Here is a 52,943-nt window from a genome sequence, read left to right on the forward strand (position 1 = left end):
CGTTGGGCCCGGCCCCCCCGCCCCCCCGCCCCCCCCCCGCCCCCCCCCCGCGCCCCCCCCCCCCCGGGCGGGGGGGGGGGGCCCCCCCGGGCCCCCCCCCCGCCCCCCCGCCTCTCCTCTTCTGTTGCTTCTTCTCGGCTCTTCTCAGCGGGTGAACAGCGCCTCGCCCGGCGGGAGCGGCGCGTCCGCCGGCAGCAGCGCCAGGTCCAGCCCGCGCACCAGCCGGGCCCGCAGGGTGGTGTCCGCCGCCAGGGCCTCGGCGACGCGGCGGGCCGCGGCGGGCGCCTGCGCCCCGCCGGCCAGCACGATCGCGAGGGTGCCGTCGGCGTCCGCGCCGCCCGGGCCGAGGTGGGCGCGGAGCACGGCCGGCTCCGCGGCCACCGCCTCCCGTACGGCTTCCCGTACGGCGGGGTCGGCCAGCGGGTCCGTGTCCGTACGGCCTTCGGCGAGGGCCAGCAGCGCGGGGCCGGTCAGCTGGTAGGCGACGGGCCCGGCCAGGTCCAGGACCACGGTGTCGGCCTTCTCGTGCGCGGCGGCGGCCAGGGCCTGGTGCAGCGGGACCGCCACCGGGCGGGCGGCCGGGTCCCAGAGCGCGAGCGAGGCGGTCGAGGTGAAGGCGGGCAGGGCCCGCCGGTCGCCGGCCCGGAGCGTCGGGACGGCCATGTCGCTGGTCTTCTCGCGCTTCAGGCCCGTCTCCGGGTCGGTCTCCACCTCGCCGAGGACGGCGACGACGGGGACCAGCAGCCGGGCCCCCTTGAGGGCGGCCAGCACTTCGGGCTCCTTGGCCCGGTCCTCGGACCAGGCGGCCAGGGCCGCGGTCAGCCGGGGATCGGCCGAACCGTCGTCGTCGGAGAAGCCCGGGTCGGGAATGTTCTTGTTCGCCATGTTCGCCACAGTTACCCGACCCTACTGTGCCGGGTGCGAGGGCGCCGTGAGGGGCCCACGGTCGCGGCCCCGGGTGCCCCGCCGCGGGCGCCGGCCCAGTACGGCGGCCAGTACGAGCAGCACCACCCCCGCGACCGCGGCCGCCGGGGCTCCGAACCGGGCGCTCCGCTCGGGCGGGCGGACCGGCTCGGGGCCGGGGCCGAAGTACGTGGACCCGGCCGCGGCGGGGGCGGGCACCGCGGCCTCGGCCTGCATCGACTCGGCGGCCTGGAGGGCGGCGACGGGATCCACCGTGCCGTGGCCGCGGGCGTCGTCGCGGCCGCCGGGCGGGGAGTCGGAGGCCGTGTCCTCCAGCAGCTTCTTGATCTGGGCCGGGGCGAGGTCCGGGTGCTCGGCCTTGATCAGGGCCGCGGCGCCGGAGACGAAGGCCGCGGCGGCGCTGGTGCCCCAGCCCTCGTAGTAGGAGCGGTCGGGGTCGGCGATGACCACGTCGACGCCGGGGGCGCTGACGGTGGCGTACCAGTTGCGGGTGGAGAACTTGGCCTTCTTGCCGCGGCGGTCCACGGCGGTGACGGCGATCACTCCCGGGTAGGCGGCCGGGTAGGACACGCGGTCGCCCGTTTCGCCGCCGTTGCCCGCGGAGGCGACGACGACCACGCCCTTGGCGAGCGCGTACTGGACGGCCTCGTCCTCGCCCGCCTCGTGGTGGGCGGATTCGCTGTCGTCGCCGAGGGACAGGTTGATCACGTCGGCGCCGTGGTCGGCGGCCCAGCGGATGCCCTCCGCGAGGGCCCCGCCCTTGCTGTCGCGGGCCTTGCCGCGGCCCGGGTCACCTTCTTCGAGGATCACCCGGACCGGCAGGATCCGTGCCTGCGGGGCGATTCCGAGGACGCCCTGGCCGCGGCTGGGTCCGTGGCCGTGCCCGGCGATGATGCTCGCCATGGCGGTGCCGTGGCGGGCCCAGGCGCGGTCGCCGGGGCCCGCGCCCATGCCGATGAGGTCGGTGCCCGCGAGGACCTGCCCGGTGAGGTCGGGGTGGGACTCGTCGACGCCGGTGTCGAGGACGGCGACGGTCACCCCGTCGCCCCGGGTGGTGCCCCAGGCCTCCTCGGCGCGGAGCGCGAGCAGGCCCCACTGGCGGTCGCGGATGGTGTCGGCGGCAGCCGGGAACGCGGTGGCGGCCGTGAGGAGGGCGGCGGCGGTCAGGGCTGCGGCGGCCCGCCCGAGCGCCCGTCGCGGGGTCATCGGACGGCCTTCGGCTCAGCCGAGGCGGACGGCGCGGCGGGCGGCGCGGCGGGCGGCGATGCGAGCAGCGCCACGCCGTCCCCGATGCGGGCGGCGACCGCCTTGGCCTCGTGTCCGAGGCCCGCATGGGCGGCGGCTCCGGCGGCGTCCTTCTTCATCAGGTCCTCGGCGGGGCGGGGCGCGTCCAGCGGGCGGCCGTCGGCGAAGGCGGAGACGGCGTAGACCACGACGGGGGCCTCGTCGCGTACGGACGCGGTCCAGGCGGCGCGCTGTCCGTCGGGGAAGCCGTACGCGGGCGGGGCGGTGAGCCGGCCGGTGAGGGCGGTCATCTCGGGGGCGCCGGCGGGGGTGAAGACCAGGCCGACGGTGATCAGGGAGCTGTGGGTGGCGTCCGTGTAGGTGGCGCGGAGCACGCGGGTGCAGCCGGTGGTGGCCAACAGGCCCTGCCAGTCGGCGGCCAGGGCGGCCGCGCAGTCGGCGTCGGGTGCGAGCGCGACGCGGGTCCAGGTCCGGTCGGAGCCGCCGGGGCCGGCGGCGGGGCCGGCCAGGACGGGCGGGAGCAGGGTGTCCACGGGCGCGGCCCGCCACAGCGACTCGGCCTTGCGGTAGGCGGCGTCGGCGGGCAACGGACGGTTCGCGGCGCGGTGTTCGGCCCAGGTGGTGACGGCGGCGCCGCCGACGAGGCCGCCCCCGAGGAGGAGGCAGAGCGCGGCGGCGAGGACGCGTCCGGGGTGGCGGCGCGGCGGGGCGTGCGCGGGCTGGGGCGGCGGGGACCACGGATCGGGCTCGCCCGGAATCGTGGTCCGCGGTGTCGTCGTGGTCATCCGGCGGCTCCGCCCCCCGTTCCGTACGGCTGCCTGCCCGTACTCTACGGGGTCCCCGGCGGGGCTCCGCGGGGCCGGTGTCCCCGCCTCCGGCGGCCGCCGACCCCTACCCACCGGTAGAGACCTCTGGCAAGCTGCCGCCCATGAACTCCCCCGCCGCCGACCGCGCCCGGTACGACCGGGCGACCGCGCACCTGGACGCGCCGCTGGCCATCGTGGACCTCGACGCCTTCGACGCCAATGCCGACGACCTCGTGCGCCGGGCCGGCGGGAAGCCGGTCCGGGTCGCCAGCAAGTCGGTCCGGTGCCGTGCGCTGCTCGAACGCGTGCTGGCCCGGCCCGGGTTCGCCGGGATCATGTCGTACACCCTGGCCGAGTCGCTGTGGCTGGCCCGGTCCGGGTTCGAGGACGTGCTCCTCGCGTACCCCTCCGCCGACCGGGCCGGCTTCGCCGAGCTGGCGAACGACGCCAAGCTGGCCGGCGCCGTCACGGTGATGGTCGACGATCCCGCGCAGCTGGAGCTGATCGACGGGGCGCGCGACGGGGGCGCCGAGGAGATCCGCGTCTGTCTGGAACTGGACACCGCCCTGCAGCTGTTCGGCGGCCGGGTCCGGGTCGGGGCCCGCCGGTCCCCGCTGCGCGAGCCGGCGCAGCTCGCCGCGCTGGCCCGTGCGGTCTCGGCCCGGCCGGGGTTCCGGGTGGTGGGCCTGATGGCGTACGAGGGCCACGTCGCCGGGGTCGGGGACGCGCTGGCCGGCCGGCCGCTGCGCTCCCGGGTCATCCGGGTGATGCAGGGCGCGGCCCGCAGGGAGCTCGCGGCGCGGCGGGCCGAGGTGGTGCGGGCCGTGCGGGCCGTCGTACCGGACCTGGAGTTCGTCAACGGCGGCGGGACCGGCAGTGTGCAGCAGACGGCCGCCGAGGACGCGGTGACGGAGGTGGCCGCCGGGTCGGGGCTGTACGTGCCGCGGCTGTTCGACAACTACACCTCCTTCAGCGGGCGTCCGGCGGCGCTGTTCGCGCAGCCGGTGGTGCGCAGGCCCGGTGTGGGCGTGGTGACGGTGCTCGGGGGCGGCTACCCGGCCTCGGGCGCGGCCGGCGCCGACCGGCTGCCGGTTCCGTACCTGCCGCAGGGGCTGCGCTACGACCCCCAGGAGGGGGCCGGCGAGGTGCAGACCCCGCTGCTGGGCGGCCCGGCCGACGATCTGCTGATCGGCGACCGGGTGTGGTTCCGGCACGCGAAGGCGGGCGAGCTGTGCGAGCGCTTCGACACGCTGCACCTGGTGGAGGGGGACCGGGTGACGGCCACCGCCCCGACCTACCGGGGCGAGGGCCGTACCTTCCTCTAGCTCTGTACCAGCGGGGCCGGGTCCTGGAACACGGAGTCCGTCTGGTCGGGGATGACGCTGGTGTCGCCGCGCAGGACCGGTCCCTTGGTGCCGTCGTGGTCGACGTAGCCCGTCGTCGCGCACGGGTAGGGGCCGGTCTTCTGCTTCTTGGGCTCGATGAACATGGGGTTGACGATCCAGCGGCCGTCGCTGTTGTCGTACGCCCGGCACATCAGCTCGTTCTTGTTGCGGTTCACGACGAGCCGCAGGGCGGTGGCGTCGCGCAGGAAGGAGATGTCGGTGTCGGAGTCGCCGGCGGCGAACACCTGGCGGCGGGCGGCGGGCTGGACCTTCTCGGCGGCCGCGCCGCGCACCCCGAAGATCTCCTTGTTGATCCAGCAGCGCTTGCCGTCGATGTAGGTGATCATCGTGTCGGCGCCGTCCCGGACGGATCCGCAGCCCTGCAGGTGGGAGGTGAGCCTCCCGCCGTGGGTGGTGGTGTTGCGGATGCCTATGACGTGGTCCGCGTCGATACCGACGCCCTTGGCCCACACCTCGACGACCGGCTGGGGCGAGGCCGAGCTGATCCAGACGTCGAAGCCGGCCTTCCGCAGCGTGCCGATGAGGTCCTTCTGCTGCTCGTAGTAGCGCACCCAGCCGGTGGCGGTGCCGCTGCCGACCTGCTGCACGGCGCCGACGGGCGCGGCGAGGTTCTCGGCGCGGGCGGCGGCGGCGAAGCCGCGGATCTCGCGGGCGGTCCAGCCCTGCATGAGCTGGGGCAGCCAGGAGTACGCGGGCTCGGTGGTGCGGCGGTCCCAGCCGGCGAAGGCGGCGGCGCCGGAGCGGGTCGCGGCGGTCCCGTAGACGGCGTTGATCTCGTCCGCGCAGCCGGCTCCGCCGGGGGTTGCGGTGGGCAGCGGGGCGCCGGGGCGGGCGAGGGCGTCACAGGCGCCGGCGAGGGCGGTGGCGGCGGCCGGGGTGAGGAAGCGGCTGGTGGCGGCCCAGTCGGCGGGGCGGCGGATCTTTCCGTTGCGCAGCAGCCAGAACATGGTGGCATCGCCGACGTCGTTCTTGACGACGGTGTTGTCCCAGTCGAAGACGGCGACGGGTTTGGCGCGGCCCGGCCGGTACGGGTTGCAGCTTCCGTACTGGTCGATGAGCTCCTGGAGCCGGGCCTGGTTGTCGCCGTACCAGCCGGAGCCGACCGTCGCCCGGCGGCAGTGGCTCTGGTCCGCCTCGGCGGGCGGGGCCAGCAGGAGCCCGGAGCCGGCGGCCGCGATGAGGGCGAGGGTGGCGGTTCTGTTGCTGCGCATGCTGCTCCTCGGGGTTCGGGCACGGAACAGCCGGGCGCCCGAGGGCGCCCGGCCGGTCCGGAACGGGGTGTGGTCCACCGCGGGGTGGGCTGTGGCGGGGTGGTCTACAGCGGGGTGACGTACGCGCCGGAGATCCCGCCGTCGACGAGGAAGTCGGTGGCGTTGATGAAGGAGGAGTCGTCGCTGGCGAGGAAGGCCACGGCGGCGGCGATCTCGGTGGGCTCGGCGAAGCGGCCCAGCGGGATGTGCACGAGGCGGCGGGCGGCGCGCTCGGGGTCCTTGGCGAACAGCTCCTGGAGCAGCGGGGTGTTGACCGGCCCCGGGCACAGGGCGTTGACGCGGATGCCCTCGCGGGCGAACTGCACGCCGAGCTCGCGGGACATGGCCAGGACGCCGCCCTTGGACGCGGTGTAGGAGATCTGGGAGGTCGCGGCGCCCATGATCGCCACGAAGGAGGCGGTGTTGATGATCGAGCCACGGCCCTGGCGCTGCATGTAGGGCAGGGCCGCCTTGCAGCACAGGTAGACGGAGGTGAGGTTGACGTCCTGGACCCGCCGCCAGGCGTCGAGCTCGGTGGTGAGGATGGAGTCGTCGTCCGGGGGCGAGATGCCCGCGTTGTTGAAGGCGATGTCGACGGAGCCGTAGGTGTCGAAGGCCGTCTTGAACAGGGCGTCGACCTGCTCCTTGTCGGTGACGTCCACCTTCACGTAGGTCCCGCCGACCTCCTCGGCGGCGGCCTTGCCGGCCGTCTCGTCGATGTCGCCGCAGACGATGCTGGCGCCCTCGGACGCGAGGCGCCGGGCGGTGGCGAGGCCGATGCCGCTGCCGGCTCCGGTGATGACGGCGGTACGGCCGACCAGGCGGCGGCAGACGATCTCTTCAGGGGTCTGGCTGGTCATGTTCTTCAGGCCTCCGTGCTGATGAAGACGTTCTTGGTCTCGGTGAAAGCGGTGAGGGCGTCGGGGCCGAGCTCGCGGCCGAGGCCGGACTGCTTGTAGCCGCCGAAGGGGGTCCAGTAGCGGACGCTGCTGTGGGAGTTGACGGACAGGTTCCCGGCGGCGACGGCGCGCGAGACGCGCAGGGCGCGGCCGATGTCGCGGGTCCAGAGGGAGCCGGAGAGCCCGTACTCGGTCGCGTTGGCCAGGCGTACGGCGTCCTCCTCGTCCTCGAAGGGCAGGACGACGGCGACCGGTCCGAAGACCTCCTCGGCGGCCACGGGCGCGCTGGGGGCGACGTCCGTGACGAGGGTCGGCGGATACCAGAAGCCGGGGCCCTCGGGGGCGGTGCCGCGGATCGCGGTGAGGTCGTCGGTGACGAAGGACCCTACGCGCTCCAGCTGGGTCCGCGAGATCAGCGGGCCCATCTGCGTCTTCTCGTCGAGCGGGTCGCCGACGGCGACGGCGGCGATGCCGGGAGCGACGAGCTCCAGGAAGCGGTCGTAGACGGAGCGCTGTACGAGGATGCGGGTGCGGGCGCAGCAGTCCTGGCCGGTGTTGTCGAGGAAGGCCATCGGCGCTGCCGCGGCGGCCGCCTCGATGTCGGCGTCGGCGAAGACGATGTTGGGGCTCTTGCCGCCGAGTTCGAGGGTGACGCGCTTCACCCGGTCGGCGCACTTGGCCATGATCTGCTTGCCGACGCGGGTGGAACCGGTGAAGACGATCTTGGCCACGCCGGGGTGTTCGACGAGCGCGTCGCCCGCGACCGCCCCGTGGCCGGGGAGCACCTGGAAGAGGTGCTCGGGGATCCCGGCCTCGAGGGCGAGTTCGGCGAGGCGCAGCGCGGTCAGCGGGGTGGTCTCGGCGGGCTTGAGGATGACGGCGTTGCCGGCGGCGAGGGCCGGGGCCAGGCCCCAGGCGGCGATCGGCATGGGGAAGTTCCAGGGGGCGATCACGCCGATGACGCCGAGGGGTTCGAGGAAGGTGACGTCGATGCCGCCGGCGACGGGGATCTGGCGGCCGGAGAGCCGCTCCACTCCCCCGGCGGCGAAGTCGAGGAGGTCGCGTACGTTGCCGGCTTCCCAGCGGGCGTTGCCGATGGTGTGACCGGCTTCGCGGACCTCCAGCTGCGCCAGTTCCTCGATGTGGCCGTCGACGACCGCGGCGAAGCGGCGCAGCAGCCGGGCCCTGTCGGCGGGGGCGGCGGCCGCCCACGCGCGCTGGGCCGCGGCGGCCCGGGCGACGGCGGCGTCGACATCGTCCCGTGTGGCGGCCGGGACGACGGCGACGGTTTCCTCGGTGGCCGGATTCAGCACTCGCAGAGTGAGTGGGGCCAGCTCATCGGACACGTGTTGCCTCACAGACTTTCGGTGGTTCGGTGGCGTGCGGTGGCTACAGGCGTTCGAAGGAGCGGCGCAGCTCCCAGTCGGTGACCGCGGAGTCGTACGCGTCGAGTTCCACGCGGGCCATGTTCCGGTAGTGGGCGACCACTTCGGGGCCGAAGGCGGCCTTGGCGATCTCGCTGTTCTCCCAGAGCTCGGCGGCCTCGCGCAGGGTGGCCGGCACGTGCGCGTAGTCGGCGGTGTAGGCGTTTCCGCCGCACGCCTCGGGCAGCTCCAGCCGGTTCTCGATGCCGTAGAGCCCGGCCGCGACGAGGCCGGAGACGGCGAGGTACGGGTTGACGTCGCCGCCGGGGAGGCGGTTCTCGAAGCGCATCGAGCGGCCGTGGCCGACCACTCGGAGCGCGCAGGTCCGGTTGTCCACGCCCCAGGCGACGGCGGTCGGCGCGAAGGATCCCGGCCGGAAACGCTTGTACGAGTTGATGTTGGGGGCGTAGAGAAGGGAGAAGTCGCGCAGCGCGGCCAGCTGGCCGGCCAGGAAGTGCCGCATCACCGGTGACATTCCGCCTGGTCCGTCCCCGGCCATCGCGTTGCGTCCGTCGGCATCAGCGAGCGAGAGGTGGATGTGACAGGAGTTGCCCTCGCGCTCGTCGAACTTCGCCATGAAGGTCAGCGAGACGCCTTCCTGGGAAGCGATCTCCTTGGCCCCGGTCTTGTAGACGGAGTGCTGGTCGCAGGTGGTGAGCGCCTCGTCGTAGCGGAAGGCGATCTCGTGCTGGCCGAGGTTGCACTCCCCCTTGGCCGACTCCACGATCAGGCCCGCGGCCTGCATCTCGTTGCGGATGCGGCGCAGCAGGGGTTCGATGCGGCCGGTCCCGAGGACGGAGTAGTCGATGTTGTACTGGTTGGCGGGGGTCAGGCCGCGGTAGCCGGAGTTCCAGGCCTGCTCGTAGGTGTCCTGGAACACCATGAACTCCAGCTCGGTGCCGACCATCGCGGTGAAGCCGTGCTCGGCGAGGCGCTCCAGCTGGCGGCGCAGGATCTGCCGGGGCGCGGCGACGACGGGCGAGCCGTCGTTCCAGGCGAGGTCGGCGAGGAGGAAGGCGCTGCCCGGGTTCCAGGGGATGCGGCGCAGGGTGGCGAGGTCGGGGTGCATGGCGAAGTCGCCGTAGCCCCGGTCCCAGGAGGACATCTCGTACCCGTCGACGGTGTTCATGTCCGTGTCGACGGCGAGGAGGTAGTTGCAGCCCTCCGTGCCGTGCTCGAGGACCTCGTCGAGGAAGAACTGTGCGGCGAACCGCTTGCCCTGGAGCCGCCCCTGCATGTCGGGGAAGGCCAGGACCACTGTGTCGATCTCGCCGCTGGCGACGAGGGAGCGGAGCTCCTCGGGCGCGAGCGGCGGCATGCGGTCTACCACGGGAATCTCTCCTTCGGTGAGCCGAGAGCGCCTAAGGTATTGAATAGAACCATTGCTTGGGAAGGGGCGGAGCCGAGATGACCGATACGGCGAGTGAAGGCGACGCGATCGCGCGGCTGAATCCCGTGCTGCGGCAGGTGCGGGCGGGCAACGGGTTCGAGGAGGCGCTGGAGCAGATCCTCCAGGTGGTCCGGCTGGGCCTCGTGCCGGGCGGCGAACGGCTGCCGCCCGAGCGCGAACTGGCGGAGCGGATGGGTATCAGCCGGGTCACCCTGCGCGAGGTGCTGAAGGTACTGCAGGACCAGGGCCTGGTGGAGGCCCGGCGCGGGCGGTACGGCGGAACGTTCGTGCTGCCCCGCCCCGACACCCCGGCGGGCGGCGCCGAGGAGGAGCTGCGCCGGCGCGTCGCGGGGGTGGACATCGAGGACGCGCTGCGGTTCCGCGAGGTGCTGGAGGTGGGGGCGGCCGGGCTGTGCGCCTCCCAGGGGCTGACCGAGGAGGGCGCCGAACGGCTGCTCGCCGCACTCGCGGCCACGCACGACGCCCCGCTCGCCGACTACCGCCGCCAGGACACGCTCTTCCACCTCACCCTGTGCGAGCTCGCCGGATCCGCCACCCTCACGGCCCAGTACGCGGCCGTCCGCGCCACCGTCAACGACCTGCTGGACTGCATCCCGCTGCTCGTGCGCAACCTGGAGCACTCGCAGCAGCAGCACACCGCACTGGTGGAATCGGTGCTGGCACGGGACGCGGCCGGGGCGCGCGAGACGATGCGCGAGCACTGCTGCGGCACGGCGGCGCTGCTGCGGGGCTTCCTGGCCTGAGCGGAACCGGAAGGGGGCCGGGAGCGGGCCGGAAAGGGGGCCGGGAGCGGAACCGGAACGAGGGGCCGGGGAGGGTTTCGTAACTTCTGTTTAACGCAGAGGTCTTGCGCTCTCCACTCCACAAGAGCAAAGGTACGCCCCACAACCATTGCCCTGAGGCAGGAGCGCACGATGGCCGACGACATCGAGGCACGGCTGGCAGCCGTACCCGCACCCACCAAGTCCGCCGAGGGCGGCGACCCAGGCGCGGACGACTATCTGGAGCGCCGAACTCTGCGCCGCGGCAGCGCCGGCTGGCTGCTCCTGACCGGTCTCGGCGTCGCCTACGTCGTCTCCGGCGACTTCTCCGGCTGGAACGTCGGCCTCGACAAGGGCGGCTTCGGCGGTCTCGCCATCGCCACCGTCCTCATGGGCGCGATGTACGCCTGTCTGGTCTTCTCCCTCGCGGAGCTGTCCACCATCCTGCCGACCGCGGGCGGCGGCTACGGTTTCGCCCGCCGCGCGCTGGGCCCCTGGGGCGGCTTCCTCACCGGCACCGCCATCCTCATCGAGTACATCCTGGCCCCGGCCGCGATCGTCATCTTCATCGGCGACTACGTCGAATCCCTCGGCCTGTTCGGCCTCACCTCCAGCTGGCCGGTCTACCTCGGCTGCTTCGTGATCTTCATCGGCGTCCACCTCTGGGGCGTGGGCGAAGCGCTCCGCTTCAGCCTCGTCGTGACCGCGATCGCCGTCGCCGCACTGCTCATCTTCGCCGTTGGCGCCTTCACCGAGTTCAGCGCCGACGGCCTCAACGACATCCCGGTCGACGCCGACGCCTTCGGCTCGAACTCCTGGCTGCCGATGGGGCTCCTGGGCATCTGGGCAGCGTTCCCCTTCGGCATGTGGTTCTTCCTCGGCGTCGAGGGCGTACCGCTGGCGGCCGAGGAGGCGAAGGACCCGGTCCGCTCCATGCCGAAGGCGCTCGCCATCTCCATGGGCATCCTCGCCCTGCTCGCGCTGATCACCTTCTTCGCCGCGACCGGCGCCCAGGGCGCCGACGCCGTCAAGGCGGCCGGCAACCCGCTCGTCGTCGCCCTGGAGGGGGACGACGGCCCGACCGCACTCAGTCGCTTCGTGAACTACGCGGGCCTGGCCGGCCTCGTGGCCTCCTTCTTCTCCCTCATCTACGCGGGCTCGCGCCAGCTCTTCGCCCTCTCGCGCGCCGGCTACCTGCCCCGCTTCCTCTCGCTCACCTCGAAGCGCAAGGCCCCGTACCTCGGCCTCGTCATCCCCGGCGCGATCGGCTTCGCCCTGGCCGCCGCCACCGGGAACGGCGCGCGGATGCTGAACATCGCGGTGTTCGGCGCCACCATCTCCTACGCCCTGATGGCCCTCTCCCACATCGTGCTGCGCCGCCGGGAGCCGGACCTGGAGCGCCCGTACCGCACCCCGGGCGGGATCCTGACCTCCTCGGTGGCCTTCGCACTCGCCCTGTCGGCCCTGGTCGCCACCTTCCTGGTGGACAAGGACGCCGCGTTCATCGCCCTGGCCGTGTACGCCGTCGCCCTCGCCTACTTCGCGATCTACAGTCGGCACCACCTCGTGGCCTCGGCCCCCGAGGAGGAGTTCGCGGCTCTGGCGGAAGCCGAGGCGGAACTGAGCCGTGACTGAAACCCTGTCCCTGCCCTGCCCCACCGCTCCCTGCCGGAGGTAACGAACGTGCCCAGGCCGCTCATCGGCATCACCACCTACGTCGAGGAATCCACCCGCTACGGCGTGTGGGACCTCCCGACGTCCCTCGTACCGACCGGGTACTACGAACTCGTCCAGGCGGCGGGCGGCGCGGCCGTGCTGCTCCCGCCGGACGAACCCGGGTCGGCGGCGGAGGTGCTGAGCCGGGTGGACGGCCTGGTGGTCGCGGGCGGCCCGGACGTGGACCCGGTCCACTACGGCGCCGCGCGCGACCCCCGTACGGGCGCCCCGGCGACGGTCCGCGACCGCTGGGAACTGGCCCTGATCGCCGCCGCACTCGACTCCGACACGCCCCTGCTCGGCATCTGCCGGGGCATGCAGGCGCTGAACGTGGCCCTGGGCGGCACGCTGATCCAGCACATCGACGGCCACGTCGACGCCCCCGGCGGCACGTCCTGGCACCCGGTCCGCCCGGTCCCGGGCACCCGGTACGCGGAGCTGGTCCCGGAGGAGGCGCAGGTCCCGACCTACCACCACCAGGCCGTGGACCGCCTGGGCCGCGGCCTGGTCGTCTCGGCCCACGCGCTGGACGGCACGGTGGAGGCGATCGAGGTCCCCGACCCCGACCGCTGGATCCTGGGCGTCCAATGGCACCCGGAACGGGACAAGGACACCCGCGTGATGTCGTCCCTGATCGAAGCGGCCACGATCCGCAGCGCGGTACCGGTGTCCTGACAAATTCCGGCCCCGCCGGCGTTTGAGGCGCGGGGTCCGGGGCGGAGCCCCGGTCTTCAAGCCGCGCCTCAGCCGGCGGCCCCCGGCGGGGAAAGGCGGCGGGTCAGCGACAGCAGATCGCGCGCCGGGCCCGCCGGGCGGGAACCGGCCGGCCAGACCGCCCGCAGGGCCCGGCCCAGCCCCGCCCCCGACACCGGCACCTCCACCAGCCGCCGCGCCGCCAGCTCGTCCCCCACCGCCAGCTCCGACAGGACGCACGGCCCCGCACCGCCCAGCGCCGCCGCCTTCACCGCGGTGGTCGAGGCCAGTTCCAGCAGCGGCGCCGCCAGCCCGCCGCACCCGGCCAGCGCCGCGTCCAGTACCTGCCGCGTCCCCGACCCCCGCTCCCGCAGGATCAGCGGCATCGCGGCCAGTTCCGCCGCCTCGACCCCCCGCGAGCGCCGCGCCCACGCGTGCCCCGGCGCCACCGCCACCACCAGCCGGTCCTGCGCGATCACCGCCGAGTCCAGCCCCTCCGGCACCGTCAGCCCCTCCACGAAACCGAGGTCGGCCTCGTGCGTGAGGACCCGTTCGGCGACGACCGCCGAGTTCCCGGCGTGCAGGGACACCGCCGTGTCGGGCCGTTCCCCGCGCAGCGCGATCAGCCACCCCGGCAGCAGGTACTCCGCGATCGTCATGCTGGCCGCCACCCGCAGCCGCGAGTCCCGCCGGCCCCGCAGCGCCTGCGCCCCCGCGTCGAAGGCCTCCGCCGCCTCCACCACCCGCCGGGCCCAGTCCGTGACGAGCGCGCCCTCGGCCGTCAGCGTCGACCCCCGCGGCGAGCGGTCCACCAGGGCCACGCCGAGCCGCGTCTCCATCGCCCGGATCCGGCTGCTCGCCGCGGGCTGGGTGATGCCCAGCCGCCGGGCGGCGCCGCTCAGGCTGCCGACCCGCGCGACCGCGAGCAGCAGTTCCATCGCGCCCAGGTCCGGCACCCGGTGCGCCAGCGGAACCCACTCCTCGTTACCCATAACATCAGTTTATGACCTCATAGAGGGATGGTCTCTGCCGCCCTGTCCGCCCCGGCGCGAGGCTGGGTCCATGGCCACCACCCTCGTGCGACCCCGCACCCACATCACCCCCGCAGTCCGGGCCCACAAGGCCCCCGCGCTGCGGCACCTCGGCCCCAACTGGTACGCGTCCGTCATGGGCACGGCGATCATCGCCAACGCCGGCGCGACCCTCCCGTACCAGCTGCCCGGCCAGCGCGTGGCCTGCCAGCTCGTCTGGGCGCTGTCCGCCGCCGTCCTCGCCGTCCTGCTCACCGCCCGCGCCGGCCACTGGATCCACCACCGCGACCAGGCCCGCGCCCACCTCCTCGACCCCGCCGTCGCCCCCTTCTACGGCTGTCTGTCCATGGCCCTGCTGGCCGTCGGCGGCGGCACCCTCATCGTCGGCAAGGACCTCATCGGGACCGGCGCGGCCGTCGCCGTGGACGCCGTCCTCTTCACGGTCGGCACCGCGATCGGCCTGGTCATGGCCGTGGTCGTGCCCTACCTGATGGTGGTGCGCCACAAGGTCGAGCCCCGCCAGGCCACCCCCGTCTGGCTGCTCCCCCTGGTCGCCCCGATGGTCTCCGCGGCCCTCGGCCCCCTGCTGATCCCCCACCTGCCCGCCGGCCAGCCCCGCGAGGCCCTGCTGCTCGCCTGCTACGCCATGTTCGGCATGAGCCTGCTCGCCATCCTGCTGATGCTCCCCCTGATCTTCGGCCGGCTGATCGTCGGCGGCCCCCTCCCCCTGGCCCTGACCCCCACCCTCTTCCTGGTCCTGGGCCCCCTCGGCCAGTCCACCACCGCCGTGAACCAGCTCGCCGACGTCGCCCACCAGTCGATCGGCGCCCCCTACGCCGGAGCGCTGAGCGCCTTCGCCGTCGTCTACGGGGTCCCCGTGATGGGATTCGCGCTGATGTGGCTGGCCCTCGCCGCGGCCATGCTGGTCCGCGCCGCCCGGGGCGGCATGGGCTTCGCGATGACCTGGTGGGCCCTGACCTTCCCCCTCGGCACCTGCGTCACCGGCGCCACCGGCCTGGCCCACCACACGGGCCTGACCGCCTTCGCCTGGCTCGCCACCGCGCTGTTCCTGGCCCTGGTGACCGCCTGGCTGGCCGCCGCCGCCCACACCCTGCGCGGCCTGTTCACCGGCCGCCTGCTCGCCGGCTAGCCGACCTGGAGCTCGTACCCCACGGAAAGCTCGAAGGAGCCGGACGAGCCCTCGATCCGCAGGGTGTGGGCGCCGGGCGACAGCGGGTCGATCTGCACCCACAGGCCGCAGGCCAGTCCGCCGAAGCTGCCCGCCCCGGTCGTCACCGGATTCCCCTCGACGCCCTTCAGCCGGATCTCGGAGCCCTCGTACCGCTCCACCGTCAAGGGCCTGCCGTCCAGCACCGCGGCGCCCTTCGCCCCCTTCATCCAGCTCGCGCAGTCGGTTGCGTCGGCGACCAGGTTGACCAGGGGAAAGGCCACCGGCCGCCCGGCGGGCACCGAGCAGGTGCGCTGCCTCTTCTCGCCGAAGCTGCCGGCGAGGAACCAGACGTCGCCGGGCTGGTTCTCGGCGCAGAAGGTACCGTCCGGGTCCTTCACGGGATTGGAACGCGCGGGGCTGGAAGCGGCCCAGTTCCACCACCGGGCCTGGAGTTCGCCGCCATCGAGCCGCCCGGCCCCCGCCGGGGCGGACGGGCCCGGGGCGGACGGGGCCTGGGCCGACGGCGTCGACGGCGCCGCCGTCGACGGGGCGGCCGAGGGGGACGAGGCGGGCGCGGCGCAGGCTGCCGCGAGCAGCGCCGCTCCGGTGACCAGGGCAAACGTTCTTCCGGTACGCATCCCCGCAGGGTACGAAATCCCCGTCAGCGCGCCGCCCGCAGGGCCCCGGCCAGTACGGCCGGGGCCTCGGCGAGCGAAGGCCCGTACCAGGTGAGGTGGCGGCCGCTGAGCAGGGCGGCCGGCAGGCCGGGGAAGGCCTCCGGGCCGTCCTCGGCCGTGAAGCGGTACGGCTCGTCCGGGAGCACCACCAGATCGCAGCCGGCCGCCGCGAGCTCCTCCACCGGAACCCGCGGATAGCGCTCCGGGTGCCCGGCGTACACGTTGCGGACGCCCAGCCGCGCCAGCAGGTCCCCGGCGAAGGTGTCCCGGCCCAGCACCATCCACGGCCGCCGCCAGATCGGCACGAAAGCGGTGAGCGCGCCGACCGGCTCCGCCCGGGCCCACGCACGCTCCGCGTCCGCCAGCCACCCCGGCCTCTTCAGCCCCAGCGCCCGCACCAGCACCCGGTCCAGCTCCCGCAGCGCCTGCGGGAGGTCCCGTACCTCGGTGACCAGCACCTCCAGCCCGGCCGCCCGCAGGGCCGCGAGGTCCGGGGCCCGGTTCTCCTCCTCGTTGGCGATGACCAGGTCGGGGCGCAGCTCCGCGATCCTCCGTACGTCGGGGTCCTTCGTCCCCCCGATCCGCACCGCGTCCCCGAGGTCGGCGGGGTGCGTGCACCAGTCCGTGACCCCGGCCAGCAGGCCGGGGGCACTCACCGCCACCGCCTCCGTCAGCGAGGGCACCAGCGAGACGACGCGCACCGGCTCAGTGCTCGGGCGAGGGCGGCTCGGAGGTGGCGTGGATGTGCTCGCCCACCGCGACCACCAGGAGCCGGGTGTCCTCGGTGACGGCCCGCCAGCGGTGGCGCACGCCCCCCGACAGGAACAGCGCGTCCCCGCTCTCCAGCCGGTACGCCCGCCCCTCCGCCTCGACCTGGCAGGCACCCTCGACCACGTACATCAGTTCGTCGTTGCGGTGCTGGTACTCGCGCCCGGCGTCCTGGTCCCCGGTGAACTCCAGCGCGTGCAGCTGGTGGTGCCCGCGCACGAGGGGCCGTACGCCCTGCACCGGACCCAGCCCGGACTCGTCGCCGGCCCGTACGAGGTCCACCGTGCGCGCGGTGTCGGAGGCGGCCAGCAGCTCGACGGCCGTGGTCTCCAGCGCGTCCGCGACCCGCTCCAGGGACCGCATGCTGGGCCGGGCCCGCTCGTTCTCTATCTGGCTCAGGAAGGGCACCGACAGACCGCTGCGCGCCGACACGGCGGCCAGCGTGAGGTGCAGCGCGCGGCGCCGCTTGCGCACCGCCACTCCCACGCGCAGCGGCTCCTTGCCGTCCTTGTCCTTGCTCTTCTCGTCCCTGTCGGTCAGCTTGTCGCTCAGGCCGTCCGTACCGTCCGTACCGTCGGTGCCGTCCCTGTCGTTCATGTCGGGGCTGCCCTCCCCATGTCCGTCGCACATCGGTGTGCTGTAAGCACCTTACGCAGCAACCGCCCCCGGTTTCGCGTGCACGGCTCTTCCCGTACCCGACCGCTCACGGTCCGTGCCGAAGCGTTGCGGCATCATCGTCTCCGTGACGACACGACGCCTGATGCTCCTGGACACCGCCTCCCTCTACTACCGCGCCTACTTCGGCGTGCCGGACTCCGTGAAGGCCCCCGACGGCACGCCGGTCAACGCGGTGCGCGGGCTGCTCGACTTCATCGGCCGGCTCGTGCAGGACCACCGGCCGGACGATCTGGTGGCGTGCATGGACGCCGACTGGCGGCCGCACTGGCGGGTGGAGCTGATCCCCTCCTACAAGGCGCACCGGGTCGCCGAGGAGACCGAGACCGGACCCGACGTCGAGGAGACCCCGGACACCCTCGCCCCCCAGGTGCCCATCATCGAGGCGGCGCTGGACGCCTTCGGCATCGCCCGGGTGGGCGTCGCCGGATACGAGGCGGACGACGTGATCGGCACGCTGACGGCCCGCGCCAGTGGCCCGGTGGACATCGTCACGGGCGACCGCGACCTCTACCAGCTGGTGGACGACGCCCGGCAACGCCGGGTCCTGTACCCCCTGAAGGGCGTCGGCACCCTCCAGGTCACCGACGAGGCCTGGCTGCGGGGGAAGTACGGGGTCGACGGCCCCGGCTACGCCGACCTGGCGCTGCTGCGCGGGGACCCGAGCGACGGCCTGCCGGGCGTCCCCGGCATCGGCGAGAAGACGGCGGCCAAGCTCCTCGACGCGTACGGCAGCCTGGCCGGAATCATCGCGGCGGTCGACGATCCGAAGTCGAAGCTGACCCCCACTCAGCGCAAGCGGCTGGACGAGTCCCGACCGTATCTGGCCGTGGCCCCGAAGGTGGTCCAGGTGGCCTCGGACGTGCCGCTGCCGCCGTTCGATCCGGCCCTTCCGACGGCTCCCGCACGGCCCGAACTGGTCGAGGCACTAGCCCATCGGTGGGGTCTCGGTGGAGCAGTCTCCCGACTGAGCAGCGCACTGCTCCGCTGAGGTGCTAACTTAGGTAAGGCTAAGTTTCAGGGGAGTCAGGGGAGACACCGTGGCAGAAGGACGCGCCCGCACCGTCGGCACCGCCGTCGTCGTACGCACCGAGCGGCTCTCGCCGCACATGGTGCGGCTCGTGCTGGGCGGTGAGGGCCTGGCCGAATTCGGCGCGGGCGAGTACACCGACCACTACGTCAAGATCCTGTTCCCCCCGACAGGCGTCGTCTATCCCGAGCCCTGGGACCTGGAGCAGATCCGCGCGCACTTCCCGCGGGCGCAGTGGCCGCGCCAGCGCGCGTACACGGTACGGAGCTGGGACCCCGCGCACCTGGAGCTGACCCTCGACTTCGTCGTCCACGGCGACGAGGGCGTGGCCGGCCCCTGGGCGGCGCGGGTGCAGCCGGGCGAGCGCGTGCGCTTCCTCGGCCCCGGCGGCTCCTACGCCCCGGACCCGACGGCCTCCTGGCACCTCCTGGTCGGCGACGAGAGCGCGCTGCCGGCGATCGCCGCCGCGATGGAGCGGATGCCGGTGGGCGCCCGGGTCCACGCCTTCGTGGAGATCGAGGGCCCGGAGGACGAGCTGAAGGTCGCCACCCCCGACGGCGTCGTCCCGGTCTGGCTCCACCGCGCCGGCCGCCCGATCGGCGAGGCCCTGGTGGAGGCGGTCACCGGCCTGGAGTTCCCCTCCACGGACGTCCACGCCTTCGTCCACGGCGAGGCCGGCTTCGTCAAGGACCTCCGCCGCCACCTCCGCCTCGAACGCGGCATCCCCCGCGAACGCCTCTCGATCTCGGGCTACTGGCGCCTGGGCGAAACGGACGAGGGCTGGCGCGCGATCAAGCGCGACTGGAACGCCACGATCGAAGCCGAACAGGACCACGCCGCAGCGGCGTAACCTTCCTCCTGCCGACGCCTGATGCCCGGGGTCCGGGCCAAAGCCCCGACCCCGCAGCCTCACCCCACCACCCCAGCCCCGCCGCGCCACCCCAGCCCCGCCGGCGTTTGAGGCGCTCTTTCAGCCCCGCCGGCGTTTGAGGCGCGGGGTCTGGGGCGGAGCCCCAGCAGCGGCGCCGCACCCGCGCACGCACCCGCGGCCACGCACCCGCACCCCCGGCGGGAGCCAAGCGGCAGGAGCCAGCCCGCGCGCCCCCACCCGTCCGGCAGGACAATGGCGCCATGCGTACGCTCCACGCACTGGGGGCAGCCGCCGCCGCAACCCTCCTCACCGCCGCGGCGGCCACGGCCGCGCCCAGCCCCCCACCCCCACCCCGCCCCCTGATCAGCGACGACGCAGTCGACAAGGCCGTCGCCCGCCTCGACCAGACCGTCGCGGACATGATGCGCCGCACCGGCGTCCCCGGCGTGTCCGTGGCCGTCGTCCACGACGACAAGGTCGTCCACATCAAGGGCTACGGGCTGCGCAGGACCGGCGAGAGCGCCAAGGTCGGCCCCGACACCGTCTTCCAGATCGCGTCCCTCTCCAAGCCCGTCTCCTCCACGGTCGTGGCCGGCACCCTCACCGACCCCGCCGAGTGGGACCGCCGCACCACCCTCCCGGGGTTCTCCCTCAAGGACCCCTGGGTCACCGACCACGTGACCACCGCCGACCTGTTCTCCCACCGCAGCGGCCTGCCCGATCACGCCGGCGACCTCCTCGAAGACCTCGGCTACGACCAGGCGTACATCCTCGACCACCTGCGCCTCGAACCCCTCTCCCCGTTCCGCGCGAGCTACGCCTACACCAACTTCGGGTTCACCGCGGCCGCCGAGGCCGTGGCCCGCGCCAAGGGCACCAGCTGGCAGAAGCTCAGCGCGGACACCCTGTTCAAGCCCGCCGGCATGACCCGTACGAGCACCGGGTTCGACGACTTCGTCAACGCCCCGGACCACGCCTCGACCCACGTCAAGAACCCGAACGGCACCTGGAGCCCCCGCTTCGTCCGCGACCCGGACGCCCAGGCCCCGGCCGGCGGCGTCAGCTCCACCGCCACCGACATGGCCCGCTGGCTGCGCCTGCAACTGGCCGGCGGCACCCTCGACGGGAAGCGGATCGTCCCCGCCGACACCCTCGCCCGCACCCACCTGCCCGAGATCGTGTCGCAGCCGGCCAACGCCGTCGGCACCACCAGCTTCTACGGGCTCGGCTGGAACGTGAGCTACGACAGTGCGGGCCGCCTGCGCCTGAGCCACTCCGGCGCCTTCGACCTCGGCGCCAACACCAACGTCACCATGCTCCCCCTGGAGCAGCTCGGCATCGTCGTCCTGACCAACGGGGCCCCCGTCGGCCTCCCCGACGCCGTGGCCCTGGACTTCTTCGACTACGCGGAGCACGGCAAGGTCAGCACCGACTGGCTCGCGCTGGCCGCGTCGGCCTACGCCACCGCGCTCGCCCCGCAGGACGCCTCCACCACCGACTACGCCCACCCGCCCGCCGGTGCGAAGCCCGCCCGGGACAGCGCCGCGTACACCGGCACCTACGACAACCCCTACTACGGCAAGGCGACCGTGACCGCGGCCGACGACGGCGCGCTCACCCTGGCGCTGGGCCCGAAGCCGCTGCGCTTCCCGCTCACCCACTACGACGGCGACACCTTCAGCTTCGTGACCGCGGGCGAGAACGCGGTCGGCCGCACCGGGGTGTTCTTCGCCGACGGCACGCTCCGCGTCGAGTACCTCGACGCCGAGCACCTGGGCACCTTCACCCAGCGGTAGCCGCATAGCCTGTCCCCCGATGAGACGCAGAGCCCAGGCACCCCCCTCGCCCCTCCCCCAGCGGGCCGGCATCGACCCGGTCCGGCTGCGGCTGCCGCCCGACCCGGACGGAATGTGGCCGGACCTCGGCGGCTACCTCACCGACCGCTACGCCGGCACCCGCGGCGCCGATTCCATCGCGCGCCTGCTGGCCGCCGGCCGGGTGCTCGGCCCCGGCGGGCGCGTCCTGCACGCCCGGGACCCGTACGAGCCGGGCGGCTACCTGTGGTTCCACCGGGACATGGAGCCCGAGCCCCCGGTGCCGTTCGCGGTCCGCGTCGTCCACCGGGACCCGCACCTGCTGGTCGTGGACAAGCCGCACTTCCTGGCGACGACCCCGCGCGGCAGCCACATCACCGAGACCGCCCTGGCCCGGCTCCGCGAGGAGCTGGACCTGCCCGCGCTCAGCCCGGCGCACCGCCTGGACCGGCTGACGGCCGGCCTGGTGATGTTCAGCATCCGGCCCGAGGACCGCGGTGCGTACCAGCTCCTCTTCCAGCGGCGCGAGGTCCACAAGGAGTACGAGGCCCTGGCGGTCCACGACCCGGCGCTCGCCCTGCCGCGCACGGTCCGCAGCCGGATCGAGAAGGCCCGCGGGGTGATCGCGGCGACCGAGGTGCCCGGCGCCGAGCCCAATGCCGAGAGCCTGATCGAACTGATCGGCACCTGCGGGGACCTGGGCCGCTACCGGCTGACCCCGCGCACCGGACGCACCCATCAGCTGCGCGTGCACATGAACGGCCTGGGCCTGCCCATCCTGGGTGATCCGGTGTATCCGGAGGTGACCGATCCGGCCCCGGACGACTACCGCCGGCCCCTGCAGCTGCTGGCCCGGCTCCTGGAGTTCACCGATCCGGTCACCGGGACCGTCCACCGCTTCGAGAGCGGCCGCACCCTCCAGGCCTGGGACGACCGCCCGGCCTGGGAGGCCGGACCCTAAGCCTCGTCCCCCTGGCCCCGGGGAAGGCGGACCCCCGCGATCCGCAGCGCCGCGTCGGCGGTGGCCTCCGCGAAGGCCGTCACCGGCCGCGCCGGATCGGCCCGGTGGATCAGCATGACGCCCTCGATCAGTCCGAAGACCAGGTCGTTGCGGAGCGTCAGCCCCGCACCGTCCCCGGCCAGTTCGGCGCCCGCGCACGTCCCGTCGAGCAACACCCGGTAGGCGTGCTTGAGTTCCGCGCGCATCCGGCGGAACTGCGCGAAGCGCGCGCCGCCCACCTCGGGCAGCAGGTAGAGCGCCCCCAGGTTGTACGGGCCCCCGCACAGCAGGAGCACGTCGGAGCGGCACAGCTCCCACAGCCGGCGCGCGGCGGGCCGGCCGGCTTCGGCGAGCAGCCGGCGGGCCAGGACCAGGGAGGGCGCGACGGTGGACTCCAGCAGTTCGGCGAGGAGTTCCTCCTTGCCGCCGAAGTAGTGGTACATCGTGGCCTGGCGCATTCCGGCCCGCCCGGCGACCGCCCGCGTGGTGGTCGCCGCGTACCCCTGGGCGGTGAACAACTCGGCCGCCGCGCAGAGGAGTTCCTCGCGCGGCGGCCGGCCGCTCTCCGGTCTCAGCCGCTCGGCGCGTGGCCGACCGACCCGTCTCGGGCCCTCGTCTGCTCCCCCACTCATGAACCCGATCGTCGCACAGGGCACGACGGATCGATCATGGCAAGAGATCAGATCAAGCCGACCCCGCTCTCGGAGGAAGCCCCAAAACCGGCTAGCCGACCGAGCTGTAGGCCACTACGCCCCGCAGCAGCGCGTCCACGGCCTTGCGGGCGTTGCGCGCCAACGTGCTCCCGCTCTCGCCGGAGGCCGAGGGGGCCGCCGCCGCGATCTGCCCGAGCACGTCGATGACCTGCTTGCACCAGCGCACGAAGTCGCCGGCCGGCATCTCCGCCTCGCGCAGCACCTCGTCCAGGCTCTTGTCGGAGGCCCACTGGTACGCCGCCCACGCGAAGCCGAGGTCCGGCTCGCGCTGGCCCACGCCCTCCGCCTGGTTGATGCGGTGCTCCTCCTCCAGCGCGTCGAGCCGGCCCCAGATGCGGACCATCTCGCCCAGCGCCTCCTTCGCCGCGCCGCCGGGCACCTTCGGCGCGACCGCGTCGTCGGATTGGCGCGCCTCGAAGACCAGCGCCGAGACGCAGGCGGCCAGTTCGGCCGGGCTGAGGCCCTCCCACACCTTGGCCCGCAGGCACTCGGAGGCCAGCAGGTCGAGCTCCCCGTACAGTCGGGCGAGCCGCTTGCCGTGCACGGTGACCTCGTCCTCGCGCAGGTAGTCCAGCTCGGTCAGCAGCGCGTGGATCCGGTCGAAGGTGCGGGCGATGGTGTTCGTCCGGCCCTCGATCCGCCGCTCCAACTGCTGCGTGTCCCGCTTGAGCCGGTGGTAGCGCTCCGCCCAGCGGGCGTGGTCCTCGCGCTCGTCGCAGCCGTGGCAGGGGTGCGCCCGCAGCTCGGACCGCAGCCGGGCGATCTCACGGTCGTCGGCCGCGGCGGCCCGGCCGCGCGCACGCCGCTCCGGCGTGATGTGCCCGGCCTTGCTCCGCAGCTGCGAGGCCAGGTCCCGACGGGACTGCGGCGACCGCGCGTTGAAGGTCTTGGGGATCCGCATCCGGTCCAGTGCCTCCACCGGGACCGGGAAGTCGATCGCGGCGAGCCGCTTGACCTGCCGCTCGGCGGTGAGCACCAGCGGGCGCGGGCCCTCCGCGTACTCGGACCCGCGGTGCCCGTGGACCCGCCCGGCCGGCACGCCCGGGTCCAGGACCAGCGCGAGCCCGGCGAACTTGCCCGTCGGCACGTGGATGATGTCGCCCGGCTTGAGTTTCTCCAGCGAACCGGCCGCCTGCACCCGGCGCTGGGCGGCGCCCTGCTTGGCCAGGTCCGTCTCACGGTCCTTCAGGTCGCGGCGCAGCTGCGCGTACTCCTCGAAGTTCCCCAGGTGGCAGGTCATGCCCTCCTGGTAGCCCTCCAGGCCCTCCTCGTTGCGCTGCACCTGACGGGAGATCCCGACGACCGAGCGGTCGGCCTGGAACTGCGCGAAGGAGGTCTCCAGCAGCTCGCGCGAGCGGTGCCGCCCGAACTGGCTGACCAGGTTCACGGCCATGTTGTACGAGGGCTTGAAGCTGGAACGCAGCGGATACGTACGGGTACCCGCGAGGCCGGCGAGGCCCGCCGGGTCCATGCCCCGCTGCCACAGCACCACCGCGTGGCCCTCGACGTCGATGCCGCGCCGCCCGGCCCGGCCGGTCAGCTGCGTGTACTCGCCGGGGGTGATGTCGGCGTGCTGCTCGCCGTTCCACTTGACCAGCTTCTCCAGGATCACCGTGCGCGCGGGCATGTTGATGCCCAGCGCCAGGGTCTCGGTGGCGAAGACGGCCTTCACCAGACCGCGGACGAACAGCTCCTCCACGACCTCCTTGAAGGTGGGCAGCATGCCCGCGTGGTGGGCGGCGATGCCCCGCTCCAGGCCTTCGAGCCATTCGTAGTACCCGAGGACGTGCAGGTCCTCGGTGGGGATGGAGGCGGTCCGCGCCTCGACGATCTCGCGGACCCTGAGCCGCGCGGACTCGTCGTTGAGCCGCAGGCCCGCGTACAGGCACTGCTGGACCGCGGCCTCGCATCCGGCCCGGCTGAAGATGAAGTTGATGGCGGGCAGCAGCCCGTCGCCGTCGAGCCGGGCGATGACCTCGGGGCGGGACGGGGTCCAGATCCGGCCGCGGGAGCGCCGCTCGCGCTCGCGGTCGGCCTCGCGGACCATCTTGCCGCGCCGCCGGTCCTTCGGGTTGTACGTGCGGCTGTTCTCCTCGCGCGCCATGCGCAGCAGGTCGGGGTTGACCTCCCGGCGCGCGGAGCCGCGGCCGCCGTGGTCGGACTCCTCCTCGAAGAGGTCGTAGATCTTGCGGCCGGCCATGACGTGCTGCCACAGCGGGACGGGCCGCTCCTCGGAGACGATCACCTCGGTGTCCCCGCGGACGGTGTCCAGCCAGTCGCCGAACTCCTCGGCGTTCGACACGGTGGCCGACAGGGACACCAGGGTCACCGATGCGGGGAGGTGGATGATCACTTCCTCCCAGACGGCCCCGCGGAACCGGTCGGAGAGGTAGTGGACCTCGTCCATCACGACGTAGCCGAGACCGCGCAGCGACTGGGAGCCCGCGTACAGCATGTTGCGGAGCACCTCGGTGGTCATCACGACCACCGGCGCCTCGGAGTTCACGCTGTTGTCGCCCGTCAGCAGGCCCACCTTGTCGGCGCCGTAGCGCTTGACGAGGTCGGCGTACTTCTGGTTCGACAGCGCCTTGATCGGCGTCGTGTAGAAGCACTTGCGGCCCTGCTGGAGGGCCAGGTGCACGGCGAACTCGCCGACGATGGTCTTGCCCGAGCCGGTCGGGGCGGCGACGAGGACGCCCTTGCCCGCCTCCAGGGCCTTGCAGGCCTCGATCTGGTACGGGTCCAGTTCGAATTCGTACATCTCGCGGAACGGGGCCAGGGCAGTGGCCTCTTCGGCGGCGCGGATCCGGGCAGCGGCGTACCGCTCGGCGGGGGAGAGTTCTTCGGTCATCTTGCTGTCGAGCCTACCCGCCGGCTCTGACAACAGTCGCGATCATTTAAGTGAGCAGGCGGACCGCTGCGGGGACGCACTCCGCGGTCACCGGCAGCGCCCCGAGCGGCTCGCCGTCCGCGTACGCGGTCAGGCCCGGCGCCTCCAGGGTGATCTTCCGGGCGCGGTGGACGCTCACCTTCGGGTGGCTCAGGTGCCTGCCCTTGTAGACCTGCGGAAACACCGTGAGCAGGGTGGCCCGGGTGCAGTCGCCGACCACCGTCACGTCGAAGAGCCCGTCGTCGGGGACGGCGTCCGCGCAGATCCGCATGCCGCCGCCGTAGGAGGAGCCGTTGCCGACGGCCACCAGCGTCGCCTCGGTCTCGATCACCGGGCCGTCGTCCAGGGTGATCCGGTACGGGAACGGCCGGAAGGCGGCCAGCTCCGCGATCATCGCCAGGTCGTACTTGAACCGGCCGGCCGGCAGCCGCATCCGGTTGCCCCGGTCGTTGACCCGCGAGTCGAAACCGGAGCACAGCACGGTCCCGAACCAGCCGGCGCCGACCCGGCCGAGGTCGATCTCCCGGATCCGGCTCTCCTTGAGGGCCTCGGCGGCCATCCGCCCCGCCCGCGCGGGCTCCCGTACGGGCAGTCCCATCGCCCGCGCGAAGTCGTTCCCGGTGCCCGCCGCCACCACTCCGAGCGGCACCCGGGTCCCCGCCAGGGCCTGCAGCGCCAGGGAGACCATCCCGTCGCCGCCCACCGCGACCACCGCCCCGGTGCCCTCGCGGACCGCGGTCGTGAGCCGGGCCAGCGCGTCCTCGGCGTCGGCGCCCACCACCGTCCGTACGGAGAAGCCGGCCGCCCGCAACGCGGAAGCGGCCGGCTGCGCGGCGTGCGCGCCCCGGCCGCGTCCGGCGGTGGGATTGACGAAGAGGGTGACCTCGGAACTCACCCGGCGGAATGTATCCCAGAACTCGCCCCGGGTGGTGGGGGCACCTCCCGGCGGCAGCCGGGGCCGTACCTGTCAGGTGGCGTCGTCGTAACCGTTGATCCGCTGGCGTCCGCCGTCGGCCTGACCGGGCAGCGCCGCGGGGGCGGGCACCGACTCCAGCTCGCCGATCGGCGCCGGGGTCAGGTCCAGCTCGGCGGCCTCGTCGTCGCTCAGACCCGCGTCGGGGTCGTTGCGCCGGCGCCTGCGGTCGTTGAGCAGACAGATGCCGAGGGCCAGGAAGTACAGGGCCACGATGGGCAGGGCCAGCGCGAGCATGGTCGGCGGGTCACCCGTGGGCGTGGCGAACGCGGCGAAGATCGTGATGCCGAGGACCATGCCCCGCCACCAGCCGGCGAGCCGCTTGCCGGTGAGCACACCGGTGAAGTTCAGGAGGATCAGCAGGAGCGGCAGCTCGAAGGCCAGACCGAACACGATCACCATGCGGGTGACCAGGTCGAGGTAGTCGTCGACCGGCAGCAGGTTGCGCGCGTGGTCGGGCGTGAACTCCAGCATGATCGTCGCGGTCTGCGGAAGGATCTTGTACGCGAGCACCGCGCCCACGCCGAACAGCGGCGCACCGACCGCGACGAAACTCCGCGCGTACTTCTTCTCGTGGTTGTGCAGCCCCGGCGCCGCGAACGCCCACAGCTGGTACAGCCACACCGGCGCGGACAGCACCACACCCGACATCAGCGAGACCTTCAGGGCGATCGAGAACGCCGAGATGAGACCGTTCACGGTCATGTCGGCGCAAGGGTGCCCGTTGCGCTGGGTCACCACCCCGTCCCTGCAGCCGACCGAGTCCAGCATCGGCTTCAGCAGGAAGTTGATGATCTCCCTGTAGAAGAAGGCCGAAATGATGGTGATCACCAGGATCGCCAGGACCGACTTCAGCAGACGGTTTCGCAGCTCACGCAGGTGCTCGACAAGAGGCATCCGCCCTTCGGCGTCCTTGTCCGTCTTCTCCTGCTTGCGGGCAGACTTGAGCAACCCACGTCCCTTGTCTCGTTGCAGATGACTGGCGCGTACGGCGTGCGTCAGCCCTGGGCGGCGCGGTTCGTCTCGCTGACCGGGCGGGAGCTGGTGACGTCACCGGGCGCGGCCTGGATGGTGCGCGGGGCGGCGGCCTGCTGCGCGGACTGGTCCGCGACCGTGGCGGCGGTGGACGTGTCCTCGCCCTCGCCGTCCTTCTTCATGGCCTTGGCCTCGCTCTTGAGGATGCGGGCCGACTTGCCGAGGGAGCGAGCCATGTCAGGAAGCTTCTTGGCGCCGAACAGCAGGATGATCACGCCGACGATGACGAGGATTTCCCAACCCCTGAGGTTGCCCATAGAAATCTTCCTTTTCTCCGAGGTTCACAGCGCACCGGTACGGGCGCCTGGGACTTTCTCTACCGAGGATCGTAACCCCAGGGGGTTAACGCCCGGCAATCCCCCGGCGTCCCCCGTCTTGCGTCCTGGCCGGTTGTCAATCCCCCCGTCACACGCCCGTCTCGTTCGCTACGGTCGCACGCCGCGCCCCGCCCTGGCCAGGTCCGCGGCCGCCCGCTCCAGATCGCCCGACGCATCGGTGATCCGGCGGCTGGCCCGCTCCACCTGCGTGGAGAGCCTGCGCACCTCCGCGTAGACCCGTACGGCCAGCACGGCGAGCACGGCGACTCCGAGGAAGCCCAGGGCAATTGCGAACATCGGCCACAGCATGGGGCGAGCCTAGGCCACCGCCCGCCTCAGATGCTGCGCAGGGTGCTCACGCCCCCGCCCGTCAGCAGCTCCACAATGCGCTCACCAGCAGGTTTGCGCACGGAGGCACCGCATTCGGGACACGTGAAGGAGTAGAAAGTGGCCCGTCGGCTGCCGCCGATGGCCAGCCGCAGGGCCCCCGCGTCCAGCTCGAAGCGGGCCCGGCAGTCGGGGCAGGAGGCCTTGAAGGCGACGGGCCCGGACGTTGGCGACATCGGCCGCGCTCCCCTCAGAGCTGTTCCCCGTACCCCGCGAGTGCTTCTCGAGCGGCGCTCCGCGCGCTCTCCGCCAGCTCTGTGGGGGCGACGATCCGCCCCTCGCGCCCGAGCCGCAGCGCGAGCCGGCGCAGCGAGGCCGGATCCGGACTGCGCAGCGTGATCCGCAGGCCTCCGTCGGCCAGCTCCTCCGCGCTGTCGTGCGGGTAGTACTCGGCGACCCAGCGCCCGCCCGGACCGACCTCGACGACGACCTCCGGGTCCTCGGCGGCCGGCTGGACCAGGCCCTCGGACAGATCGCGCGGCTCGATCGCCGGCGGGTCGGCCCGCTCGTCCAGCAGCCGGATCTCCGCCACCCGGTCCAGGCGGAAGGTGCGCCGGGCCTCGGAGAGGTGGCACCACCCCTCCATGTACGTGTGCCCCACCGCGAACAGCCGGATCGGGTCGACCTTGCGCTCGGTGAGCTCGTCCCGCGCGGGCGAGTAGTAGCGCAGCCACAGCCGGCGGCGCTCCGCGATGGCCCGGTCGACGTCCGCGAAGACCCCGCCCTCCGATTCGAAGGTCACCGACAGCCGGGAGCTGGCCCCGGCGACCTCGCCGGCCGCGGCCTCCAGCTTGGCGGTGGCCCGCAGCAGAGCGTCCCGGTCCCCCTCGCGCAGCCCCGGCAGGGTGGCCACGGCCCGGGCGGCGACCAGCAGCGCGGTCGCCTCGTCGGCGGCCAGCCGCAGCGGCTCGGCGGTGGACTCCCCCGAGGCATCGGGGTTGCGCCACCAGATGCGCTCCCCGTCGGTGTCGATGTCGAGCAGGTCCCCGCCGCGGAAGCTGGTCCCGCACATGGGCAGCACGTCGAGGTCCGAGATCAGCTCGTCCTCGGTGATCCCGAAGGCGCGGGCGACGTCGGCGACGTGCGCCCCCGGGCGCTCGCGCAGGTACGTCACCAGGGACAGCATCCGGCGGGTCTGGTCGATGGCGTTGGCAGCCATGCTGGTACGTCTCCCCCTCAGGGCACGTCTTCGAATGGGGCGGCCGCGCATGCGGCGGTCTCGAAGGTGGCGGTCTCTCGAATGCGGCGGATCCGGTTCAGGCCTTGGCGACGGCCCTCAGCCGGTCCACCACGTCGGCCCGCAGGTCGGCGGGCCCGACCACGACGACGTCGGGCCCGAACTCCACCAGCCAGGCGTCCAGCCCGTGCCCGTACGGGATCTCCAGCTCGTCCCAGCCGTCCGCGCCCTCGCGCACCGCCGTGGCCTTGGCCCGCAGCGGATAGCCCGCCCCGGCGCGCAGCCGGATCAGCGCGGAGCGGTCCGCGCTCTCCCCGGCCCAGCTCGCCACGGTCTCCCGTACGGTCACCACGTCCGGGACGTCAGCGGTGTACTTGGCGGCCCGGGACTTGACCTTGCCGGTGATCCGGGACAGCCGGAACACGCGCTCCGCCCCGCGGTCACGGTCGTAGCCGGCCAGGTACCAGTGGCCGCGCCAGCACTCCAGCGCCCACGGCTCCACCTGCCGGGTCTCGGGCCGGGCGGCGGTGGACTTGCGGTAGTCGAAGACCACCGGCCGACGGTCCCGGCAGGCCAGCATCAGCGGCTCGAAGGCCGCCTCGTGGACCGGGATGCGCGGCTCGATGGCACTGTGCTGGCCCTCGTACGGGTCGCCCGCCTCGGGCATCCCGCCCGCGCGCAGCTTCTGCAGGGCCCCGCTGGCGGCTCCCGCCAGGCGGGCCTGCTGCCAGACCTTGGCCGCCAGCCCCAGGGCGGCGGCCTCCTCGGCGTCCAGCGAGACGGGAGGCAGCCGGTTGCTGTCCCGGCGGGCCAAGTAACCGGTTTCACCGTCCAGGTTCTCCACCGTCTCGATGACCAGACCGAGTTCGCGCAGATCGTCCTTGTCCCGCTCGAACATGCGGTTGAAGGACTCGTCGTTGCCGGCCTCCATGTAGGCCTCGATGGAGCCGCGCAACTCGCGCTTGCTCAGCGGCCGGCGGGTCCCCAGCAGACACAGCGCCAGATTCATCAGCCGCTCGGCCTTGGCAATCGCCATCGACGCCCTTCCCCCGTTCTCGACACACTCGTGACCGTTGACCGTACCGCCCCGGCGGTCCCGGACAAAAGCGAGGGCCCCCGCCTCACGGCGGGGGCCCTCGGAGCGGCTGCCGGTGAATCAGGCGGCCATCAGGTCACAGACGAAGATCAGCGTCTCGCCCGGGGCGATGGCACCGCCCGCGCCGCGGTCACCGTAGGCGAGGTGCGCCGGGATCGTCAGCTTGCGACGGCCGCCGACCTTCATGCCCGCGATGCCCTGGTCCCAGCCCGCGATGACGCGGCCGGCACCGAGCGGGAACTGCAGCGCGGAACCGCGGTTCCACGAAGCGTCGAACTCCTCGCCGGTGGAGAAGGCCACACCCACGTAGTGGACGGAGACCATGGCACCGGCCTTGGCCTCGGCGCCGTCGCCCTCCCAGATGTCCTCGATCACGAGGTCCTTCGGGGCTTCGCCCTCGGGGAAGTCGATCTCGGGCTTCTCGAGCTTCTGGCTCACGGAACTGCTCCTCATACGTACGAAACGGTCAACCGGAACAGTCTTACATCACGGTGAGGATGTCGAGGCTGAAGACCAGCGTCGACTTGGCCGGGATGGTCCCCTGCTCCTTGTCACCGAACGCCTGGTCCGGCGGGATGACCAGCAGGATGCGGCTGCCGACCTTCTTGCCGATCAGGCCGTCCTTCAGGCCCGCGACCGAGAGCTCCTTCAGCGGCCACGTGACCGTCGAACCGGAGGTGTACGTGCTTTCGAAGGTCTTGTCGTCCTTCCACGTCTTGCCGTTGAACTTCACCACGACGGAGTCGGTGTCCTTGACCACCGCGCCGTCGCCCTCCAGGACGTAGTTCGAGACCAGCTTCGTCGGCTCGGCGGTGTCCTTCGGGACGGACACGGAGACCTCCTGGCCGTCCGTGTTCGTGCCGACCTTGGGCAGGTCCTTGTTGTCCTGGGCGACCTCCTTGCCCGTGGCCGAGGCCGGGACGGTGGCGCCCTTGACGATGTCCACGACGAAGACCAGCGTGGCGTTCGGCTTGATCTTCGGCTCCGAGCCCTGCGCCCCGTAACCGAGGTCCGGCGGGATCACGAGCTCGACACGGCTGCCGACCTTCTGGCCCTCCAGGCCCTGGTCCCAGCCCTTGATGACGCCGCCGGCACCGATGGTCAGGTCGAACGGCGCGGGCCGGCCGAAGCTCTGGTCGAACGGCTCCGCGCCGTCCCACACCTGGCCGAGGTAGTTGACCTGCGCGATGTCGTTCTTCTTCAGCACCTGCCCGGTGCCCTCGCTGATGGTCACCACCTTCAGCTCCTTGGGCGGCTCGCCCTTCCCCTTCGACAGGGTGGGCGTCTCCCCGAACTTGGCACCCTTGGTGATCGCGGGCGCCCCGTTCTTCATCTGGGCGGAGTCGGAGCCGCTGTCGTCGCCACACGCTGCGGTCGTCAGCAGCAGAAGGGGTACGACAAGCAGGCCGGCAAGTCGGCGCACGGGTTCCTCAGATCTCAGACGGCAAGGCGGTCGCCCGCCACTCTAAGCCGTGCACAGGGCCCCGTACGAGAGACGTACGGGGCCCCGGTAAGGAGTGCGATGTCACATTGCGGTCCTACATGCCGGCGATCAGCTTCTCCACCCGGTCGTCCACCGACCGGAACGGGTCCTTGCACAGCACCGTCCGCTGCGCCTGATCATTGAGCTTCAGGTGCACCCAGTCGACCGTGAAGTCCCGCCGCTGCTCCTGCGCCCGCCGGATGAAGTCCCCGCGCAGCCGCGCCCTCGTCGTCTGCGGGGGCACCGACTTGCCCTCGAAGATCTTGAGGTCATTGCAGATCCGCGCCGCCTGCCCCTTGCGCTCCAGCAGGTAGTACAGCCCGCGCCGACGGTGGATGTCGTGATACGCGAGGTCTATCTGAGCCACCCGCGGATTCGACATCGTCATGTTGTGCTTCGCCCGGTACCGCTCGATCAGCTGGTACTTCATGACCCAGTCGATCTCGGTCCCGATCCGGTCCAGGTCCTCCGCGTCGATCGCGTCCAGCGTGCGACCCCACAGCTCCAGCACCTGGTCCACCACACCGGTACGGATCCCCCGGCGCTCCGCGAAGTCCACCGCCTTGTCGTAGTACTCCCGCTGGATCTCCAGCGCCGACGCCTCCCGGCCGCTGGCCAGCCGCACCTTGCGCTGACCCGTGATGTCGTGGCTCACCTCACGGATCGCCCGGATCGGGTTCTCCAGGGTCAGGTCACGCATCACCGTGCCCGCCTCGATCATGCGCAGCACCAGGTCGGTGGCCCCGACCTTGAGCAGCATGGTCGTCTCGGACATGTTCGAGTCACCCACGATGACGTGCAGCCTGCGGTAGCGCTCGGCATCCGCGTGCGGCTCGTCCCGGGTGTTGATGATCGGCCGCGAACGGGTCGTGGCAGAACTGACACCCTCCCAGATGTGTTCGGCCCGCTGGCTCACGCAGTAGACCGCGCCCCGGGGCGTCTGCAGCACCTTGCCCGCGCCGCAGATCAGCTGCCGCGTGACAAGGAACGGAATGAGAATGTCCGCCAGGCGGGAGAATTCCCCGTGCCGGGCCACCAGGTAGTTCTCGTGGCAGCCGTACGAGTTGCCCGCCGAGTCGGTGTTGTTCTTGAAGAGATAGACGTCGCCCGCGATTCCCTCCTCGTGCAGGCGGCGTTCGGCGTCGACGAGCAGTCCTTCGAGAATGCGCTCGCCTGCTTTGTCGTGGGTGACCAGTTCGGTCACGTTGTCGCATTCGGGAGTTGCATATTCCGGATGCGAACCCACATCGAGGTACAGACGGGCGCCGTTCCGCAGGAAGACATTGCTGCTGCGGCCCCATGACACAACACGGCGGAAGAGGTAGCGCGCCACTTCGTCAGGAGACAGTCGGCGCTGTCCCCTGAACGTGCACGTGACGCCGTACTCGTTCTCCAGCCCGAAAATGCGGCGGTCCATGACTGAACATTACGCCTTCTGCCCTCTTCTGAAACCGGGTTCGGGAGCGCCGTTTCGATCAGTTCCCCCGAGCGAGCCCGCCGACCCGTCACCGAACAGGCCCCCCGACCCGCGTGGCGCCCCCACATCACCCCGCCGAAGAGGCCCCCGACGCCACCTCACGCGAACCCTCCGACACCCCGTCAGACGAACCCGCCACCGCCCGGCCCGGCCCCGCAGTTGCCAGCACCCGCTGAGTGACCATCAGCACCAGCAGCGCCGCGACCCCCGCCACGCCCGCCACCCCGAAGCCCGCCGCCGTACCGCCCAGCTCCACCGCAGGCCCCGCCGACGCCGTACCGATCGCCGCACCCACCCCGAAGAACGTCACCAGCCACGAGAACGCCTCCGTCACCGTGCCCGCCGGAGCATGCCGGTCCACCACGATGAACGCACACGCCAGCGCCGGCGCCAGGAACACCCCCGACAACGCCGCCAGACCCGTCATCGCCACCGGCCCCGGAGTCAGCATCAGCGGCAGATAGCCCAGCGCCAACAACGCCACCAGCATCCGCAGCCGCCGCTCCGGCGCACCCGCCCACTGCCGCGCCCCGTACGTCACCCCGCCGATCAGCGCACCCAGCCCGAGCGCCGCCATCAGCCACCCGTACACCGCCTGGCCCCCGTGATCGTCCGCGTACGCCACACCCGCCACCGTGATCGAACCCAGCGCCATCCCCACGAAGAAGAAGGCACCCAGCAGCGCCAGCAGCCCCCGCGAACGCAACGCACCCAGCCAATGGGCCTCCCGCGGCGCCGAACGCCACGTGCGCGAAGGCTCGCTCACCACCACCGACAGCGCACCCAGCACCCCGATCGCATTGAGCGCCAGCAGCGCCCCGGCCGGCGACCACAGCGCCACGAACAGCGTCACCAGCAGCGGACCGACCGTGAACATGACCTCCTGGGCCACCGCGTCCATCGCGTACGCCGCGTGCACCTTCTCCTCACGGCCCCCCAGGACGCTCGGCCACAAGGCCCGCAGCCCGCCCTCCAGGGGCGGCGTGAAGAGCCCCGCGACGACCACCGCGGCATACGCGGCCACCGCCGACCCCGTACCCGCCAGCGCCAGCCACACCACGCCCAGCGCCGAGACCACGGCCGCCGGCAGCTGCACCCGCGGCTGCCCGAACAGGTCCACCGCCCGGCCCAGCAACGGCTGGCCCACCGCGTTGGCCACCCCGTACGCGGCGGCGAGGGCCCCCGCGAGGCTGTAGCTGCCGCCCTCCGCGCGCGTGAACAGCACGATCGCGATCGGCGCGGTCGCGTTCGGCAGCCGCCCCACGAGCGTGCCCACCAGCAGCCTCGCGGCGTGCCGGGTCCGCAACAGCTCCGCGTATCCCGCGGCCATGTCCGCCCCCTTCTGCCCGGATCCTGCCGGGGTAATACGTATAACGTGACGAGTCATACGTACCATGGCCGCAGTCCACGGGTCCACCCCACCGACCCCGCCACCACCCCCGAAACCACCCCCGACCTCGCACTTCAGGAGCCACCTGTGACGAGACCCACCAGCCGCGACGTGGCCACCGCCGCCGGGGTCTCCCAGGCCACCGTCTCCCTCGTCCTCGCCGACAAATGGCCCGGCCGCGTCTCCGAACGCACCGCCACCCTCGTCCGCGAAACCGCCACCCGCCTCGGCTACCGCCCCAACCTCGCCGCCCGCAACCTCCGCCTCGGCTCCACCCGCACCGCCCTCCTCGTCGTCCCCGCCCTCACCAACGAATTCTTCGCCCGCGTCTACACCGGCGCCGCCCGCGTCGCCGCCGAACACGGCTTCGGCGTCGTCCTCTACCCCTCCCCCGACGGCACCGGCCCCGCCCGCGACCCCTTCGCCTCCGCCCGCGCCGCCCTCGACGGAGTCATCGCCTCCTCCATGGCCGCCGACGCCCTCGACGCCATCGGCGGCAACACCCTCCCCCTCGTCATGCTCGACAGCGACCCCGCCGCCGGCACCGCCGCCGCCCACGTCAACCTCGCCATGGCCGACGGCATGCGCCAGATCACCGCACACCTCCTCACCCTCGGCCACCGCCGCTACCTCCACCTCGCCTCCGCCGTCGACTCCTGGACCTTCGACACCCGCGCCGAAGCCCTGGCCGCCCTCCTCGGCCCCGACAACGAACTGCGCACCGTACGGTCCCCCCTCACCGTCGACGGCGCCCGTACGGCCACGGAAGCCGCCCTCGCCACCCCCCAGGACAGACCTACCGCCATCGTCTGCGACGACGACATCCTCGCCGCCGGCGCCTGCAAAGCCGCCCGCCGCCTCGGCCTGCGCATCCCCGAGGACCTCTCCGTCACCGGCTTCGACGACCTCGCCCTCGCCACCGCCGTCGAACCCGAACTCACCACCGTCCACCTCCCCGCCGAACACGTCGGCGAACAAGGCATGACCGCACTCCTCGCCGTCCTCGAAGGCACCCCCTGGACCGCCCCCGACATCCCCGTCCGCCTCGTCGTCCGCGACTCCACCGGCCCCGCCCCCACCCCCTGAGCGGCCCCGGACCGCAACCGGACACGACAAAGCCCCGGCCCGCCGAAACGGCGAACCGGGGCTCCACTCATCAAGCGCCTACTCGGCGTCGTCCTCCGGCGCCTCGTCGTTCGATACGGCATCCGCCTGCGCCGCCGCCGGCACATCCGCCTCCAGCAACCGCGACAGCTGCCGGCCCCGGATCCGCTTGAACTTGCGCTGCTGCGCCCGCGTACGGTCCAGCACCGCCACCTCAAGCCGCTCGGCCGGAATCGCCTTGTCCGCACCGTTCGCCTGGCTGGACAGCGCCTGCACCGCCAGCTTCAACGCCTCGGACAACGTCATCCCGTCCTGGTGACGCTGGTCCAGGAACGTACTGATCTGCTCGGCATTGCCACCGACCGCGACCGAACCGTGCTCGTCCACGATCGACCCGTCGTGCGGCAGCCGGTAGATCTGGTCCCCCGCCGCCGTCGCACCGACCTCGGCGACGACCAGCTCCACCTCGTACGGCTTCTCACCCGCACTGGAGAAGATCGTGCCGAGCGTCTGCGCGTACACGTTCGCCAGCCCACGGGCCGTCACATCGTCACGGTCATAGGTGTACCCGCGCAGATCCGCGTACCGCACACCACCGATCCGCAGGTTCTCGTACTCGTTGTACTTGCCGGCGGCCGCGAAGCCGATCCGGTCGTAGATCTCGCTGAACTTGTGCAGCGCACGGGACGGGTTCTCACCGACGAACACGATGCCGTCGGCGTACTGCAGCACGACAAGGCTGCGACCGCGGGCGATGCCCTTCCGGGCGTATTCCGCCCGGTCGGCCATGGCCTGCTGGGGTGACACATAGAACGGAGTCGACACCGGCTGTCCGTCCCTTTCTTCTGGGCTCCTACGGGGCGACGGATGGTCAGAGCAGGGCGGCGCGCGGGCCGTCGGGCTGCTCGAGACGACGGTTGGTGACCGTACGGGCGAGTTCCTGCGACTCTGCGTCCGTCAGCCTGCGGAATCCCTCGTCGGTGATGACGGTGACGATCGGATAGATGTGGCGGTACAGGTCCGGCCCACCGGTCGCCGAGTCGTCGTCGGCCGCGTCGTACAGCGCCTGCACGACCAGCGTGGTGGCCTGCTCCTCCGTCAGATCGGGACGGAAGAGCTTCTTCATCGAACCCCGGGCGAAGATCGAACCCGACCCGGTGGCGGCGAAGCCGTGCTCCTCGGAGCGGCCGCCGGTCACGTCGTAGGAGAAGATCCGGCCCTTCTCCTTGGCCTCGTCGTACCCCGCGAACAGCGGCACGACCGCCAGCCCCTGCATCGCCATGCCCAGATTGCTCCGGATCATGGTGGACAGCCGATTGGCCTTGCCCTCCAGGGAGAGGGTCGTCCCCTCCACCTTCTCGAAGTGCTCCAGCTCCAGCTGGAACAGCTTCACCATCTCCACGGCCAGGCCGGCCGTACCGGCGATGCCGACGGCGGAGTACTCGTCCGCCGGGAACACCTTCTCGATGTCCCGCTGCGCGATCATGTTCCCCATGGTCGCCCGCCGGTCACCGGCGAGGACGACCCCGCCGGGGAAGGTGGCGGCCACGATGGTCGTCCCGTGCGGCGCCTCGACCACACCCTCCGGCAGCCTGCGGTTGCCGGGCAGCATGTCGGGCGAGTGCGCGCCCAGGAAGTCCATGAAGGACGACGACCCCGGCGTCAGGAAGGCTGCCGGTAGACGCCCTGTGCTACGAGTGTTGGGTTCCACAGGTTTCCTTCCACGTAAGCGGCTGCACGCCTCATGACGTCCGGCCGATCCTTGAACTGCCCCAGGGCTGCGTTACAGCTGAAGCACAGTACGCCTCGGACCTTACCCGTCTGATGATCGTGATCCACATGTTCCGCCGGAGCATTCCTACAGAGCAGGCAGCTCCCGCCTTGAGCCTCGATCATGGCGTCACGTTCGTCTTCGGTGATGCCGTAGTGGCGCTTGAAGTACGAGGCCCGGTTCCGTTGGGCTCGGCACTCTTTGCAGTAGCTGGCCCAGCCGTCCGAGCTCGTCTTGTTCCGCTCCCACTGCGAGTGGGGCTTGATCTCCCCACACTGGGGACATCGCTTGTGCCCGGACGGCACGGGAACCTTCACCCGCACCGTCCGCCCCTTCGCCTCTTGCTTCTGCTTGTAATGCTCGGCCTGGCATTCACGGCAATACGCCTGCAGGCCGTCCCGCATTGCGCGATTACTTGCGAAGGCCTCGCATAACTGAACGCGCCTGCATCGCGAGCAACGCTTCATGCCTTCAGGTACCACCTCGGCCACCCCCGCCCCCAACCTTCGATTCGAAGGTTAAATGGCCTCGGCGAGCCCTACTGGCCACCCTTTTGGACGAACGACCTCACGAAATCCTCGGCGTTCTCCTCCAAGACATCGTCAATCTCGTCAAGTACGGAGTCGACGTCGTCGGAGAGCTTTTCCTGGCGCTCCTTGAGGTCGGTCGATTCTTCGACCGCGGCCTCCTCGACCTCCTCGGTCGAGCGCGTCGCCTTCTGCTGTCCGCCGCCGGTGTCCTTGGTCGCCATGTCTACCTCACCCCGCTCGGTTCGCACGCTCACGTCGAGAGACCCCGGGATTCGGGATCTCTCAAGATCAGACCCTATGTCGGACCTTACTAGGATGGTCCGACATTCGTCCCCGCACTTTCACAACGTCCGGTTCTCCACATGATTCCCGGACCGGGGCCCTTTCAGGCCCCCATGGCACCGCTCACTGCCCCGAAAGCACCCGCACCAGGTCCTCCGCCGTGCGGCAGCGGTCCAGGAGCTCCTTGACGTGGTTCCGGGTCCCCCGCAGGGGTTCCAGCGTCGGGACGCGCTGGAGCGAGTCCCGGCCGGGAAGGTCGAAGATCACCGAGTCCCAGGAGGCCGCGGCCACGTCGTCCGCGTACTGCTCCAGGCAGCGGCCGCGGAAGTAGGCCCGGGTGTCCTCCGGGGGCTTGCTCTGGGCCCGCTCGACGGCCGGCTCCTCCACCAGGCGCTTCATCTTGCCCCGGGCCACCAGACGGTTGTAGAGGCCCTTCTCGGGCCGGACGTCCGAGTACTGGAGGTCCACCAGGTGCAGCCGCGCCGCGTCCCAGCCCAGCCCGTCCCGGCGCCGGTAGCCCTCCAGGATCTCCCGCTTGGCGATCCAGTCCAGCTCCCCCGACAGGCTCATCGGGTCGCTCTCCAGCCGGCCCAGCACGTCCTCCCAGCGGAGCAGCACGTCCTTGGTCTGCTCGTCCGCGTCGGAACCGAAACGCTCCTCCACGTACTTGCGGGCCAGCTCGAAGTACTCCATCTGCAGTTGCACCGCGGTGAGTGTCCGGCCGCTGCGCAGCGTGATGAGGTGTTTGAGGTCGGGGTCGTGGGAGACCTGGTGGAGGGTGCGTACGGGCTGGTCGACGGCGAGGTCGACGTTGATGAACCCGTCTTCGATCATGGACAGGACAAGTGCGGTCGTGCCGAGTTTCAGGTACGTGGAGATCTCGGAGAGGTTCGCGTCGCCGATGATCACGTGGAGGCGGCGGTACTTCTCGGCGTCGGAGTGCGGCTCGTCCCGGGTGTTGATGATGGGCCGCTTGAGGGTGGTCTCCAGGCCGACCTCGACCTCGAAGTAGTCCGCGCGCTGGCTGATCTGGAAGCCGTGCTCGCGGCCGTCCTGGCCGATGCCGACGCGGCCGGCGCCGGTCACGACCTGGCGGGAGACGAAGAAGGGGGTCAGGTGGCGCACGATCTCCGAGAAGGGGGTCTCCCGCTTCATCAGGTAGTTCTCGTGCGTGCCGTAGGAGGCGCCCTTGTTGTCGGTGTTGTTCTTGTAGAGGTGGATCGGCTGGGCGCCGGGCAGCTGGGCCGCCCGTACGGCAGCCTCGGCCATGATCCGCTCGCCGGCCTTGTCCCAGAGCACGGCGTCGAGCGGGTTGGTGATCTCCGGCGAGCTGTATTCGGGGTGCGCGTGGTCGACGTAGAGCCGTGCGCCGTTGGTGAGGATGACGTTGGCGAGGCCGATGTCCTCGTCGGTCAGCTGGCTGTTGTCGGCGGCCTCGCGGGCGAGGTCGAAGCCGCGGGCGTCCCGCAGCGGATTCTCCTCCTCGAAGTCCCAGCGGGCGCGTCGCGCCCGGTGCATCGCCGCCGCGTAGGCGTTGACGATCTGGGACGAGGTGAGCATGGCATTGGCGTTCGGGTGCCCCGGGACGGAGATCCCGTACTCCGTCTCGATCCCCATTACTCGCCGTACGGTCATGCGGCCCTCCTTGCCCGGCGGCGCTCCCCTTCGGGAGCGGCGCTCAAGTACCGCTGGTGCTCCGGTGCGTGTGCCTGTGCGGTGCCCGTCCCCGCACTGCGCGTCCGGCGGTACGGAAGAGCCTAGAACCACTGCGCGCTCGTGGGGAGATCATTTCCGTCATTGAATCCGCCCTTTCACCGGCTGAAAAGCGGCCGGTAAAGCGGTCGGGTAAAGCAGTCGGCTGCGGATGCCCGGGGAGGGCATCCGCAGCCGCTCCGCTTCAGAGGTACTGACCGGTGTTCGCCACCGTGTCGATGGAGCGTCCGGTGTCCGCGCCTTGCTTTCCGGTGACGAGGGTGCGGATGAATACGATCCGCTCTCCCTTCTTTCCGGAGATTCGGGCCCAGTCGTCCGGGTTGGTGGTGTTGGGCAGGTCCTCGTTCTCCTTGAACTCGTCCACGCACGCCTGGAGGAGGTGGGAGACCCGGAGGCCCTTCTGGTTGTGCTCGAGGAAGGCCTTGATCGCCATCTTCTTCGCACGGTCCACGATGTTCTGGATCATGGCGCCCGAGTTGAAGTCCTTGAAGTAGAGGACTTCCTTGTCGCCGTTGGCGTACGTGACCTCGAGGAAGCGGTTCTCCTCGGTTTCGGCGTACATCTGCTCGACGACGGTCTGGATCATGCTGTGGACGGTGCCGTCCTTGGAGCCCTGGTGTTCGGACAGGTCGTCCGTGTGCAGGGGCAGCGAGGCCTTGAGGTACTTCGCGAAGATGTCCTTCGCGGCCTCGGCGTCCGGGCGCTCGATCTTGATCTTCACGTCGAGCCGGCCGGGGCGCAGGATGGCCGGGTCGATCATGTCCTCGCGGTTGGAGGCGCCGATGACGATGACGTTCTCCAGGCCTTCCACGCCGTCGATCTCGGCGAGCAGCTGGGGGACGATGGTGTTCTCCACGTCCGAGCTGACTCCGGATCCGCGGGTGCGGAAGAGGGATTCCATCTCGTCGAAGAAGACGATGACGGGGGTGCCCTCGCTCGCCTTCTCCCGGGCACGCTGGAAGACGAGGCGGATGTGCCGCTCGGTCTCGCCGACGTACTTGTTGAGGAGTTCGGGGCCCTTGATGTTCAGGAAGTAGGACTTCCCGGCGGGCTGGCCGGTCACCTCGGCGACCTTCTTGGCAAGGGAGTTGGCGACGGCCTTGGCGATGAGCGTCTTGCCGCAGCCGGGCGGGCCGTAGAGCAGGATGCCCTTCGGGGGCCGCAGTTCGTGTTCCTTGAAGAGGTCCGGGTAGAGGTACGGGAGCTCGACGGCGTCGCGGATCAGCTCGATCTGGTCGCCCAGGCCGCCGATCTTGTCGTAGTCGATGTCGGGGACCTCTTCGAGGACGAGTTCTTCGACCTCGCTCTTGGGGACGACCTCGTAGACGTAGCCGGAGCGGGGTTCGAGCAGGAGGGCGTCGCCGGGGCGGATGGTGATGTCCAGGAGCGGCTCGGCGAGCCTCACCACCCTTTCCTCGTCGGTGTGCCCGACGACCAGGGCGCGCTCGCCGTCCTCGAGGATCTCCTTGAGGGTGACGATGTCCCCGGCCCGCTCGAATTCCATGGCCTCGACCACGTTGAGGGCCTCGTTGAGCATGACCTCCTGGCCGCGCCGGAGGTCTTCCGGGTCGACGCTGGGGCTGACGTTCACGCGGAGCTTTCGGCCTCCGGTGAAGATGTCGACGGTGCCGTCCTCGTTGGCCTGCAGGAAGACACCGAAACCGGCCGGCGGCTGGGCGAGCCGGTCGACTTCTTCCTTGAGGGCCACGATCTGGTCCCGGGCCTCACGGAGGGTATTCGCGAGTCGTTCGTTCTGTGCGGATACGCCGGCAAGATTTGTCTGCAGCTCGACGATCCGCTCTTCGAGAATCCTCGTGTGTCGCGGAGAGTCGGCGAGCTTACGTCGCAGGACGGCGATTTCCTGCTCGAGATAGGCAACCTGGCCGGCGGGGTCCTCAGACCCTCGCCCGGGCCGGATGCCGCGGTTGATGTCGTCGTCGTGGGCTGCCACGGTCCTCACCTCCTCCAAGGGGAGCTGGACGCTTCCTGACCCTACCTGGGCTGGTGGTGATTGAAACCCCTAGATCACAAAGACGGTAGAGGTGTGTCCGATCTTCACCCTTGCGTACTCCCTCACGCCAAGGAAATACCCACCCATCAAACTCGGGAAGCGGCCGGTTGTAAGGTCGAACTGTTCAACACCCGTCAGGGCTCGCGCGACTTGCTGCGGGTTGTGACCGGGATGGATCACTCAGCGCAGGGAACGGCAGGAGATATGACCGTGCAGCACGAGGCTCCGACGGGCGCGGCCGGTGAGGCCGGCGAGCCGCTTGAGGTCTGGATCGACCAGGACCTCTGCACCGGGGACGGCATCTGTGCGCAGTACGCGCCCGAGGTGTTCGAGCTGGACATCGATGGTCTGGCGTATGTGAAGAGCCCTGAGGACGAGCTGCTGCAGGACGCGGGGGCGACCACTCCGGTTCCGCTGACGCTGCTCCAGGACGTGGTCGACTCGGCGAAGGAGTGCCCGGGGGACTGTATTCACGTAAGGCGCGTTTCGGACAGGGTGGAAGTCTTCGGTCCTGACGCCGAGTGACGTTTCAAACACTCCTGGCGGCTGAGTCCGTCAGCTCCTGGCGGAATTTTCCGTCGCTCCAGCGCCACTTGGCGAGCTGTTTGGTGTCGGGGCAGCAGCGCGGTACGGCGGGTGCGGAGTAGCCGAGGAGGCTCGCGGTGACGACGCGGTCGCGCACGGTCAGTTCCGTGACGGTCTGTCGTTTTCCGGTGTCGAGGAGGGTGGCGACGACGCGGGGGCGGGCGCCTTCGGTGCGGTCCTGGGTGAGGACGTAGATCGCGTGGGGCGGGGTGCCTGAGCCGGCTTCGCAGCGGACGGCGGCGACGGTCTCGGGGCGGGCGTCGCCGTCGAGGTCGCCCTGGGCGGTGGCCGTGACGGCCTGTGGGGCGCCGTTGCAGTCGAGGGGGTAGGTGACGGCTGCGGCGTCGGGAGCGGCGGCCTGGGGGCCGTTCGCGGTGGGGTCCGGCGTGGCGGCGGGGGTGCCGGTGGCCGGCTGTACGAGTCCCGCTGTGGCTATGACGGCGGCCATGGCGGTGGCCGTGGCGAGCCAGTGGAGGGGCCTGGCCATGCTGTGCGCCAGGGTGTCCGGGGTCGGCGTCAGCTCGGCGGGGCTGTGCAGCACGCGGGGTGTCTCCTGTGCGAAGGGTGACGGGGAGCCAGCATCGTGCCATACCTCACACGGAGGTGGAACGGCCGGGTCCGGTCCTGTTGGTTCCGGGGCGGGTGACCGCGTGCGGGCCGGGCGGGACGGAGTCGGCACGGGGACAACGAAAAGGCGCTGTGGTGCAGTTCCCGGTCGGTCCGGGGAACTGCGCCACAGCGCCGTCGTGTTGGGTCGGCGGTGCGGTTGCGCGGTGTGGTTACGCGGAGCGGTCGCTGCCGGGGCCGTCGTAGTCCTCGCCGTAGGCGCCCTTGGCGGGGCGGCGGCGGCGCATGGGGGGCTCGACGCCGTCCGCGAGGCGGCGGGCGGTGACGAGGAAGCCGGTGTGGCCGATCATGCGGTGGTCCGGGCGGACGGCCAGGCCTTCGACGTGCCAGTTGCGGATCATCGATTCCCAGGGCTGCGGTTCGGCGAAGCAGCCGATCTCGCGGATGGACTCGACGGTCTTGGACAGCTGGGTGGTGGTGGCCACGTAGCAGCAGAGGATGCCGCCGGGCACGAGGGCCTTCTTGACCGCGTCCAGGCACTCCCAGGGGGCGAGCATGTCGAGGATCACGCGGTCGACGTCGGTCTCGTCCAGGTTGTCCTGGAGGTCGCCCACGGTCAGCTTCCACGCGGGGTGGGGGCCGCCGAAGTAGCGCTCGACGTTGGCGGTGGCGATCTCGGCGAAGTCCGCGCGGCGCTCGTAGCTGTGGAGCATGCCCTGGTCGCCGATGGCGCGCAGCAGGAAGCTGCTCAGGGAGCCGGAGCCGACGCCTGCTTCCACGACGCGGGCGCCGGGGAAGATGTCGGCGAAGGCCAGGATCTGGCCGGCGTCCTTGGGGTAGACCACGGCGGCGCCGCGGGGCATGGACAGGACATAGTCGGGGAGCAGGGGACGCAGCGCGAGGTAGGCGACGTTGCCCGTGGTGCGGACAACACTGCCCTCGGGGGCACCGATCAGCTCGTCGTGGGGGAAGGAACCCTTGTGGGTGTGGAAATTCTTCCCGGCTTCGAGCGTGAACGTGTAGTGGCGGCCCTTGGGGTCGGTGAGCTGAACCTGGTCCCCGACCTCGAAGGGCCCGCGTCGGCGGGCGGCACCGGTCGGTTCGGACATGTGACCAGTGTATTGGCTTCAGGACTGGGGCCGTGCCATGGCCTTCACGAAGGCCTTTTCGACGTCGAGGGTGGACAGGACGCCGTAGATGGCGCCGCCGGGTTCGAGGACGAGGTACTCGGTGGCGGGGGTGGCGCGGAGGCGGTCGAGGAGTTCTTCGCCGGTGAGTTCCGCGGAAACCTTCATGCCGTCGGTGAGGTCCTGGGCGAGGGTGCTGACGGCGACCCAGGGGCGGCGGTGTTCGGGGACGGAGGCGATGGCGCTCTCGCGGACGATGGCGGTGGGGTCGCCGTGGCCGTCGACGACGACGAGGGCGCGGGCGCCGGCTTCGTTGGCGCGGCGGAGGGCTTCGGAGAGGGGGGTGGCGTTGTCCACGGGGATGGCGCGCCGGGTGAGGGTGCGGGCGCGCAGTTCGGGGAGGTGGGCGCGCAGGCGGGCCATGCGGAGGCTGTTGCCGGCTCCGGTCCAGATGATGGCGGCGAGGATGGCGGCGAGCAGGGCGTCCATGACGGTGTTCATGCCGCCGATGTCCTGGGTGCGGTTGCCGAGGAGTCCGGTGTGGGTGAGGAGGGGGAGGCCGAGGAGGACGGCGACGGCGAGGCCGCGGCCGACCCAGGCGGCGGCGATGGTGCCGGCCATGGGTTTGCCGGTGATGCCCCAGATGACGGCGCGGAGCATGCGGCCGCCGTCGAGGGGGAGGCCGGGGAGCAGGTTGAAGGCGGCGACGAGGAGGTTGGAGATCATGAGGCCGGCGAGGAGGACGCCGGGGACGCTGGCGGGTTCGACGGCTTTCATGCCGAGGTGGAAGGCGCCGGCGAGGAGGAGGGAGAGGAGGGGGCCGACGAAGGCGAGGACGAATTCGCGGCCGGGGGTCTCGGATTCCTTTTCGATCTCGGAGACTCCGCCGAAGAACTGGAGCTGGATGCGGCGCACGGGGAGTTTGAAGCGGAGGGCGGCGACGGTGTGCGCGAGTTCGTGGACCAGGACGGAGGCGTAGAAGGCGACGGCGAAGAAGAGGGAGACGAGGTAGCGGACGGGTCCGAGGTCGGGCAGGATGCGGTCGAGCTGGTCGCCGAAGACCCAGGTGATGAGGGCGGCGACGAGGAACCAGCTGGGCGAGACGTAGACGGGTACGCCGAAGGGGCGGCCCATGAGGATTCCGCCGCCCGGTCCTGAGCGCCGGCCCGCGCGCTCGCCGGTTTCGTCGGTGTCTGCCACGGCTGTCCTTCGTTCCTCGGGGTCCCCCCGGACGGAGTCCCGGGGATCGGTGTTTCCAGTGTGGTCCGCAGTGCGTAAGCGGGCGGTGATGCTCCGATCATGCAGTGCGAGGGGGTCCGGCGTCGATGGTATGCGCGTGCTGTCGGTGGCGGGTCGTAGGGTTTTGTCCATGACGACGAGCCCCGGTGCTGTGCCTGGCGCAGCCGATGCCGTGACGCCGAGTGCTGTGGCGCCCGCTTCGCTCTCCCCTTCGCGGGCGAGCGATTTCATGCAGTGCCCCTTGCTGTACCGGTTTCGGGTGATCGACAAGCTGCCGGAGAAGCCCAGTGCTGCGGCTACCCGCGGGACGCTGGTGCATGCGGTGCTGGAGCGGCTCTTCGATCATCCGGCGTCGGAGCGGACGGCTCCGCGGGCGAAGGCGCTGGTCCCGGGGCAGTGGGACCGGTTGCTGGAGGCGAAGCCGGAGCTGACGGAGCTGTTCCCGGAGGGTGATGAGGGGGCGGGGCTGGCGCGGTGGCTGACGGAGGCGGAGGCGCTGGTCGAGCGCTGGTTCACGTTGGAGGACCCGACGCGGCTGGAGCCGGTGGAGCGGGAGTTCTTCGTGGAGACGGAGCTGGAGTCGGGGCTTCGGCTGCGGGGGATCATCGACCGGGTGGACGTGGCGCCGACGGGTGAGGTGCGGATCGTCGACTACAAGACGGGCAAGGCGCCGCGGCCGGAGTATGCCGAGGGTGCGCTGTTCCAGATGAAGTTCTACGCGCTGGTGGTGTGGCGGCTGAAGCAGGTGGTGCCGCGGCGGCTGCAGCTGGTGTATCTGGGCAGTGGGGACGTGTTGACGTACGACCCGGTGGTGGCGGACCTGGAGCGGGTGGAGCGGAAGCTGCTGGCGCTGTGGGAGGCGATCCGGGAGGCGACGGCGTCGGGTGAGTGGCGGCCGCGGCCGACGAAGCTGTGCGGCTGGTGTGATCATCAGGCGGTGTGTCCGGAGTTCGGGGGGACTCCCCCGCCGTATCCGCTGGTGATCGGACCTCGGCCGGGGTCGGAGCGCCCGGCGGAATCATGATCGTCGGATCAGGGCAGAATGGACGGGCCCGCCGTAGCCGTCCGACGAATACGAGGTAGACCCCGTGGCCATCCGCGTCCTGCTGGTCGACGACCAGCCACTTCTGCGCACCGGCTTCCGGATGATCCTGGAGGCCGAGGAGGACCTGGCGGTGGTGGGTGAGGCCGGGGACGGCTTGCAGGCGCTGGACCAGGTGCGGGCGTTGCAGCCCGATGTGGTGCTGATGGACATCCGGATGCCGCGGATGGACGGGGTGGAGGCGACCCGGCAGATCACGGGTCCGGGCCGGGACGGTCCGGCGAAGGTGCTGGTGCTGACCACGTTCGATCTGGACGAGTACGTGGTGGAGGCGCTGCGGGCGGGGGCGAGCGGGTTCCTGCTGAAGGACGCGCCGGCGGCGGAGCTGGTGCAGGCGATCCGGGTGGTGGCGGGTGGTGAGGCGATGCTCGCGCCGAGCATCACGCGGCGGCTGCTGGACAAGTACGCGGGGCATCTGCCGTCGGGTGAGGAGAGCGTCCCGGACACGTTGGGGACGTTGACCGAGCGTGAGGTCGAGGTGCTGAAGCTGGTGGCCCGGGGGCTGTCGAATGCGGAGATCGCGGCGGATCTGTTCGTGAGCGAGACGACGGTCAAGACGCATGTGGGGCACGTGCTGACGAAGCTGGGGCTGCGCGACCGGGTGCAGGCGGCCGTGTACGCGTACGAGAGCGGTCTGGTGCGTCCCGGCGCCCAGTAGGGGCGGGGGGAAGCGGAACGGGCCGGCAGCCGCGTGGTGCGGCTGCCGGCCCGTTGTGCGTGGCCCTGTCGGGTCAGCCCTTGCTGATCTCCCAGAAGCGGAAGACGGTCGAGGCGTCGAGGGACCACTGGAGGCCGTTCACGTTCTGGCGGGTGACGGCGTACTGCTTGCCCTGCCAGAGCGGGAGGATCGGGACCTCGTCGGCGACGATGTCCTGGAGCCGGTTGTAGTCGGTGTTGGCCGCGGTGCGGTCGGACTTCGCGGAGGTCGACGGGATGATCGTCCCGGTGATCTCCTTGTTGTCGTAGTTGTTGTGCAGGACGTTGTCCGGGCCGAAGAACGGCTGCGTGAAGTTGTCGGCGTCCGGGTAGTCGGGGACCCAGCCCTTCACGTAGACGCCGTACTTGCCGTCCTGGATGTCCTTCTCGTACTGCTCGAACTCGACGGACTTGACGTCGGCGTCGAACAGGCCGCTCTCGTTGAGCTGCTTGGCGATGACCTCGAACTGCTGGTCCGTGGAGGGGCCGTAGCGGGACGGGGTGGAGTACAGGGTCAGCTTGACCTTGCCGTTGATGCCGGCGGCCTTGAGGACGGCCTTGGCCTTCTCGGGCTGCGGGGTGCCGCCGTAGCGGTCGAAGAACGGGGTGGTGTGTCCGGCGATGCCGGTGGGGACGATGGAGTAGAGCGCGGTGGCGGTGCCCGCGTACACGTCCCTGACGAGGGCTTCGCGGTCCACGAGGTAGGCGATGGCCTTGCGGACGGGCAGCTTGCCGACGACGGGGTCGTTGACGTTGAAGACCATGTGCTCGACTTCGGCGCCGGTGCCCTGGACGACGTCGACCTTGTTGTCGCCGGTCTTGGTCGAGGCGAGGGCGGCGATGTCCTTGGCGGCGAGGCCGCGGAACGCGAAGTCCACGTCCCCGCTCTCGAGGACCTTCTTGAGGCCGGTCTGGTCGCCGTTGAAGAACTTCAGCGTGACGCCGGTGTTCTTGGCCTTGGCCTTGCCGCTGTAGGACTCGTTGACGGAGAAGGTGGCGCTCTTCTCGCTGAACGAGTCGAGCTTGTAGACGCCGGAGCCGATCGCCTTGTTGTCCGTGCGCAGCTTGTCGGCCGGGTACTCGCTGTGGTCGACGATGGAGCCCGCACCGGAGGCGATCTTGCTGGGGAAGGTCGCGTCGGAGGTCTTGAGGCGGAAGACGACGGTCTTGTCGTCGGGGGCGTCGATGCCGGCGATCGACGCGAGCATCACGGCCGGGCCGTTCTCGTCGTTGATCTTCAGGGTGCGCTCGAAGGAGAACTTGACGTCCTTCGAGGTGAGGGTGTGGCCGTTGCTGAACTTCAGGCCGTCCCGCAGGGTGCACTTGTAGAGCTTGCTGTCGCCGCCCTCGAAGGCGCAGGACTGCGCGGCGTCGGGCTCGGGGGTGGTGCCGCCCTTGGGGAAGCTCAGCAGCGACTGGAAGACGTTGTTGAAGAGCAGCCAGGAGCCCGGGTCGTAGCCGGAGGCCGGGTCGGTGGACTTCACCTTGTCGGATATGCCCATGACCACGCCCTTGCCGCTGCCGGCATTGGAGCCATCGGTCGAACCGCAACCGCTGAGCAGCGCGGCGGCGGTGGCTGCGCCGAGCGGGGCCGCCAGCCACTGGTTACGTCGATTCACGCGAACGTCCTTCACAGTCGAACTGTTTCGTTGCCCGGCTCGCGACACCCGCTGCCGGTCGTTGCCTTGCTCAGCCGCTTACGCCGCGGCCGAGCTCCCACAGCTGGAGGTCGGAGATGGCGTTGACCGACCACTCCACTCCGGTGATCCCGTCGCGTGCGGCGACGTACTGCTTGCCCTGCCACAGGGGCAGGACGGGTACGTCCTCGGCGACGATGTCCTGTATCTCCGTGATCGCGGGGACGGCGACGCCTCGGTCGGCCGCGCGCCGCGATTCGGGGATGAGCCTGGTGCGCACCGTGTTGTTGGCGTACGGCGTGCCCAGGAAGTTGTCCTGCTCCAGGAACGGGGCGAGGAAGTTGTCGGCGTCCGCGTAGTCGGGGAACCAGCCGAGCCCGTAGGCGGCGTGGTCGCCCTTCTTCTGCGCGGGGCGGAAGTCGGCCCACTCGCTGCCCTGGACGGTGATGTCGAAGAGCTGGGTGGAGTTGAGCTGGGCCTTGAGGGCCTCGAACTCGGCGGCCGTGCCGTCGCCGTAGTGGTCGTTGGTGTAGTGCAGCGTCAGCTTGACCGGGGTCTTGATCCCGGCTTCCTTCAGCAGTGCGGCGGCCTTGGCCGTGTTGGCCTCGCCGTACTTGTTGTAGAAGGAGTTGACGTGGCCGGTCACGGTGGTGGGGACCAGCGAGTAGAGCGGCTGCGCGGACTTGCCGTAGACCTTGGAGATCAGGGCGCCGCGGTCGACGGCGGCGGCGAGCGCCTGGCGTACGGCCTTGTCCTTGACGACGGGCGCCTCGGTGTTGAAGCCGATGTAGCGGATCTCCAGGCCGGGCATCGGGACGAGCTTGACGCCCTTGGGGGGCTGCGCGGAGAACTCGGTGATCTGGGCGGGCGACAGGGTGCGGGAGACCATGTGGATCTTCCCGTCGGTGAGTGCCTTGCCCATGGCCGGGGAGTCGGGGTAGGTGCGCAGTTCGACCTTGTCGTTCTGCAGCTTGAGGTCGCCCTTGTAGTGCGGGTTCTTGGTGAAGACGGCGCGGACCAGCTGGTTGCCCTTGACCTCGGCCTTCATCGTGTACGGGCCGGAGCCGTCCACGGCGAAGCCCTCGCGGAGCTTCTTGGCGTCGTAGTTCTTCTCGCTGACGATGCCGGCGGCGGGGGTGGAGAGCTTGAACGGGAAGGTCGCGTCCGGGGTCTTCAGGTGGAAGACGACGGTGTCGGCGCCCTTGACCTCGACGTTGTCGAGGGTGGAGAGCAGCGAGGACGGGCCGTTCTCGTCCTTGATGGCGAGGACGCGGTCGATGGAGAACTTGACGTCCTTGGCGGTGAGCGGCTCGCCGTCGGCGAACTTCAGCCCGGGGCGCAGGGTGCAGCGGTAGCTCTCGTTGCCGGTGTCGGTGAAGCGGCAGGCGGAGGCGGCTTCGGGGACGGGCTGGCCGCCGCCGCGCGGGGTGTGCATCAGCGTCTGGACGGTCTGGCGCAGGACGTTCCAGGCGCCGGCGTCGTAGGCGTAGGCCGGGTCGAAGGGGGCGGGAGCGTAGTCTGCGGCCTCGAACCGGTCGGTGGTCCCGACGACGATCGCTCCGGATCCTGCTCCTCCGCCGCTCGCGCTGCCGCATGCGGCGAGCACGGGGGTGAGCAGTCCGGCCGCGGCCGTCAGCACCAAGGTCTTGCGGTTCATGCTGGAAGTACTCCCTGTAACCGGCACTTGCTCAAAGCGGCGTAAAGGGCACTTCGCGGCGGTCGCCCGTTCAGGGCGGAACGATCGGGCCGGTGTAGTGACGATCGGTCCACGCGGTCCCGGCACAGGGGTGTGCGTCCGGGACGGCAGAGGTGCGGCGTAGTGCCCGCGCTGACATTAGTGGTCCGGGACGGGATGGCTGGAACTGGCCGGACTTGGGGTGTAATCGCACCGTGATGGGAGCGAACTGCCTGTTCATGCGCAGGGGTGCGCAGATTCGGTCAGGGACTGATCAATCCGGACACAAGGGAAGGCGCAGGGGGCCCCGAACCGGCATATGAGGGGGTTGGCGGGTGACCAAGGTCACTCTGAGCAACTGACCGGGACGGGATGGAATTTCAGCCTCCGGGGCCCGCGACGGAAGATCCTTCCGCCGGACCTCGATCCCGCAGGCGTTCCATTCGGTACGGAGCGTGCTCGGGGAATGCCGGTCCGTATCGGCACCCGCGCGTGGGCGCCGAGGTTGCCGTGGGTAACCAGAGGGTGGGGCGGGCAGGAGCGGGTGCCCGCTCAGTTCATCGAGGCGATGAGGGAGCGCAGGAACGCCAGGTCCACGTCCTCCAGGGAGCGCACGACCGTACGCCCCGGAGCCGGTTCGATCACGCCCACCGAGGGGATCGCCACGACCCGGCAGCCGGCGGCCTCGGCGGCCGCCACCCCGGTCCGGGTGTCCTCGATGACCGCGCAGCGCGAGGGGTGGGCGCCCAGCGTCCGCGCCGCGAGCAGGTACGGGTCGGGGTGCGGCTTGGTTCGGGCGACCTCGTCCCCGGCGACCGTCATCGTGAAGCGGTCGCGGCCCAGGGTGAGCAGGACCCGGTCGATGACCCGGCGGTGCGAGGCGGAGACGAGGGCGGTGGGCACGTTGTGCCGGGCCAGCTCGGCGAGCAGCCGCTCGGCGCCGGGCATCAGCGGCACCCGGTCGGCGATGCGGGCCTCGAAGCGCTCGTTGAGCAGGACGCTCAGCTCGGCGAGGCCGATGGCGGCGCCGGTCGCCTCGATCAGGAAGGTCGCGCTGCGGCTCATCGGGCCGCCGACGACCACGTCCCGCCAGGAGTCGTCGAGCCGGTGGCCGAGCTCCTGGAAGATCTCCGCCTCGATCTCCCACCAGAAGCCCTCGGTGTCGACCAGGGTGCCGTCCATGTCGAGCAGCACCGCCTGCAGGGCAGAGCCGTCGGCCGTACGGGCGACGGGGGCGGGAATGGTGCTCGTCATGCGCGTACCTCTCGGAGGGGACGAGAAGGCCGGTCACCTCTTCCCGCGGGGCATTCCCCGGGGAGCAGGCGACCGGCCTGTATGGGACCGACAAGTGTACGTCGGTTGACCTCAGCGTGCGTTGAAATACTTCGCTTCGGGGTGATGAATCACGATCGCGTCCGTGGACTGCTCCGGGTGGAGCTGGAACTCCTCCGACAGGTGGACGCCGATCCGCTCCGGCTGCAGGAGGTCGGCGATCTTGGCACGGTCCTCCAGGTCGGGGCAGGCGCCGTAGCCGAGCGAGAACCGGGCACCGCGGTACTTGAGGTCGAACATGTCTTCGACCTGGGTCGGGTCCTCGCCGCCGAATCCGAGCTCGGCGCGGACGCGGGCGTGCCAGTACTCGGCCATGGCCTCGGCGAGCTGGACGGAGAGGCCGTGCAGCTCCAGGTACTCGCGGTAGGAGTCGGATTCGAAGAGCTTGGCCGTGGCCTCGCCGATCTTCGAGCCGACGGTGACGACCTGGAGGCCGACCACGTCGGTCTCGCCGGACTCCTCCGGACGGAAGAAGTCGGCGAGGCACAGGCGGCGGCCGCGGCGCTGGCGCGGGAAGGTGAAGCGGGTCCGCTCGTTGCCGTCGTCGTCGAGGATGATCAGGTCCTCGCCCTTGGACACGCAGGGGAAGTACCCGTAGACGACCGCGGCCTCCAGGAGGTTCTCGGTGTGCAGCTTGTCCAGGAGACCGCGCAGCCGCGGGCGTCCCTCGCTCTCGACGAGCTCCTCGTACGTGGCCCCGCCGGCGCGGGCCTGCTTGAGGCCCCACTGGCCCTTGAAGAGGGCGCCCTCGTCGAGCCAGGAGGCGTAGTCCTTGAGCGGGATGCCCTTGACGACGCGGGTGCCCCAGAACGGCGGGGTGGGGACCGGGTTGTCGACGGACACGTCGGAGCGGCCGCCCGGCTCCTCGGGCTCCTCCACCTGGAGGGCGGGCGTGTCGCGCTTGGCGACGCGGCGCTGCTTGAGCTCGGGCAGGGAGGCGCCGGGGACGCCGCGCTTGACGGCGATGAGCGCGTCCATGAGGCGCAGGCCTTCGAAGGCGTCGCGGGCGTAGCGGACTTCGCCTTCGTAGATTTCGTGGAGGTCTTGTTCGACGTAGGCGCG

General features: G+C 71.4%; 50 protein-coding genes. 13 read left to right on the top strand and 37 right to left on the bottom strand.

The genetic code is table 11. The features are described from left to right. Positions 1-144 precede the first annotated feature (144 nt). The 3 genes from ACFYZ4_RS31050 to ACFYZ4_RS31060 are packed head-to-tail and all read right to left on the bottom strand — an operon-like array spanning position 145 to position 2,954. Positions 145-885: an SseB family protein gene (locus ACFYZ4_RS31050; protein ID WP_390785379.1), complete on the bottom strand. Its 741-nt coding sequence runs from the start codon at positions 883-885 to the stop codon at positions 145-147. A gap of 21 nt (positions 886-906) precedes the next feature. Continuing rightward, on the bottom strand, positions 907-2,130 hold the full coding sequence (gene mycP / locus ACFYZ4_RS31055) for a type VII secretion-associated serine protease mycosin (RefSeq protein ID WP_390785380.1): 1,224 nt from the start codon (positions 2,128-2,130) through the stop codon (positions 907-909). Continuing rightward, on the bottom strand, positions 2,127-2,954 hold the full coding sequence (locus tag ACFYZ4_RS31060; RefSeq protein WP_390785381.1) for a hypothetical protein: 828 nt from the start codon (positions 2,952-2,954) through the stop codon (positions 2,127-2,129). The genes mycP and ACFYZ4_RS31060 overlap by 4 nt, the downstream gene beginning before the upstream one ends. 143 nt (positions 2,955-3,097) lie before the next feature. Between ACFYZ4_RS31060 and ACFYZ4_RS31065 the strand changes: the two genes are divergently transcribed. Then, the gene (locus ACFYZ4_RS31065) at positions 3,098-4,300 is read left to right on the top strand and encodes an amino acid deaminase/aldolase (RefSeq protein ID WP_390785382.1); all 1,203 of its coding nucleotides are present in this window, start codon (positions 3,098-3,100) and stop codon (positions 4,298-4,300) included. On the opposite strand, the gene ACFYZ4_RS31070 is transcribed toward ACFYZ4_RS31065, so the two are convergent. The 4 genes from ACFYZ4_RS31070 to ACFYZ4_RS31085 all read right to left on the bottom strand — a co-directional run bounded on the left by ACFYZ4_RS31070 (position 4,297) and on the right by ACFYZ4_RS31085 (position 9,284). Next, positions 4,297-5,592, bottom strand: coding sequence for a haloacid dehalogenase-like hydrolase (locus tag ACFYZ4_RS31070; protein ID WP_390785383.1), 1,296 nt, complete (start codon positions 5,590-5,592; stop codon positions 4,297-4,299). The two genes, ACFYZ4_RS31065 and ACFYZ4_RS31070, sit on opposite strands and share 4 nt — an antisense overlap. A 104-nt stretch (positions 5,593-5,696) precedes the next feature. Continuing rightward, complete coding sequence (locus ACFYZ4_RS31075; protein ID WP_351302849.1) at positions 5,697-6,491, bottom strand: 3-oxoacyl-ACP reductase; 795 nt, start codon at positions 6,489-6,491, stop codon at positions 5,697-5,699. Between the two features lie 5 nt (positions 6,492-6,496). Beyond that, positions 6,497-7,843: an aldehyde dehydrogenase family protein gene (locus ACFYZ4_RS31080; RefSeq protein WP_390785384.1), complete on the bottom strand. Its 1,347-nt coding sequence runs from the start codon at positions 7,841-7,843 to the stop codon at positions 6,497-6,499. 76 nt (positions 7,844-7,919) lie between these two features. Next, positions 7,920-9,284, bottom strand: coding sequence for a glutamine synthetase family protein (locus ACFYZ4_RS31085; protein WP_351302855.1), 1,365 nt, complete (start codon positions 9,282-9,284; stop codon positions 7,920-7,922). A 77-nt stretch (positions 9,285-9,361) separates the two neighbouring features. Between ACFYZ4_RS31085 and ACFYZ4_RS31090 the strand changes: the two genes are divergently transcribed. From ACFYZ4_RS31090 to ACFYZ4_RS31100, 3 genes are all read left to right on the top strand, one after another. Beyond that, positions 9,362-10,108 carry an FCD domain-containing protein gene (locus ACFYZ4_RS31090; RefSeq protein ID WP_351302858.1) on the top strand — a complete coding sequence of 249 codons (747 nt, stop codon included), beginning with the start codon at positions 9,362-9,364 and terminating at the stop codon, positions 10,106-10,108. Between the two features lie 171 nt (positions 10,109-10,279). Next, on the top strand, positions 10,280-11,761 hold the full coding sequence (gene eat / locus ACFYZ4_RS31095; RefSeq protein WP_351302861.1) for an ethanolamine permease: 1,482 nt from the start codon (positions 10,280-10,282) through the stop codon (positions 11,759-11,761). 48 nt (positions 11,762-11,809) lie between these two features. Further along, positions 11,810-12,517, top strand: a complete 708-nt coding sequence (locus ACFYZ4_RS31100) for a gamma-glutamyl-gamma-aminobutyrate hydrolase family protein (protein WP_390785385.1) — start codon at positions 11,810-11,812, stop codon at positions 12,515-12,517. 68 nt (positions 12,518-12,585) lie between these two features. Here ACFYZ4_RS31100 and ACFYZ4_RS31105 read toward each other — a convergent pair whose 3' ends face one another. After that, positions 12,586-13,527 carry a LysR family transcriptional regulator gene (locus ACFYZ4_RS31105; protein WP_390785386.1) on the bottom strand — a complete coding sequence of 314 codons (942 nt, stop codon included), beginning with the start codon at positions 13,525-13,527 and terminating at the stop codon, positions 12,586-12,588. 70 nt (positions 13,528-13,597) lie between these two features. On the opposite strand from ACFYZ4_RS31105, the gene ACFYZ4_RS31110 reads away from it, so the two are divergent. After that, positions 13,598-14,716, top strand: a complete 1,119-nt coding sequence (locus ACFYZ4_RS31110; protein WP_390785387.1) for a TDT family transporter — start codon at positions 13,598-13,600, stop codon at positions 14,714-14,716. On the opposite strand, the gene ACFYZ4_RS31115 is transcribed toward ACFYZ4_RS31110, so the two are convergent. The 3 genes from ACFYZ4_RS31115 to ACFYZ4_RS31125 are packed head-to-tail and all read right to left on the bottom strand — an operon-like array spanning position 14,713 to position 16,668. Next, positions 14,713-15,375 (bottom strand): signal protein, encoded by a 663-nt coding sequence (locus ACFYZ4_RS31115; RefSeq protein ID WP_390785388.1) that lies wholly within the window; start codon positions 15,373-15,375, stop codon positions 14,713-14,715. The genes ACFYZ4_RS31110 and ACFYZ4_RS31115 overlap by 4 nt on opposite strands. 23 nt (positions 15,376-15,398) lie before the next feature. Beyond that, positions 15,399-16,115 carry a helical backbone metal receptor gene (locus ACFYZ4_RS31120; protein ID WP_390785389.1) on the bottom strand — a complete coding sequence of 239 codons (717 nt, stop codon included), beginning with the start codon at positions 16,113-16,115 and terminating at the stop codon, positions 15,399-15,401. 4 nt (positions 16,116-16,119) lie between these two features. Next, on the bottom strand, positions 16,120-16,668 hold the full coding sequence (locus ACFYZ4_RS31125) for an XRE family transcriptional regulator (protein ID WP_351295765.1): 549 nt from the start codon (positions 16,666-16,668) through the stop codon (positions 16,120-16,122). A gap of 274 nt (positions 16,669-16,942) precedes the next feature. Here ACFYZ4_RS31125 and ACFYZ4_RS31130 point away from each other — a divergent pair, with 274 nt between their 5' ends. The 4 genes from ACFYZ4_RS31130 (at position 16,943) to ACFYZ4_RS31145 (ending at position 21,533) form a co-directional block, all read left to right on the top strand. Then, positions 16,943-17,848, top strand: coding sequence for a 5'-3' exonuclease H3TH domain-containing protein (locus tag ACFYZ4_RS31130; protein ID WP_384347792.1), 906 nt, complete (start codon positions 16,943-16,945; stop codon positions 17,846-17,848). A 49-nt stretch (positions 17,849-17,897) separates the two neighbouring features. Continuing rightward, complete coding sequence (locus ACFYZ4_RS31135; protein ID WP_351295741.1) at positions 17,898-18,737, top strand: siderophore-interacting protein; 840 nt, start codon at positions 17,898-17,900, stop codon at positions 18,735-18,737. Between the two features lie 281 nt (positions 18,738-19,018). Next, the gene (locus tag ACFYZ4_RS31140; protein ID WP_351295738.1) at positions 19,019-20,554 is read left to right on the top strand and encodes a serine hydrolase; all 1,536 of its coding nucleotides are present in this window, start codon (positions 19,019-19,021) and stop codon (positions 20,552-20,554) included. A 19-nt stretch (positions 20,555-20,573) separates the two neighbouring features. Then, positions 20,574-21,533, top strand: a complete 960-nt coding sequence (locus ACFYZ4_RS31145; RefSeq protein ID WP_390785390.1) for a pseudouridine synthase — start codon at positions 20,574-20,576, stop codon at positions 21,531-21,533. On the opposite strand, the gene ACFYZ4_RS31150 is transcribed toward ACFYZ4_RS31145, so the two are convergent. The 13 genes from ACFYZ4_RS31150 to ACFYZ4_RS31210 form a co-directional block, all read right to left on the bottom strand. Beyond that, positions 21,530-22,204 carry a helix-turn-helix domain-containing protein gene (locus tag ACFYZ4_RS31150; protein WP_390785391.1) on the bottom strand — a complete coding sequence of 225 codons (675 nt, stop codon included), beginning with the start codon at positions 22,202-22,204 and terminating at the stop codon, positions 21,530-21,532. The two genes, ACFYZ4_RS31145 and ACFYZ4_RS31150, sit on opposite strands and share 4 nt — an antisense overlap. A gap of 91 nt (positions 22,205-22,295) precedes the next feature. Next, positions 22,296-25,136 carry a DEAD/DEAH box helicase gene (locus tag ACFYZ4_RS31155; RefSeq protein ID WP_390785392.1) on the bottom strand — a complete coding sequence of 947 codons (2,841 nt, stop codon included), beginning with the start codon at positions 25,134-25,136 and terminating at the stop codon, positions 22,296-22,298. A gap of 46 nt (positions 25,137-25,182) precedes the next feature. Then, positions 25,183-26,070 carry a diacylglycerol kinase gene (locus tag ACFYZ4_RS31160; protein ID WP_351295726.1) on the bottom strand — a complete coding sequence of 296 codons (888 nt, stop codon included), beginning with the start codon at positions 26,068-26,070 and terminating at the stop codon, positions 25,183-25,185. A gap of 72 nt (positions 26,071-26,142) precedes the next feature. Next, complete coding sequence (gene tatC / locus ACFYZ4_RS31165) at positions 26,143-27,099, bottom strand: twin-arginine translocase subunit TatC (RefSeq protein ID WP_351295723.1); 957 nt, start codon at positions 27,097-27,099, stop codon at positions 26,143-26,145. 47 nt (positions 27,100-27,146) lie between these two features. Next, complete coding sequence (gene tatA, locus ACFYZ4_RS31170; RefSeq protein ID WP_351295720.1) at positions 27,147-27,440, bottom strand: Sec-independent protein translocase subunit TatA; 294 nt, start codon at positions 27,438-27,440, stop codon at positions 27,147-27,149. Positions 27,441-27,608: 168 nt separating this feature from the next. Then, the gene (locus tag ACFYZ4_RS31175) at positions 27,609-27,809 is read right to left on the bottom strand and encodes a hypothetical protein (RefSeq protein ID WP_351295717.1); all 201 of its coding nucleotides are present in this window, start codon (positions 27,807-27,809) and stop codon (positions 27,609-27,611) included. Between the two features lie 26 nt (positions 27,810-27,835). After that, positions 27,836-28,063, bottom strand: coding sequence for a hypothetical protein (locus ACFYZ4_RS31180; protein ID WP_327413009.1), 228 nt, complete (start codon positions 28,061-28,063; stop codon positions 27,836-27,838). 14 nt (positions 28,064-28,077) lie between these two features. After that, complete coding sequence (locus ACFYZ4_RS31185) at positions 28,078-29,046, bottom strand: WYL domain-containing protein (RefSeq protein WP_351295714.1); 969 nt, start codon at positions 29,044-29,046, stop codon at positions 28,078-28,080. Between the two features lie 97 nt (positions 29,047-29,143). Next, a complete protein-coding gene (locus ACFYZ4_RS31190; protein WP_351594722.1) occupies positions 29,144-30,100 on the bottom strand; it encodes a WYL domain-containing protein in 957 nt (318 codons plus the stop codon). Between the two features lie 120 nt (positions 30,101-30,220). Further along, the gene (locus ACFYZ4_RS31195; protein WP_030722817.1) at positions 30,221-30,613 is read right to left on the bottom strand and encodes an FKBP-type peptidyl-prolyl cis-trans isomerase; all 393 of its coding nucleotides are present in this window, start codon (positions 30,611-30,613) and stop codon (positions 30,221-30,223) included. Positions 30,614-30,641: 28 nt separating this feature from the next. Beyond that, positions 30,642-31,583, bottom strand: coding sequence for an FKBP-type peptidyl-prolyl cis-trans isomerase (locus ACFYZ4_RS31200; protein WP_390785393.1), 942 nt, complete (start codon positions 31,581-31,583; stop codon positions 30,642-30,644). A 115-nt stretch (positions 31,584-31,698) separates the two neighbouring features. Beyond that, the gene (gene pafA, locus ACFYZ4_RS31205; protein WP_030016332.1) at positions 31,699-33,060 is read right to left on the bottom strand and encodes a Pup--protein ligase; all 1,362 of its coding nucleotides are present in this window, start codon (positions 33,058-33,060) and stop codon (positions 31,699-31,701) included. A gap of 127 nt (positions 33,061-33,187) precedes the next feature. After that, positions 33,188-34,450: an MFS transporter gene (locus ACFYZ4_RS31210; protein WP_351295705.1), complete on the bottom strand. Its 1,263-nt coding sequence runs from the start codon at positions 34,448-34,450 to the stop codon at positions 33,188-33,190. 147 nt (positions 34,451-34,597) lie between these two features. Here ACFYZ4_RS31210 and ACFYZ4_RS31215 point away from each other — a divergent pair, with 147 nt between their 5' ends. After that, positions 34,598-35,596 (top strand): LacI family DNA-binding transcriptional regulator, encoded by a 999-nt coding sequence (locus ACFYZ4_RS31215; protein WP_390785394.1) that lies wholly within the window; start codon positions 34,598-34,600, stop codon positions 35,594-35,596. A gap of 78 nt (positions 35,597-35,674) precedes the next feature. On the opposite strand, the gene prcA is transcribed toward ACFYZ4_RS31215, so the two are convergent. The 6 genes from prcA to arc all read right to left on the bottom strand — a co-directional run bounded on the left by prcA (position 35,675) and on the right by arc (position 41,861). Continuing rightward, on the bottom strand, positions 35,675-36,439 hold the full coding sequence (gene prcA, locus ACFYZ4_RS31220) for a proteasome subunit alpha (RefSeq protein ID WP_351295700.1): 765 nt from the start codon (positions 36,437-36,439) through the stop codon (positions 35,675-35,677). A gap of 46 nt (positions 36,440-36,485) precedes the next feature. Next, entirely contained in the window at positions 36,486-37,325 is an 840-nt protein-coding gene (gene prcB, locus ACFYZ4_RS31225; protein WP_351295697.1) for a proteasome subunit beta, read from the bottom strand. Continuing rightward, complete coding sequence (locus ACFYZ4_RS31230; RefSeq protein ID WP_390785399.1) at positions 37,277-37,852, bottom strand: endonuclease VII domain-containing protein; 576 nt, start codon at positions 37,850-37,852, stop codon at positions 37,277-37,279. Before ACFYZ4_RS31230 ends, prcB begins: the two co-directional genes overlap by 49 nt. Before the next feature lie 71 nt (positions 37,853-37,923). Beyond that, positions 37,924-38,136, bottom strand: coding sequence for a ubiquitin-like protein Pup (locus ACFYZ4_RS31235; protein ID WP_030016348.1), 213 nt, complete (start codon positions 38,134-38,136; stop codon positions 37,924-37,926). Positions 38,137-38,320: 184 nt separating this feature from the next. Then, a complete protein-coding gene (dop, locus tag ACFYZ4_RS31240) occupies positions 38,321-39,832 on the bottom strand; it encodes a depupylase/deamidase Dop (protein ID WP_351295693.1) in 1,512 nt (503 codons plus the stop codon). Positions 39,833-40,094: 262 nt separating this feature from the next. Continuing rightward, entirely contained in the window at positions 40,095-41,861 is a 1,767-nt protein-coding gene (gene arc / locus ACFYZ4_RS31245; RefSeq protein WP_319730019.1) for a proteasome ATPase, read from the bottom strand. Positions 41,862-42,125: 264 nt separating this feature from the next. Here arc and ACFYZ4_RS31250 point away from each other — a divergent pair, with 264 nt between their 5' ends. Next, the gene (locus ACFYZ4_RS31250) at positions 42,126-42,446 is read left to right on the top strand and encodes a ferredoxin (protein ID WP_030722847.1); all 321 of its coding nucleotides are present in this window, start codon (positions 42,126-42,128) and stop codon (positions 42,444-42,446) included. 4 nt (positions 42,447-42,450) lie between these two features. On the opposite strand, the gene ACFYZ4_RS31255 is transcribed toward ACFYZ4_RS31250, so the two are convergent. The 3 genes from ACFYZ4_RS31255 to ACFYZ4_RS31265 all read right to left on the bottom strand — a co-directional run bounded on the left by ACFYZ4_RS31255 (position 42,451) and on the right by ACFYZ4_RS31265 (position 45,334). Then, positions 42,451-42,993, bottom strand: coding sequence for a hypothetical protein (locus ACFYZ4_RS31255; RefSeq protein ID WP_390785400.1), 543 nt, complete (start codon positions 42,991-42,993; stop codon positions 42,451-42,453). A 292-nt stretch (positions 42,994-43,285) separates the two neighbouring features. Beyond that, positions 43,286-44,182, bottom strand: a complete 897-nt coding sequence (locus ACFYZ4_RS31260) for a tRNA (adenine-N1)-methyltransferase (protein WP_053785960.1) — start codon at positions 44,180-44,182, stop codon at positions 43,286-43,288. Between the two features lie 18 nt (positions 44,183-44,200). Further along, the gene (locus ACFYZ4_RS31265) at positions 44,201-45,334 is read right to left on the bottom strand and encodes a site-2 protease family protein (RefSeq protein ID WP_390785401.1); all 1,134 of its coding nucleotides are present in this window, start codon (positions 45,332-45,334) and stop codon (positions 44,201-44,203) included. 235 nt (positions 45,335-45,569) lie between these two features. Between ACFYZ4_RS31265 and ACFYZ4_RS31270 the strand changes: the two genes are divergently transcribed. Continuing rightward, entirely contained in the window at positions 45,570-46,463 is an 894-nt protein-coding gene (locus tag ACFYZ4_RS31270; protein ID WP_351295685.1) for a RecB family exonuclease, read from the top strand. A gap of 64 nt (positions 46,464-46,527) precedes the next feature. After that, entirely contained in the window at positions 46,528-47,199 is a 672-nt protein-coding gene (locus tag ACFYZ4_RS31275; protein ID WP_030722859.1) for a response regulator transcription factor, read from the top strand. A 73-nt stretch (positions 47,200-47,272) separates the two neighbouring features. Here ACFYZ4_RS31275 and ACFYZ4_RS31280 read toward each other — a convergent pair whose 3' ends face one another. The 4 genes from ACFYZ4_RS31280 to ACFYZ4_RS31295 all read right to left on the bottom strand — a co-directional run. Further along, the gene (locus ACFYZ4_RS31280) at positions 47,273-48,856 is read right to left on the bottom strand and encodes an ABC transporter substrate-binding protein (RefSeq protein WP_351304464.1); all 1,584 of its coding nucleotides are present in this window, start codon (positions 48,854-48,856) and stop codon (positions 47,273-47,275) included. 70 nt (positions 48,857-48,926) lie between these two features. After that, on the bottom strand, positions 48,927-50,531 hold the full coding sequence (locus tag ACFYZ4_RS31285; protein ID WP_351594746.1) for an ABC transporter substrate-binding protein: 1,605 nt from the start codon (positions 50,529-50,531) through the stop codon (positions 48,927-48,929). Between the two features lie 570 nt (positions 50,532-51,101). Beyond that, positions 51,102-51,803, bottom strand: a complete 702-nt coding sequence (locus ACFYZ4_RS31290) for an HAD family hydrolase (protein WP_390785395.1) — start codon at positions 51,801-51,803, stop codon at positions 51,102-51,104. A gap of 111 nt (positions 51,804-51,914) precedes the next feature. Continuing rightward, on the bottom strand, positions 51,915-52,943 hold a 1,029-nt coding region (locus ACFYZ4_RS31295), incomplete at its 5' end, for a vitamin B12 dependent-methionine synthase activation domain-containing protein (protein ID WP_390785396.1).

Source organism: Streptomyces sp. NPDC001513, assembly GCF_042894695.1.
GTDB lineage: Bacteria > Actinomycetota > Actinomycetes > Streptomycetales > Streptomycetaceae > Streptomyces.

What these genes read in the sequence shown, in the direction of transcription:
- ACFYZ4_RS31260 (WP_053785960.1), bottom strand. Translation starts at nt 44,182, where the DNA reads ATGTCCGAACCGACCGGTGCCGCCCGCCGACGCGGGCCCTTCGAGGTC.
- pafA (WP_030016332.1), bottom strand. Translation starts at nt 33,060, where the DNA reads ATGGACCGCCGCATTTTCGGGCTGGAGAACGAGTACGGCGTCACGTGC.
- ACFYZ4_RS31290 (WP_390785395.1), bottom strand. Translation starts at nt 51,803, where the DNA reads ATGACGAGCACCATTCCCGCCCCCGTCGCCCGTACGGCCGACGGCTCT.
- ACFYZ4_RS31145 (WP_390785390.1), top strand. Translation starts at nt 20,574, where the DNA reads ATGAGACGCAGAGCCCAGGCACCCCCCTCGCCCCTCCCCCAGCGGGCC.
- ACFYZ4_RS31150 (WP_390785391.1), bottom strand. Translation starts at nt 22,204, where the DNA reads ATGAGTGGGGGAGCAGACGAGGGCCCGAGACGGGTCGGTCGGCCACGC.
- ACFYZ4_RS31265 (WP_390785401.1), bottom strand. Translation starts at nt 45,334, where the DNA reads ATGGGCCGCCCCTTCGGCGTACCCGTCTACGTCTCGCCCAGCTGGTTC.
- ACFYZ4_RS31230 (WP_390785399.1), bottom strand. Translation starts at nt 37,852, where the DNA reads ATGAAGCGTTGCTCGCGATGCAGGCGCGTTCAGTTATGCGAGGCCTTC.
- ACFYZ4_RS31250 (WP_030722847.1), top strand. Translation starts at nt 42,126, where the DNA reads ATGACCGTGCAGCACGAGGCTCCGACGGGCGCGGCCGGTGAGGCCGGC.
- ACFYZ4_RS31180 (WP_327413009.1), bottom strand. Translation starts at nt 28,063, where the DNA reads ATGTCGCCAACGTCCGGGCCCGTCGCCTTCAAGGCCTCCTGCCCCGAC.
- ACFYZ4_RS31105 (WP_390785386.1), bottom strand. Translation starts at nt 13,527, where the DNA reads ATGGGTAACGAGGAGTGGGTTCCGCTGGCGCACCGGGTGCCGGACCTG.
- ACFYZ4_RS31155 (WP_390785392.1), bottom strand. Translation starts at nt 25,136, where the DNA reads ATGACCGAAGAACTCTCCCCCGCCGAGCGGTACGCCGCTGCCCGGATC.
- ACFYZ4_RS31070 (WP_390785383.1), bottom strand. Translation starts at nt 5,592, where the DNA reads ATGCGCAGCAACAGAACCGCCACCCTCGCCCTCATCGCGGCCGCCGGC.
- ACFYZ4_RS31235 (WP_030016348.1), bottom strand. Translation starts at nt 38,136, where the DNA reads ATGGCGACCAAGGACACCGGCGGCGGACAGCAGAAGGCGACGCGCTCG.
- ACFYZ4_RS31190 (WP_351594722.1), bottom strand. Translation starts at nt 30,100, where the DNA reads ATGGCGATTGCCAAGGCCGAGCGGCTGATGAATCTGGCGCTGTGTCTG.
- mycP (WP_390785380.1), bottom strand. Translation starts at nt 2,130, where the DNA reads ATGACCCCGCGACGGGCGCTCGGGCGGGCCGCCGCAGCCCTGACCGCC.
- ACFYZ4_RS31175 (WP_351295717.1), bottom strand. Translation starts at nt 27,809, where the DNA reads ATGCTGTGGCCGATGTTCGCAATTGCCCTGGGCTTCCTCGGAGTCGCC.
- ACFYZ4_RS31090 (WP_351302858.1), top strand. Translation starts at nt 9,362, where the DNA reads ATGACCGATACGGCGAGTGAAGGCGACGCGATCGCGCGGCTGAATCCC.
- ACFYZ4_RS31285 (WP_351594746.1), bottom strand. Translation starts at nt 50,531, where the DNA reads ATGAACCGCAAGACCTTGGTGCTGACGGCCGCGGCCGGACTGCTCACC.
- ACFYZ4_RS31185 (WP_351295714.1), bottom strand. Translation starts at nt 29,046, where the DNA reads ATGGCTGCCAACGCCATCGACCAGACCCGCCGGATGCTGTCCCTGGTG.
- ACFYZ4_RS31130 (WP_384347792.1), top strand. Translation starts at nt 16,943, where the DNA reads ATGCTCCTGGACACCGCCTCCCTCTACTACCGCGCCTACTTCGGCGTG.
- tatA (WP_351295720.1), bottom strand. Translation starts at nt 27,440, where the DNA reads ATGGGCAACCTCAGGGGTTGGGAAATCCTCGTCATCGTCGGCGTGATC.
- ACFYZ4_RS31140 (WP_351295738.1), top strand. Translation starts at nt 19,019, where the DNA reads ATGCGTACGCTCCACGCACTGGGGGCAGCCGCCGCCGCAACCCTCCTC.
- ACFYZ4_RS31195 (WP_030722817.1), bottom strand. Translation starts at nt 30,613, where the DNA reads ATGAGGAGCAGTTCCGTGAGCCAGAAGCTCGAGAAGCCCGAGATCGAC.
- ACFYZ4_RS31075 (WP_351302849.1), bottom strand. Translation starts at nt 6,491, where the DNA reads ATGACCAGCCAGACCCCTGAAGAGATCGTCTGCCGCCGCCTGGTCGGC.
- ACFYZ4_RS31210 (WP_351295705.1), bottom strand. Translation starts at nt 34,450, where the DNA reads ATGGCCGCGGGATACGCGGAGCTGTTGCGGACCCGGCACGCCGCGAGG.
- ACFYZ4_RS31065 (WP_390785382.1), top strand. Translation starts at nt 3,098, where the DNA reads ATGAACTCCCCCGCCGCCGACCGCGCCCGGTACGACCGGGCGACCGCG.
- ACFYZ4_RS31115 (WP_390785388.1), bottom strand. Translation starts at nt 15,375, where the DNA reads ATGCGTACCGGAAGAACGTTTGCCCTGGTCACCGGAGCGGCGCTGCTC.
- ACFYZ4_RS31050 (WP_390785379.1), bottom strand. Translation starts at nt 885, where the DNA reads ATGGCGAACAAGAACATTCCCGACCCGGGCTTCTCCGACGACGACGGT.
- ACFYZ4_RS31110 (WP_390785387.1), top strand. Translation starts at nt 13,598, where the DNA reads ATGGCCACCACCCTCGTGCGACCCCGCACCCACATCACCCCCGCAGTC.
- ACFYZ4_RS31060 (WP_390785381.1), bottom strand. Translation starts at nt 2,954, where the DNA reads ATGACCACGACGACACCGCGGACCACGATTCCGGGCGAGCCCGATCCG.
- eat (WP_351302861.1), top strand. Translation starts at nt 10,280, where the DNA reads ATGGCCGACGACATCGAGGCACGGCTGGCAGCCGTACCCGCACCCACC.
- ACFYZ4_RS31255 (WP_390785400.1), bottom strand. Translation starts at nt 42,993, where the DNA reads ATGGCCAGGCCCCTCCACTGGCTCGCCACGGCCACCGCCATGGCCGCC.
- dop (WP_351295693.1), bottom strand. Translation starts at nt 39,832, where the DNA reads ATGACCGTACGGCGAGTAATGGGGATCGAGACGGAGTACGGGATCTCC.
- ACFYZ4_RS31270 (WP_351295685.1), top strand. Translation starts at nt 45,570, where the DNA reads ATGACGACGAGCCCCGGTGCTGTGCCTGGCGCAGCCGATGCCGTGACG.